54 protein-coding genes and 2 pseudogenes (1 of these 56 only partly in view) are annotated in these 57,671 nt (G+C 61.7%); 22 read left to right on the top strand and 34 right to left on the bottom strand.

From position 1 onward, the window contains the following. Positions 1-265: 265 nt before the first annotated feature. The 3 genes from J7E80_RS01170 to J7E80_RS01180 all read left to right on the top strand — a co-directional run bounded on the left by J7E80_RS01170 (position 266) and on the right by J7E80_RS01180 (position 3,235). A complete protein-coding gene (locus J7E80_RS01170) occupies positions 266-688 on the top strand; it encodes a MarR family winged helix-turn-helix transcriptional regulator (RefSeq protein ID WP_251036288.1) in 423 nt (140 codons plus the stop codon). Positions 689-1,038: 350 nt separating this feature from the next. After that, positions 1,039-2,550 (top strand): TrkH family potassium uptake protein, encoded by a 1,512-nt coding sequence (locus J7E80_RS01175; RefSeq protein ID WP_251036289.1) that lies wholly within the window; start codon positions 1,039-1,041, stop codon positions 2,548-2,550. Further along, the gene (locus J7E80_RS01180) at positions 2,543-3,235 is read left to right on the top strand and encodes a TrkA family potassium uptake protein (protein ID WP_215049651.1); all 693 of its coding nucleotides are present in this window, start codon (positions 2,543-2,545) and stop codon (positions 3,233-3,235) included. Before J7E80_RS01175 ends, J7E80_RS01180 begins: the two co-directional genes overlap by 8 nt. On the opposite strand, the gene J7E80_RS01185 is transcribed toward J7E80_RS01180, so the two are convergent. After that, complete coding sequence (locus J7E80_RS01185; protein ID WP_215049652.1) at positions 3,228-3,635, bottom strand: hypothetical protein; 408 nt, start codon at positions 3,633-3,635, stop codon at positions 3,228-3,230. The genes J7E80_RS01180 and J7E80_RS01185 overlap by 8 nt on opposite strands. 188 nt (positions 3,636-3,823) lie before the next feature. Between J7E80_RS01185 and J7E80_RS01190 the strand changes: the two genes are divergently transcribed. After that, positions 3,824-5,068 carry a diguanylate cyclase gene (locus J7E80_RS01190; protein ID WP_251036290.1) on the top strand — a complete coding sequence of 415 codons (1,245 nt, stop codon included), beginning with the start codon at positions 3,824-3,826 and terminating at the stop codon, positions 5,066-5,068. An 81-nt stretch (positions 5,069-5,149) separates the two neighbouring features. On the opposite strand, the gene J7E80_RS01195 is transcribed toward J7E80_RS01190, so the two are convergent. Next, complete coding sequence (locus J7E80_RS01195; protein WP_215049653.1) at positions 5,150-7,363, bottom strand: S8 family serine peptidase; 2,214 nt, start codon at positions 7,361-7,363, stop codon at positions 5,150-5,152. 242 nt (positions 7,364-7,605) lie between these two features. Here J7E80_RS01195 and J7E80_RS01200 point away from each other — a divergent pair, with 242 nt between their 5' ends. After that, positions 7,606-7,782, top strand: a complete 177-nt coding sequence (locus J7E80_RS01200) for a CsbD family protein (RefSeq protein ID WP_215049654.1) — start codon at positions 7,606-7,608, stop codon at positions 7,780-7,782. 139 nt (positions 7,783-7,921) lie between these two features. Here the strand turns inward: J7E80_RS01200 and J7E80_RS01205 are convergent. Then, positions 7,922-8,712 (bottom strand): annotated as a pseudogene (locus J7E80_RS01205) (methyltransferase domain-containing protein). 282 nt (positions 8,713-8,994) lie between these two features. On the opposite strand from J7E80_RS01205, the gene J7E80_RS01210 reads away from it, so the two are divergent. The 5 genes from J7E80_RS01210 to J7E80_RS23555 all read left to right on the top strand — a co-directional run bounded on the left by J7E80_RS01210 (position 8,995) and on the right by J7E80_RS23555 (position 11,858). Then, positions 8,995-9,606, top strand: a complete 612-nt coding sequence (locus J7E80_RS01210; RefSeq protein WP_215049655.1) for a signal peptidase I — start codon at positions 8,995-8,997, stop codon at positions 9,604-9,606. 9 nt (positions 9,607-9,615) lie between these two features. Continuing rightward, positions 9,616-10,272: a M73 family metallopeptidase gene (locus J7E80_RS01215; protein ID WP_215049656.1), complete on the top strand. Its 657-nt coding sequence runs from the start codon at positions 9,616-9,618 to the stop codon at positions 10,270-10,272. Between the two features lie 629 nt (positions 10,273-10,901). Further along, positions 10,902-11,273 carry a hypothetical protein gene (locus J7E80_RS01220; protein ID WP_215049657.1) on the top strand — a complete coding sequence of 124 codons (372 nt, stop codon included), beginning with the start codon at positions 10,902-10,904 and terminating at the stop codon, positions 11,271-11,273. A 68-nt stretch (positions 11,274-11,341) separates the two neighbouring features. Then, positions 11,342-11,611, top strand: a complete 270-nt coding sequence (locus J7E80_RS23550; RefSeq protein ID WP_251036291.1) for a hypothetical protein — start codon at positions 11,342-11,344, stop codon at positions 11,609-11,611. A gap of 7 nt (positions 11,612-11,618) precedes the next feature. Beyond that, positions 11,619-11,858, top strand: a complete 240-nt coding sequence (locus tag J7E80_RS23555) for a hypothetical protein (RefSeq protein ID WP_251036292.1) — start codon at positions 11,619-11,621, stop codon at positions 11,856-11,858. Between the two features lie 157 nt (positions 11,859-12,015). Here J7E80_RS23555 and J7E80_RS01230 read toward each other — a convergent pair whose 3' ends face one another. From J7E80_RS01230 to J7E80_RS01245, 4 genes are read right to left on the bottom strand one after another with little or no spacing between them, the layout of a single operon-like run. After that, positions 12,016-13,752, bottom strand: a complete 1,737-nt coding sequence (locus J7E80_RS01230; RefSeq protein ID WP_215049658.1) for a choice-of-anchor G family protein — start codon at positions 13,750-13,752, stop codon at positions 12,016-12,018. Beyond that, the gene (locus J7E80_RS01235; protein WP_215049659.1) at positions 13,749-14,417 is read right to left on the bottom strand and encodes an LPXTG cell wall anchor domain-containing protein; all 669 of its coding nucleotides are present in this window, start codon (positions 14,415-14,417) and stop codon (positions 13,749-13,751) included. Before J7E80_RS01235 ends, J7E80_RS01230 begins: the two co-directional genes overlap by 4 nt. After that, positions 14,395-15,018, bottom strand: coding sequence for a signal peptidase I (locus tag J7E80_RS01240; protein WP_311380732.1), 624 nt, complete (start codon positions 15,016-15,018; stop codon positions 14,395-14,397). Before J7E80_RS01240 ends, J7E80_RS01235 begins: the two co-directional genes overlap by 23 nt. Positions 15,019-15,037: 19 nt before the next feature. Further along, on the bottom strand, positions 15,038-15,715 hold the full coding sequence (locus J7E80_RS01245; RefSeq protein ID WP_311380733.1) for a hypothetical protein: 678 nt from the start codon (positions 15,713-15,715) through the stop codon (positions 15,038-15,040). A 423-nt stretch (positions 15,716-16,138) separates the two neighbouring features. On the opposite strand from J7E80_RS01245, the gene J7E80_RS01250 reads away from it, so the two are divergent. Then, positions 16,139-16,537: a hypothetical protein gene (locus tag J7E80_RS01250; RefSeq protein ID WP_215049661.1), complete on the top strand. Its 399-nt coding sequence runs from the start codon at positions 16,139-16,141 to the stop codon at positions 16,535-16,537. Between the two features lie 246 nt (positions 16,538-16,783). Then, positions 16,784-18,700: a S8 family serine peptidase gene (locus J7E80_RS01255; RefSeq protein ID WP_311380734.1), complete on the top strand. Its 1,917-nt coding sequence runs from the start codon at positions 16,784-16,786 to the stop codon at positions 18,698-18,700. A gap of 52 nt (positions 18,701-18,752) precedes the next feature. On the opposite strand, the gene J7E80_RS01260 is transcribed toward J7E80_RS01255, so the two are convergent. Together J7E80_RS01260 and J7E80_RS23560 are read right to left on the bottom strand one after the other, a co-directional pair. Further along, a complete protein-coding gene (locus tag J7E80_RS01260) occupies positions 18,753-18,986 on the bottom strand; it encodes a hypothetical protein (RefSeq protein ID WP_215049662.1) in 234 nt (77 codons plus the stop codon). Positions 18,987-19,012: 26 nt separating this feature from the next. Beyond that, positions 19,013-19,189, bottom strand: a complete 177-nt coding sequence (locus J7E80_RS23560; RefSeq protein WP_251036293.1) for a hypothetical protein — start codon at positions 19,187-19,189, stop codon at positions 19,013-19,015. 396 nt (positions 19,190-19,585) lie between these two features. Here J7E80_RS23560 and J7E80_RS01270 point away from each other — a divergent pair, with 396 nt between their 5' ends. The 3 genes from J7E80_RS01270 (at position 19,586) to J7E80_RS01280 (ending at position 23,244) form a co-directional block, all read left to right on the top strand. Further along, positions 19,586-20,095 carry a GNAT family N-acetyltransferase gene (locus J7E80_RS01270; protein ID WP_215049664.1) on the top strand — a complete coding sequence of 170 codons (510 nt, stop codon included), beginning with the start codon at positions 19,586-19,588 and terminating at the stop codon, positions 20,093-20,095. Between the two features lie 771 nt (positions 20,096-20,866). Then, positions 20,867-21,187, top strand: coding sequence for a hypothetical protein (locus tag J7E80_RS01275; RefSeq protein ID WP_215049665.1), 321 nt, complete (start codon positions 20,867-20,869; stop codon positions 21,185-21,187). A 284-nt stretch (positions 21,188-21,471) separates the two neighbouring features. After that, positions 21,472-23,244, top strand: a complete 1,773-nt coding sequence (locus J7E80_RS01280) for a glycoside hydrolase family 55 protein (RefSeq protein ID WP_215049666.1) — start codon at positions 21,472-21,474, stop codon at positions 23,242-23,244. Positions 23,245-23,756: 512 nt separating this feature from the next. Here J7E80_RS01280 and J7E80_RS01285 read toward each other — a convergent pair. From J7E80_RS01285 to pdhA, 9 genes and pseudogenes are all read right to left on the bottom strand, one after another. Then, positions 23,757-24,995: a MinD/ParA family protein gene (locus tag J7E80_RS01285; RefSeq protein ID WP_215049667.1), complete on the bottom strand. Its 1,239-nt coding sequence runs from the start codon at positions 24,993-24,995 to the stop codon at positions 23,757-23,759. A 219-nt stretch (positions 24,996-25,214) separates the two neighbouring features. Next, positions 25,215-25,361, bottom strand: a complete 147-nt coding sequence (locus J7E80_RS01290; RefSeq protein ID WP_215049668.1) for a hypothetical protein — start codon at positions 25,359-25,361, stop codon at positions 25,215-25,217. Positions 25,362-25,547: 186 nt separating this feature from the next. After that, the gene (locus J7E80_RS01295; RefSeq protein ID WP_215049669.1) at positions 25,548-25,829 is read right to left on the bottom strand and encodes a hypothetical protein; all 282 of its coding nucleotides are present in this window, start codon (positions 25,827-25,829) and stop codon (positions 25,548-25,550) included. A gap of 103 nt (positions 25,830-25,932) precedes the next feature. Then, positions 25,933-26,748, bottom strand: coding sequence for an MBL fold metallo-hydrolase (locus tag J7E80_RS01300; RefSeq protein ID WP_215049670.1), 816 nt, complete (start codon positions 26,746-26,748; stop codon positions 25,933-25,935). A gap of 104 nt (positions 26,749-26,852) precedes the next feature. Beyond that, positions 26,853-27,194: pseudogene (locus J7E80_RS01305) on the bottom strand (EAL domain-containing protein); the annotation flags it as partial. A 152-nt stretch (positions 27,195-27,346) separates the two neighbouring features. Beyond that, on the bottom strand, positions 27,347-27,610 hold the full coding sequence (locus J7E80_RS24535; RefSeq protein WP_396020715.1) for an EAL domain-containing protein: 264 nt from the start codon (positions 27,608-27,610) through the stop codon (positions 27,347-27,349). Positions 27,611-28,124: 514 nt separating this feature from the next. Continuing rightward, on the bottom strand, positions 28,125-29,711 hold the full coding sequence (locus tag J7E80_RS01315; RefSeq protein WP_215049672.1) for a dihydrolipoamide acetyltransferase family protein: 1,587 nt from the start codon (positions 29,709-29,711) through the stop codon (positions 28,125-28,127). A gap of 4 nt (positions 29,712-29,715) precedes the next feature. After that, a complete protein-coding gene (locus J7E80_RS01320) occupies positions 29,716-30,828 on the bottom strand; it encodes an alpha-ketoacid dehydrogenase subunit beta (RefSeq protein ID WP_215049673.1) in 1,113 nt (370 codons plus the stop codon). Further along, positions 30,825-32,087 (bottom strand): pyruvate dehydrogenase (acetyl-transferring) E1 component subunit alpha, encoded by a 1,263-nt coding sequence (gene pdhA / locus J7E80_RS01325; protein WP_215049674.1) that lies wholly within the window; start codon positions 32,085-32,087, stop codon positions 30,825-30,827. Before pdhA ends, J7E80_RS01320 begins: the two co-directional genes overlap by 4 nt. A 159-nt stretch (positions 32,088-32,246) precedes the next feature. Here pdhA and J7E80_RS01330 point away from each other — a divergent pair, with 159 nt between their 5' ends. The 3 genes from J7E80_RS01330 (at position 32,247) to J7E80_RS01340 (ending at position 34,951) form a co-directional block, all read left to right on the top strand. Further along, on the top strand, positions 32,247-32,711 hold the full coding sequence (locus J7E80_RS01330) for an Lrp/AsnC family transcriptional regulator (RefSeq protein ID WP_215049675.1): 465 nt from the start codon (positions 32,247-32,249) through the stop codon (positions 32,709-32,711). 109 nt (positions 32,712-32,820) lie between these two features. Next, the gene (locus J7E80_RS01335) at positions 32,821-33,801 is read left to right on the top strand and encodes a GDP-mannose 4,6-dehydratase (RefSeq protein WP_215049676.1); all 981 of its coding nucleotides are present in this window, start codon (positions 32,821-32,823) and stop codon (positions 33,799-33,801) included. A gap of 76 nt (positions 33,802-33,877) precedes the next feature. Beyond that, the gene (locus tag J7E80_RS01340; RefSeq protein ID WP_215049677.1) at positions 33,878-34,951 is read left to right on the top strand and encodes a glycosyltransferase; all 1,074 of its coding nucleotides are present in this window, start codon (positions 33,878-33,880) and stop codon (positions 34,949-34,951) included. A 130-nt stretch (positions 34,952-35,081) separates the two neighbouring features. Here J7E80_RS01340 and J7E80_RS01345 read toward each other — a convergent pair whose 3' ends face one another. From J7E80_RS01345 to J7E80_RS01410, 14 genes are all read right to left on the bottom strand, one after another. Beyond that, entirely contained in the window at positions 35,082-36,560 is a 1,479-nt protein-coding gene (locus J7E80_RS01345) for a lipopolysaccharide biosynthesis protein (RefSeq protein WP_285291773.1), read from the bottom strand. A 66-nt stretch (positions 36,561-36,626) separates the two neighbouring features. After that, positions 36,627-37,760, bottom strand: a complete 1,134-nt coding sequence (locus J7E80_RS01350; RefSeq protein ID WP_215049679.1) for a glycosyltransferase — start codon at positions 37,758-37,760, stop codon at positions 36,627-36,629. Between the two features lie 15 nt (positions 37,761-37,775). Beyond that, complete coding sequence (locus J7E80_RS01355; RefSeq protein WP_215049760.1) at positions 37,776-38,723, bottom strand: glycosyltransferase family 2 protein; 948 nt, start codon at positions 38,721-38,723, stop codon at positions 37,776-37,778. Positions 38,724-38,791: 68 nt separating this feature from the next. After that, entirely contained in the window at positions 38,792-39,280 is a 489-nt protein-coding gene (locus J7E80_RS01360; protein ID WP_215049680.1) for an acyltransferase, read from the bottom strand. Further along, positions 39,264-40,430 carry an O-antigen ligase gene (locus J7E80_RS01365; protein ID WP_215049681.1) on the bottom strand — a complete coding sequence of 389 codons (1,167 nt, stop codon included), beginning with the start codon at positions 40,428-40,430 and terminating at the stop codon, positions 39,264-39,266. Before J7E80_RS01365 ends, J7E80_RS01360 begins: the two co-directional genes overlap by 17 nt. Next, complete coding sequence (locus J7E80_RS01370; RefSeq protein ID WP_215049682.1) at positions 40,427-41,200, bottom strand: glycosyltransferase family 4 protein; 774 nt, start codon at positions 41,198-41,200, stop codon at positions 40,427-40,429. The genes J7E80_RS01365 and J7E80_RS01370 overlap by 4 nt, the downstream gene beginning before the upstream one ends. Before the next feature lie 302 nt (positions 41,201-41,502). Next, on the bottom strand, positions 41,503-42,558 hold the full coding sequence (locus tag J7E80_RS01375; protein WP_215049683.1) for a glycosyltransferase family 4 protein: 1,056 nt from the start codon (positions 42,556-42,558) through the stop codon (positions 41,503-41,505). Positions 42,559-42,596: 38 nt separating this feature from the next. Next, complete coding sequence (locus J7E80_RS01380) at positions 42,597-44,840, bottom strand: N-acetylneuraminate synthase family protein (RefSeq protein ID WP_215049684.1); 2,244 nt, start codon at positions 44,838-44,840, stop codon at positions 42,597-42,599. Next, a complete protein-coding gene (locus J7E80_RS01385) occupies positions 44,837-45,550 on the bottom strand; it encodes a cytidylyltransferase domain-containing protein (protein ID WP_215049685.1) in 714 nt (237 codons plus the stop codon). Before J7E80_RS01385 ends, J7E80_RS01380 begins: the two co-directional genes overlap by 4 nt. Beyond that, positions 45,547-46,581: an RNA-binding protein gene (locus J7E80_RS01390; RefSeq protein ID WP_215049686.1), complete on the bottom strand. Its 1,035-nt coding sequence runs from the start codon at positions 46,579-46,581 to the stop codon at positions 45,547-45,549. The genes J7E80_RS01385 and J7E80_RS01390 overlap by 4 nt, the downstream gene beginning before the upstream one ends. Continuing rightward, complete coding sequence (locus tag J7E80_RS01395) at positions 46,572-47,357, bottom strand: glycosyltransferase (protein WP_311380735.1); 786 nt, start codon at positions 47,355-47,357, stop codon at positions 46,572-46,574. Before J7E80_RS01395 ends, J7E80_RS01390 begins: the two co-directional genes overlap by 10 nt. A gap of 209 nt (positions 47,358-47,566) precedes the next feature. Then, positions 47,567-48,628 carry an NAD(P)-dependent oxidoreductase gene (locus tag J7E80_RS01400; protein ID WP_215049688.1) on the bottom strand — a complete coding sequence of 354 codons (1,062 nt, stop codon included), beginning with the start codon at positions 48,626-48,628 and terminating at the stop codon, positions 47,567-47,569. Next, positions 48,625-48,906 (bottom strand): DapH/DapD/GlmU-related protein, encoded by a 282-nt coding sequence (locus J7E80_RS23565; protein WP_311380736.1) that lies wholly within the window; start codon positions 48,904-48,906, stop codon positions 48,625-48,627. The genes J7E80_RS01400 and J7E80_RS23565 overlap by 4 nt, the downstream gene beginning before the upstream one ends. A 299-nt stretch (positions 48,907-49,205) precedes the next feature. Further along, on the bottom strand, positions 49,206-50,114 hold the full coding sequence (locus tag J7E80_RS01410) for a glycosyltransferase family 2 protein (protein WP_215049690.1): 909 nt from the start codon (positions 50,112-50,114) through the stop codon (positions 49,206-49,208). A gap of 244 nt (positions 50,115-50,358) precedes the next feature. On the opposite strand from J7E80_RS01410, the gene J7E80_RS01415 reads away from it, so the two are divergent. The 4 genes from J7E80_RS01415 to J7E80_RS01430 all read left to right on the top strand — a co-directional run bounded on the left by J7E80_RS01415 (position 50,359) and on the right by J7E80_RS01430 (position 55,505). Beyond that, positions 50,359-51,816 (top strand): polysaccharide biosynthesis tyrosine autokinase, encoded by a 1,458-nt coding sequence (locus tag J7E80_RS01415; RefSeq protein WP_215049691.1) that lies wholly within the window; start codon positions 50,359-50,361, stop codon positions 51,814-51,816. Positions 51,817-51,864: 48 nt separating this feature from the next. Further along, a complete protein-coding gene (locus J7E80_RS01420; protein WP_215049692.1) occupies positions 51,865-53,310 on the top strand; it encodes a sugar transferase in 1,446 nt (481 codons plus the stop codon). Between the two features lie 295 nt (positions 53,311-53,605). After that, on the top strand, positions 53,606-53,866 hold the full coding sequence (locus J7E80_RS01425) for a hypothetical protein (RefSeq protein ID WP_215049693.1): 261 nt from the start codon (positions 53,606-53,608) through the stop codon (positions 53,864-53,866). A 121-nt stretch (positions 53,867-53,987) separates the two neighbouring features. Continuing rightward, on the top strand, positions 53,988-55,505 hold the full coding sequence (locus J7E80_RS01430; protein ID WP_215049694.1) for a polysaccharide biosynthesis tyrosine autokinase: 1,518 nt from the start codon (positions 53,988-53,990) through the stop codon (positions 55,503-55,505). 41 nt (positions 55,506-55,546) lie between these two features. Here J7E80_RS01430 and pseI read toward each other — a convergent pair whose 3' ends face one another. Continuing rightward, a complete protein-coding gene (gene pseI, locus J7E80_RS01435; RefSeq protein WP_215049695.1) occupies positions 55,547-56,614 on the bottom strand; it encodes a pseudaminic acid synthase in 1,068 nt (355 codons plus the stop codon). 31 nt (positions 56,615-56,645) lie between these two features. Next, a protein-coding gene (locus J7E80_RS01440) for a hypothetical protein (protein ID WP_215049696.1) crosses the window boundary here: on the bottom strand, positions 56,646-57,671 show its 3' portion. 36 nt of this gene lie beyond the right edge of the window; 1,026 of the gene's 1,062 nt are visible here — the last part of the coding sequence; the start codon falls outside the window, past its right edge; it ends in the stop codon at positions 56,646-56,648.

A 57,671-nucleotide genomic window follows, 5' to 3' on the forward strand; every position in this document is an offset into this window, starting at 1 on the left:
CCCCCCAAACCCACACCCTCCGTCACATCCCGCCCCCCAATGCTCGGGATAGGGAATGGACGACGGCGTGCCGCACCACATTGCCCAGCGCGAGGAAACGTCGGCCCACCGGTGCGGTGGCGCTCCGGTGAACAGACCCATTTGCAGGAGCGTTGAGGGAACGACGGCGAAATGTGCGGGAGCGTTGAGGGAACGACCGCGGAAATGCGGGAGTGTTGAGGTTGCCGGGCATCTTGCCCAGGCTGTCGGCCCCTGCGACCATGGCATGGTGAACAGGCCTATCGGATACTGGGTCAAACGGCTGGATGCGGCACTGGAGACACACCTTGATTCCACCCTCGCGCGCCTCCGCCTGAGCAGAAGACAGTGGCGGGTCCTCAATATGTTGAGCTCCGGCCCCGTGACACCCGTCGAACTGGCGGACGTCCTGCGCCCGTTCACCCCAGCCAATGGCGGTGCCGCGCAGCAGAAGGACATGGCCGCCCTAGTTCGGCGGGAACTTGTGTTCCTGCTGGACGGCCGACTCACCCTCACCGACGCCGGCTGGGCCCTGCACACCGAGGCGTCCAGGATGGTTGAAGCCAGCCGCCGTGAGCTAACGGCAGGCATCGGCGTGGATGAGTATGCCATGGCCGTGAGTGTCCTTGAACGCATGACCAACAATGCGGAACGGCTGGCCCTGCACTAAATAACGCTTCAAAACCCCGTTTCTCGCCTACACCGGCAAGCCTTCGAAATTGGTCAGTTAAGCGCAGCTTTGATTAGCGTTGCGCCACTTTGGGGAGCTGCGTGCAGTTGGCGTAGGGACTTTTGTCCTTGATTTACACTCTGACACCGGCTCGTTGGTTCCAGAATCAGGACATTCCGTGAAGACCACTTCTGAAACCGAGAACGACGGCGGGAACCGCAGGAGCGTCAAGCCAACGACGGCAGGATGTGAGGGAGCATCAAGCCAACGACGGCAGGATGTGAGGGAGCATCAAGCCAACGACGGCAGGATGTGAGGGAGCGTTGGGGCTCGGTGGTAGCGTGACGCGTATGGACGACGTTCCCGGTTCCAAAGCGCGGTTCACGGGTTCCGGCAGGGCCGCTTCCGGCAGGGCGGGCTCCGGCAGGACGGGTTCCGGCAGGGCCGCTTCCGGCACGGGCTCCGGCGGGACGGGTTCCGGCAGGACAGGCCGGGGCTTTCGGCCGTCGAAGGCCTTCCCGCGGATCCTGAACGTCCTGGCGCCGCAGCATCCGGCCCAGGTGATCGTCCTCGGATTCGCGGCCGCCATTGCAGTGGGAACCCTGCTCCTGATGCTGCCGATATCCCGGAACGGTCCGGAGGGCGCACCGTTCCTGGAGGCGCTGTTCACGTCGACGTCCTCGGTGTGCGTGACGGGGCTGGCCACCGTTGACACCCCCGTGTACTGGAGCGGGTTCGGCAAGGTGGTGATCCTGGCCCTGATCCAGATCGGCGGGTTCGGGATGATGTCATTCGGCACACTGCTGGGCGTACTCCTGGCCCGCAGGCTGGGCCTCCGTTCCCGCATCTCGGGGGCCGCGGAATCCAAAGCGACCGGCCTCGGTGAAGTCCGCCGGGTGCTGCTGGGCGTCCTTGCCGTCACCCTGATCGTCGAGACGCTGACAGCCGGGTTCCTGGCAGCACGCTACGTGACGGCCTACGGGTACTCCCCCGACCGCGGCCTCTGGCACGGCATCTTCCACTCGGTGTCGTCCTTCAACAACGCCGGCTTCGCCCTGCACTCGGATAACCTGATCGGGTTCGCGGGCGACCCCTGGATCTGCCTGCCCATCGCCGCCGCCGTGATCACCGGCGGCCTCGGGTTCCCGGTGCTGTTCGAACTTCGCCGGCAGTACCACCGGCCGATCCACTGGAGCATGAACACCAAGCTGGTCCTGACGGGCACCACCGTCCTGCTGGTCATCGGCTCTGCCTTCCTGACCGCCGTCGAGTGGTCCAACCCGGCGACGCTGGGAGGGCTCAAACCCGGCGAGCGCGTCCTTGCGGGCTTCTTCCAGTCGGTAACCACCCGCACGGCCGGCTTCAACAGCATCGACATCGGCCAGATGCATCCCGTGTCCTGGCTGGGCATGGACATCTTGATGTTCATCGGCGGCGGCCCGGCAAGCACCACCGGCGGCCTGAAAATCACCACGGTCGCTGTGCTGTTCTTCATCCTCGCCACCGAGCTGAGAGGCGGAACGGCCGTCAACATCTTTGGCAAGCAGCTGTCACGCGCCGTGCACCGCCAGGCCATCACGGTGGTGCTGCTGGGCATCGCGCTCGTGGTGGGCTCCACCATGTTCCTGATGCTCATCACCGATTTCGGCCAGGAACGGATCCTGTTCGAGGTCGTGTCGGCGTTCGCCACGGTGGGGCTTTCCACCGGGATCACGGCGTCGCTGCCGCCCGCAGGGCAGCTCGTCCTGATCCTGCTGATGTTCGTCGGGCGCCTTGGCCCGGCGACGCTGGGTGTTGCCCTGGCCTTGCGGGAACGCCCGATCCTCTACGAATACCCGAAGGAAAGGCCCCTCATTGGCTAAGAACATCTTCACCCGGTCCACCGACCATCCAGAGCAGGCGGACTCCGTCGTCGTCATCGGCCTGGGCCGTTTCGGCGGCGCGCTCGCGCTGGAACTTGAGGCTCAGGGCACCGAAGTGCTCGGCATCGACTCGAGCGAGGAGACCGTGCAGTCCTACAACGGCCGCCTGACCCACGTGGTGCGCGCGGACTCCACCAAGGAGGAGGTGCTGCGCCAGCTCTCGGTCCACGAGTTCGACCGCGCCGTGGTGGGCATCGGCACGGACATCGAGGCCAGCATCCTGACGACGTCGCGCCTCCTCAAGTTCCACAAGCCGCAGATCTGGGCCAAGGCCATCAGCGATCCCCATGCCGAGATCCTGAACCAGCTCGGCGTTGACCACGTGATCCGGCCCGAGCACGACATGGGCAAACGCGTGGCGCACCTGGTCCGCGGCTCCCTGCTCGACTACGTGGAGTTCGAGGACGATTTCGTCATGATCCGCACCAGCCCGCCGGCGGAAGCACAGGACCGGCCGCTCGGCGTGCTAGGGCTGCGGGACAAGTACGGGATCACGATCGTCGCCGTCAAGCGCCCGGGCGGCACCTGGGGACACACCACGGCCCAGACCGTCCTTTATGAGGAGGACCAGGTGATCGTCCAGGGAAGCAAGACCCAGGCCGAGCGCTTCAGCAACCTCACCTGACGGGCGTCGGCGCCTCCACGAAGACGATGTGCCTCAAACTTGGGGCAGGCTTCGGCATCCCGACGGCGGCACGTTCGGTTTTCCCGACGACGTCAGCCGGCATCCCGACGGCGGGTTCCGTTTTCCCGACGGCGGCAGGTTTCAGCTGCCCGGCGGCAGACGACTGCCCGACGGCGCCACCCGGCTTCCCTGCCGGCACGCGCCTGACGCTGAGCTGCTCAAGATCCAGCAGTCTCCGCGCGCCGGTCCGGGCATCGATGATCCAGAACAGGTCAATCTGCTCGAACGTGCTGCTCACTGTCCCCCTGTGGACGAGTCGCCCCCGGTGCCAGGCCTCGATGTCGTCCCCCACGTTGAGCTCCACGCATGAACGCACTTCGAGCTCCTCATCTGCAGCCATCACAGGCTCCTTTCATCGATCCGGTTCCACAGACCCAGCCTGCCCGATGAAGTTTTCTGCAGCGTTTCGAAATAGTCCCTGCTGTGTGTCCGCGGCATTTCCGGTCGGTTGGAAAACCGCACCATGCAGATCTGCACGTTCGTTTACGCTTCAACACCCTCGCCGACAGGACGCTTCATAGGAGCCAAATGGCCCGGGAGGACGGCCAAATGATCCGGTCCTGGAACCCTGCCGGTGCCATACTTAGGGGAAACAGCCTGGGGGACACAGACTGGGGAGCCGATCGAGTGGTGCTTGACGTAGGGACTTTGCGTGTCGCGTTCGCGGTAGTCGCGCTGACCCTGTTTGTCCTTTTCTACGCCGTGACGTACCGATCCACCCGCTCGGCCTACAGCGGGTGGTGGTGCGCTGCCCTTGTCCTGTTCCTCACGGGAGCAGCCGGCTACCTTCTGGACGGGACACCGCATCAGGTCTGGGCGAACCCGCTCGCCAATTCCCTGTTGGTCGCAGGTTCCGTCGGTGTGTGGGCTGCGGCACGCTCCCTGCGGCAACAACCCATCAATACCTGGCAGCTCCTCGCCGCACCGGCACTCACCGCCGTCGCGTCCGCCTTGGACAACCCGGCCGTCAACGACTGGTCAGGCGGGCCGGTTTTTCTTGCCATGATGTGCGTGATGTTTTCCTTCTCCTACGCGGAGATGAGGGCCCTGCCGCCGGATTACTCCCATGTGCAGGGACCGCTTACCGCGGCATCGGGTCTCCTTGCACTGTTCTACTTCGGCAGGTGGCTTGTCTTCCTGGTCGACGGCCCCAGAGGGCCCACGTTCCTGACATTCTTCGGGTCCGAGGTCACCACCCTCGTCACGATGGCGCTCCTGATGTTCGTGTCCTTCGGCATGGCTGCCATGAGCACCGAGCAGCTGACCAAGGACCTCAGCCTGCGCGCCAGCCGGGACGGGCTCACCGGACTGCTGAACCGGTCAGGATTCCTGGAACTGGCCGGTGATGAACTGCGCCGGATAGAGCGTTCCGGGCGTTCCGCTTCCCTGATACTGGCCGACCTTGACCATTTCAAGGCGGTCAACGACGAGCATGGCCACTCGGCCGGTGATTCGGCGCTCCAGGCATTTGCGGCAGCATGCACCGGTTGCGTCCGTTCCACCGACATTGTCGCCCGCTACGGCGGCGAAGAGTTCGTCATTCTCCTGCCGGGAGCCAGCCCGGACCTGGCCGAGGCAATCGCCAAGGAAATCGGGCTCCGCCTGAAAATCATGGATTCACCGGACATCCCGCGGCTTCCCACGGCAAGCTTTGGCATCGCGGTGACAGGCACCGGCACAGCTGATCTGGGGAAGACGATAGCGGCCGCCGACGCTGCGCTCTACCAGGCGAAGGCCCAAGGCCGGAACCGCGTGGTCCGCGCCGCGGACTGAGTCTCACGGCGCGAAGGATTGAGCTCTAGGCCTGGCCCCGGGCCGGCCGAGGCCACTGGCCCCGACCGAGTCCGACTCCGGTCAGTTCCAGCCTGTTCCTGCCTGCTGCTTGCCCAGCCAGCCGCCGGTCCCGTTGCCCCTGAAGAGCCAGAGGATACCGGCGGTGTCCACCGCCAAGAGGTCGTTCCTCAAATCCCCGTTGAAGTCACCGCGTCCGACGATGGCTGTCATGCCGTTCCAGCCCACACCTGCCTGCTTCGCTCGCAGCAAACCGCCGCCGCCATTCCCGGGGTAGAGCCACAGGTTCCCGCGGCTGTCTCGCGCCAGAACGTCAGTTTTCCTGTCGCCGTTCATGTCGCCGGGACCCACCATCGCCGTCATCACGTTCCAGCCGGCGCCTGCCTGCACCCGCCGCAGCAACCCGTTGCTGCCGCTGCCCGGGTACAGCCACAGCGTGCCGTCGAAGTCGCGGGCCAGCACATCGGCCTTTCCGTCACCGTTCATGTCGCCGGGACCCACGACGGCGGTCATCACGTTCCAGCCCCCGCCCACCATGACCCGGGTCAGCAGGCGGCCGCCACCGTTGCCGGGATACATCCACAGCGTCCCGCCGGTGTCCCGCGCCAGCACATCGGCCTTTCCGTCACGGTTCATGTCACCGGGACCCACGACGGCGGTCATCCCGTTCCAGCCCCCGCCCACCATGATCCGGGTCAGCAGGCCTCCGCGGCCATTGCCCGGATAAAGCCACAGCACCCCGGCGGTATCACGCGCGAGCACATCGGGTTTCCGGTCGGAGTTCAAGTCGCCAGCTGCCACGATCATGGTGATGTGGGAGCGGTCCGGGAGCACGGCGGCGGCTGCATCGACGAGGCCGGCGCCGCAGCCCAGCTGGCAGCCGCCGGGCATGGGACGCGCCGTGGCTTTGAGCCGGGCCTCGACGGCGGCGGGCGTTGCCGCCGAACCCATTTTGGCCATGAGCAGTGCGGCTGCTCCTGCAACGTGCGGAGCGGCCATGGACGTGCCCTGCGCGAAGTAGTACGCCTCCGTCTCAGCGAAGGTCGCTCCATCATTCAACGTTGACAGGATGCCGTCCTGGGCGCTTGCTTCCATGTCCCCTCCGGGGGCCGTAACATCCACGGCCGGCCCGAAGTTCGAATACGGCGCCAGGGCGCCGGTGCGTCCGCTGGCCGCAACGCTGATCACGCCCTCGCAGTTCGCCGGGTTGGAGTTGGACGCCGGCTGGCTCTCGTTTCCGGCCGCCACCACAACCACCGCTCCCAGGCTGTTGACGGTGTCGATGGTCTGCTGGAATTCTCGCAAGCAGGGCTCTGCTCCGCCCAGGCTCAGGTTGATGACCCTGGCCGGGTTGGGGTTAGCTGGCACTCCGCGCACCGCGGCACCGGCAGCCCAGAGAACGGCGTCCATGATGTCGGAGGTGTAGCCCCCGCAGGGCCCCAACGCCCGTACCGGCAGGACTTTCGCCTGCGGGGCCACTCCTGCGATGCCTTCAGCGTTGCCGGTGACGGCCGCAATGACGCCCGCAACATGGGTGCCGTGCCAGGATGAATCCCAGGGCGGCGATCCTATTCCGCATTGGCCCGAGGATGCCCAGTCCCCTTCATCCGTGGGGTCCGGATCGCGGACCTTGTCGCCGTCGCGGGCCTCGGCGGGATCGGAAATCATGTCGTAGCCCGGCAGCACGTTCGCGTTCAGGTCGATATGGCTGGTGATCCCGGTGTCCACCACCGCCACGACCTCGCCAGCGCCGCGGGTGACGCCCCAAGCCCCCGCCACGCGCAGGCCCGCCGGTTCCTGGAAGAGGTTCCACTGGAATGGGACATGGGGATCGTTGGGAGGGGCGGCCTTCGCCTGCATGATGGCGTCCGCCTCGGCAGAGGCGACGGCGGGGTCAGCCCGCAGGGATGCGAGGAGCTTTCCGGCGTCTGCGGCGCCGAGCTTCTTGGAGGCTCGCAGCACGCGTGCCCCGCCGGACGTGGCGCGGACGTCCTTGACCTGCATGCCAACCTTGGCCGCGGCCCGCCCAAACGCCTTCGCGCGTTCAGCGGGCACGGCTGCAGCCGGGTTCTTGAACTTGACGATGAACTGGTCCGTCGGCGCTGGGGCCCCGGGCGTGGTCCGGGCAATCGAGGCCGCCGGCGGCACTGCAGGCAGTGGCGCCGGCGGATCGTCGGCCGCGGACACAGGCGAAGGGATCAGCACCGCAGCAACCAGCGCGGCAACGCCCGCCAGAGTCAGTGATGAGTGGAAACTGGCTCGGCGCGTGTGAGGCATGAAGACCATCCTGTGCAGCTGGCGTCGGCGTCAAAATGGCTACGCCGCGAAAGTTAAGGCGCGACCCCCCGTCGCGCCCAGAATGAGTGTAACCGCTGGGTGTGACTTCCGTCTCTCCCACTGGCCCCACGTGCAACTGAGGTGCCAAGGACCCGCGCCTTTCCGGGAGTCGGCCCGTAAAATTAAGCCGTGGCCGCAGTGGCAGTCCCGCCTCATTGGCCATTTGGAAAAGGAGGTCCACGATGGGTTTGGGTGACAAGATCCACAATGCCGCCGAGAAACTCCATGGCAAGAGTAAAGAAGCGGCCGGACGTGCCAGCGGCGACGAGCGCCTCAGGTCCGAAGGCCGTGCACGCCATATGAAGGCCGACCTGAAGCAGGCCGGCGAAAAGATCAAGGATGCCTTCCGGCGGCACTAGCGCTGCTGACATCGCAAACGTAGTGGACGGTCCCCCGGCCCTTTGGGCCGGGGGACCGCTGTTTGTGGCTGGCGGTTTCTAGGCGGTTTCTAACCATCTTGTGTGAATCGCAGACTTATCTGGCTGGGTTTTCGCAACGCTATTTGGCCTGCTCGTCTTCTGCGGCTCGATCGGGATCCCTCAGCGTGAGCCGGTACACCGACACATGACTGCGAGATTCCGCGGAGAATTCCCTTCGGTCCCAGTCCGCCCACCTGGACTCCAGCTCAAACCCGGCCAGCCGCGCCATGAGATCGAGCTCGCTGGGCCAGATATATCGGTGTGGTGTCCGTCCGATCCGGGCCCCCCGGCCATCCGATAGTTCTGGGCCGAATCGCACGTGGTGCGAGATGACGTGCTGGTGCAGCACGTCGTAGGTATCGACCAGGAGATACCCGGGGTCACTCACCTCGACTGTGCCGCCGTGTCCGGGTGGCAGCGAACGCAGTTGTGGCACCCAGAGTTCAATGACGAAGCGCCCGCCAGATGCAAGATGGCGGGCGGCGTTCTGGAAACACCGGACCTGTTCGTCCTGTGTCAAGAGGTTGGCGATGGTGTTGAACACCAGGAATGCAAGCGAGAAGTTGTCGCCCGCCGTTGCCTCAGTCATGTTGCCCTGAACGACGGGAATGTGGTCTTCTCCGACCTTCTCACGGAGACGGGAGATCATCGCGTGAGACAGTTCGATGCCGCTGACCTGGACCCCTGCCTCTGAGAGGGGGATGGCGACACGACCCGTGCCAATGGCGAACTCAATGGCCGGCCCGTCGCCCGCAAGCTTTGACAGGACCTCTACCGTGGGGGCCAATACCTCGGGGGAGAACATTCCCTCTCCGGGCGTGTGTACTGTTTCGCGGCCTCGTCGTCCCAGAACTGTTGCTGGTTGATCATCCGCCACTACTGCACCCGGCTGAGGAGATTGCGAGAACGCCCATTGCTTATTCGACACGCGAGTGGGAGGCCTTCGAAACGGCCTGAGCACGAGTCCTGCCGACTGGCCCATTCTCCTCAGTGCCCTGGTTGGCGGAGCCAGCGGGGGCCCAATCATTCTCCTTGATCAAGTCTTGAGCAAGTGCTGACCGTGAATTGATTCGAAGCAGACTGTTTCCTGAGGCGGCTCCGGCATCGTAGCGGGTGTCAGGATAATCGGTCTCAAGAAACGGAATCGTCCGCATGGGCACGTCAGTCAGTTCAGGTACAGCCTCCGGCTCCACAGCAGCCGGGGTTCGGTTTGCCGGAGTCCGGCGGGTACTCGGCATGATCGTCGGCACGGGCGTCACGATCCTTTTCCTGGCAGCGGTTGTCGCAGCGCCGTTGCTTCACGTCGGGTTCTCCCCCGTGCTAACGGGCAGCATGCGTCCAGCCTTTGTCCCCGGCGACCTTCTAATCACCGTCCCCGTAGCCGTGGGCGGGCTGGAACCGGGGCAGGTCGCCGTGTTCACGCCGCCAGGCGAAAGTGCCCAGTACGCCCACCGCATCACCGCCGTGGCGGGCGACCCGGCGCACCCGGTACTCACCACGAAAGGTGACGCCAATCCTGCTCCGGACCGCTGGCGGGCAAAGCTGAACGAGGACCAGGTGCCGGTGGTCGTCGCCGTCGTCCCGTATGTGGGCAACGCGGTCCTTTGGGCACAAAACCCGGTCCAACGGGCAATCTTCATCGCTTTGTTCGGCCTGGCCGTAACAGGGGTCAGCGTCCGCTGGATCCTCGACACTCCATCAGCAGTCTCCGGGCAAACCAGTCCGTCTCCCAAGGTCTCTCACCTCTCCAACACCTCAAAGTAAGGATCTCCAATGTCTACTCAGGAAACCCGTTCCGCCACCCGCCCCAACCGCCGCCTGCTCGCAGCCTTCGCCATCGGCGCTGCCGGCCTGGCCATCACCGGCGGCGGCGTCTACGCCGCGCTGAACGCCACCGCCTCCAACACCACGGCGCAGAACGCCAGCAGCGGCATCCTGAGCCTGACCATGGTCAACGTCGGGACCGGCTTCAGCCAGGCGGTTTCCAATCTCGCCCCCGGGGACGTCGTGAACCGGTACGTCAACCTCACCCAGGGTGCCGGCCTCGACGGCAAAGACCTAACCCTGGCTGTGGCCGACGCCACGCCCACGCTCCTCACGACAGACGCCACAAAGGGACTCCGCGTCAAGGTCACCCAGTGCGACGGAACGTGGACCCCCGGAACTGGAGCCGGCTCGTGCGACGGGACCACCACCGTCCTGCTCAACAACGCCGCATTGAGCACACTCACCGCCACCCCGGCATCGGTCAAGGCCGGAACCAACGCGGCCGGCACCACACTGAAACTGCAGATCGCCCTGACCCTGCCGGACCAGGCGGAAACCACTGTCAACGGAGACGCCCCTGCCGGCACTATCCAGGGCCTGTCCTCCTCCCTGACCTGGACCTTCGGCGAAACCCAGCGCACCGCCACCACCACCGGAAGCTAGTTCCAGTGAGTGTGCACTCCCCAAGCATCAGAGCGGGGGCCGCTGTGGCGGTCACCGCTCTGCTGCTGTGCACCTCACTGGCAACAGCGGACGCGGCCGGTACCGCCCAGGCCGCGTCGGCGACGAGAGCCGTCAGCAGCGGTAGCTGGGGAGCCGTCGCGACCACCAGAGGGGCAGCGCCTTACGGTACGGCCCCTCTGGCACTGACTTTCACGGCATTAGGAACGGACCGCCAGTACTTCAGCGTCGTCAACACGGGAACCCTCCCTCTCATCCGCGAGACGTTCACAGCCACAACAACCACGGGCTCCGCCGCCATCGAAGCGTGCAGCACAACATGGAACGAATCCACCGGCAGCTGCCCCTCAGGGACCATTACGACGGTTACCACTACAGGGGTTGGGCCCACATCGTTCGCCGCCCCTCTTCCGACCGCCGGGTCCGCAGTCCGTCTACGCGCCCGTAGAACCTCTCTCCTGCAACTGAATTTGACCGTGACGGTGGGAGTTTCAGTGGACCGTACGCAAGTTCGGATGGCGAGCACGACCGGAAGCTGAACCGCAGACCGGACCGAGTCCCAGACATTCGAAGGGGCTCATTACAAAACCCCTATCGAACGGAATGAGACCATGGAATCTCACGGCAACGAAGCCGTCTTCTCCGTCTCCCGGCTGCTTCGCCTCGCCGAGGACCTAGAAAGCAATGACATCGCCATCAGCTATGCCGCCATGTACCTAAAGATGCTTCCCGGCAGGGTGGACCAACTCCTGTCCACGCTTCGCGCTGGTGACATGCGTGCCGCCATGGACGTCGTGCTCAGCCTAAAGGTCCGGTCGCACATGGTCGGCGGGCTGGCGTTGGAACGGTCCTGCCGCCTCCTGGAACAAAACCTGCGCGACGGCGATATCGCCGCAGCGGCACGGGCCGCCGACGCGATCGTCAGGGACAGCGTGAAGCTGCAGCTGGCACTGGAGGAGTTCCTCCAGCACGCCGAAGACTGACCCCTCGTTACCTCTTTCGTAGCCCGGGTCCTGTTGCAGGATGAGGGCCTGTCAGGCATTGTTCGACGATGACCGCATCGATTGGAAAGCCTTACGACATCGTGGCGGCGTTCGGCGGCGAGGGCATCAGTGAGAACTTGCGCGCGCACATCACAAAGTACGCCCACAGCGCTTTCGGCTCCTACGGGGCCTCCGACCTTGGGATCAATCTGGCTATCGAGACGGATTACACAGTGGAGCTCCGGCAGGCCATCGCGGCCAACCCTGCGCTGTCGGCGCGGCTAACCAAGCAGGCAGAGTCCGGTGCTGCCGATGATCTTCCAGTTCAACCCCTATGACTACCTCATGGAAACAAACGGGGGCGGAGAACTCGTCGTCACGATCGTACGAAAAGAGAACGTCAATCCGCGGATCCGATACGACATTCATGACCGCGGGCACGTGCTGCGCATGCGCCACCTCAACGCCGTGCTCAAGGAATTCGGCTCGAACGCATCTTTCAACAACGCAATCCTCACATCACCTGACACCAGGCCTGCCCACGGTTGCCTTCTATCCGCTGCGCACAGGCCCCTTCAGGTCTGATGGCGCGAAGCTCAAGAACGAGTACGTTTGGCAGCTGGGTCCCTCAGCTCTCCAAGACTGGAGTTTGGACCTCACCTTCCAGGCACGGAAGAATCCGGCAGCCGCCGATTGAATCCAGTGGGGGCATCCACACCAGTCCCCGCGCAGCCGGTTGAGGTCAGCCGGCGCCGCGCTGGAAGACTACCGGTCCGGCGGCGGCGGTCGCGAGGTAGAGTTCGGCGGTGCTGCCCACGGCGGCGATCCGCAGCGCGGAAACTTTGTATTGCCCGTCGGCCGCGTTGCCAGCGACAGCAGCACTCACCGGCGCCCCCGGCTGGTCCGGCTGGACGTTGACGGTCAAGGTCAGGGTGTCCGCCAGCGGCGACAGTGCCGAGTCCGCTGCATCGACTACAGGGAGAACAGCGGACTGGATTGCCGCTGCAGTCATAGGAACCAGGGCGCCCGGACCAAACAGCGTGTCGTCGAAGGCGCCGGCCACGATTTCCCCCGTTCCCGAAGCCAAGGCCGCGGTGATGGGCTCAAGAAGAGCCTCCAGTCCCGGAAGCCCGAGGCCCAGGACTTTAGTGGACACGGTCGGCGCGGGCAGGGGTGCGGGTGGCGTCTGGGGCAGGAAGGCTCCCACTGTCGTGGCGTAGCCAAGTGACACTTCTGTCACATCGATTTTCCCGAGAAGGGGATCGTCCGCCTGCAGCACCACCGTTGTATCCATCGTGAAAGATGTTGCCGCGAGCGCCTTCTCGATCTCGGCGGAGATCGCCTCGCCCCAGGCTTCCAGCAGCGCGGAGGTCCGCTGGGTAAGATTCTGAACCGCCCCAGCACCAAAGGCCACCCGGGTGTTGGCAGGCAGCCCGTTCAGTCCAGCCGACCCATAGGCGAGCTTGGCCAGGTCAAAGGAGATCGTGGCATTCACCAGGTCAATGCTCACCACGCCATCCGTCAGCGGTGTTGTGAGCAGCTGACGCGCAGCGGACAAGTTGGGAGCGCCGAAGGTGATCTCCGTGGTCACGGATCCGGCGGCCAGCTCGTCGCTTGACTGCGAAACCAGATCTGTCACGCCGGCTTTCACGGCGGCCCTGAGGGAGCCGGTGGTGGCGGCTGCAGCAAGCTCCTGGCTGACCCGATCAATCGTCCCGGAAACGCTGCCCGTCATGGTGTGGATCAATCCCGCGGACAGGTTCAGTCCGAGCCCGGCGATGCCGTAGCGTCGGTCCACTGCAGGGCTTGGGTCGAGCGTGGGCCAGCCGTTGGTCAGGGTGCACGCATCCACTGCAGCTGAGCTGGCAACAGCGCCCACATCAAGGGTCACGGCCACCTCTGATGACGGGACGAATGATTCCAGGTTCACGCTGGCTGCGGTGGGCGCGGTGGTGGATCCTGCCGCGGTTCCGGTCCCGTCAATGGCGCCCGACTGGTCGCTGACCAGGCCTGCGGCTCCGGCGGCCTGGCCGCTCGCCTTTGCCTGCGCCCATTGGGTGTAGGCGCCGGCGTTTCCTGCCGGTTGGTTCAGCCCCACCGCCGTGGAGAGCAATGGCATGCCGAGGGCGCCGGCCTCCAAGGCCGAGGTGTGCGTCACGGGGTCCACTTGGGTGGCTGTTCCCGGCGCCACGGTCACGGTGCCGTTGGCGTTTCCTACCTGGACACCCTGGACGGCTGCCAAAGTGTCCAACTCCGCTCCGCCCAGGGATCCGGACAGCTGCCGCCCTGCTGATTCTGTCTGGAAGAGCGTCGTTGTGGTGCAGTCGCCTGCCACCATGACGCCGGCTGCGGCACTGACGTACTCGTCATCAGTCCAGGCGGCAAGGGTTCCTGAGGTCGCGGTCAGCAACGCCATGGACGCCACGGTGAGCGCGGCCAATGGCGCCAGGGTACGGAGCCGTGCGTCGGAGGTTCTCACAAGGACCTCCGACGGCGGGCCAGCAGTAGGGCTGCGCCCGCGGCAACGAGCGCAATACCTGCCGCGACGTAGCCAAGGAGCTCGGCTCCGGTTCGGGCGAGAGGATTATGGGACGACTCGTCACCACCGGCCACAACACCGATGCCGAACTTCAAGCTTCCGGCGTCAGGGCTGGCGGAGCGGGAGCCTTCCAGGCTGAACAGCACCCAGGGTTCGTCTGCGGCGGTAAAGCTGCCGAGGGGATAGCTGAGGGTGCCGGCGGCAGAGAAGCTTTCGGCGGCGAGGATCCGGCGTTCTTCGGCGGGGCAGCTCATGGCGGCGTCCTTTCCGCTTGTGCCCTGCCATTGAACGGGGCAGGAACGGGCGGTGATCCGGTAGGCATCCGGCCCGGCAGCAAGGGAGCCCGTCGCTTGGACCTCGACGGTCGCCGAAGCGTTCTCCGGGCCGTCCAGCACCACGCCGACCTGCCAGCTGAAGGACTGCCCGGCGGCGAGGTGCGGTATGTCCAGCGGATAGACCGAAGACGTCAGCCGCAGCATGGCCTCCCCTCCGGTTTCGGGCAGGGGCAGCACCGGATCAGCTGCTGCGGCGGTGCCAGCGCCTGATAAGAGCAGGAGCAGAACAGCGGCCGCGAGCGCGGGGCTACGGAAGTGTACTCGTCCCACAAGGCACCTCCCCTGCCGGTGCCGCTTGATCCTCGGCCGGCCAGCCGGCGTCGGGCGCTACCTGCTGCCGGCGGGGCCAAAAGACCCAGCCCACCAATCCCGCCAGCAGTACGCTGCTGGTCCCCAGCACCGTGGGTGAGCGCAGCCCCATGACCACAGATCCGGCGGCCGGGACGGCAACAAGCATCTTCCGTGCTGACTGGACCCGGTACTCAACCGGATCCTCGGCGCTGTTCGCGTCGCCCTTCAGGATCAGGACGGCGCCGCCCGCCGAGGCGGGGTCGGGCTTAACGGAGACCACGCGGTGCGTGACCGGGACGGACGCGGCGGTCCGTTGTACTGTCGCAACGTCGCCCGGTTTCAGGGACGACGCCGGGACGTCCCGGACCGCAGCCAGGGCACCTACCGGATAAGCGGGTTCCATGGAGCCGGTACGAAACACCACGAAGCTGATGCTGAACAGGGCCGAGGCGATGACGCTGGCAATGCAGGCGACACCGAGGACAGCCAGGAGCGTCAGGCCCCAGGAACCGGCCCGTCCGACGAGGCGTTTCAGGGGCGGGCCGGCGAACCGGGGGCGTTGCTGTATTGGGGTTTGCACGGGGTCTGTGACGGACGGACTATTGCCCGGTCACGCTGGTGAAGCGCCACAGCGGCACCACGTTCTTGCCCTGGAGGTCGGTGTCGGTTGTTCCTGCCGGCAGGGTCATGGCGAAGCAGAGGTTCACGGGTGCCCCGGCTGCCCCGGACGCGCCGGCGGCGAGCGCGAAGGGATCCGCTCCGAGGGTATCCAGCGGGGAATTGGCCGAAACCAGGACGGTCCCGGCCGTCTTGTCACCGGCGGCGCTGCAGTCTGCGGCGTCCAGGCCGACCCAGGCCCGGTAGCGCAGGGCGTCGTAGAGGGCGGTGCTGTTGTCGTCTCCGCGGGCGGGGTTGGTCGCCTGCACGGCCTCGGCGAGCGACACTGTCAGGGCTTCCGAGCCCGCCTTGGCGCGTACCTGGAACGGGGCGTAGACAGTGTCTCCAGGCAACAGACTGGCAGCCTTGATGGTGAAATCGAGGCGGCCGCCGTTTGCCTCCGGTTCATCGGTCCACGATGCCTCAGCGAAGGGTGCAACCGTGTTCTGTTCCATGGCGTAGATCTTTGTCCCTGGCGTGTCGCTGCCGGGCCCGGCACCGCCGAACACCCATTCGTTGTCCGTCCACGCCGCGAGCGTGAAGGCGGCCCCCACACCCAGGACCAGCCCGGAGGCCAGGAGTGCACGGGTTTTCCCACGCCGCCCAGCGGATTTTGACACTTCTGTGGCGCTAGCGTCTGAAAGCATTACGAGACCCCTTTTATAACATTGGTGAGACCGAATAGACCGCGATCAGCACAAACCCAACCAAGACCTGCCGTCTGCTCTGAACGCAACAGAAAATGTTCCGCTGTGCCGTGACCCTAGAAATAGGACCTAGGGTAAAACTCGGAATGTCGCGGCCTGTTTGCGTGAAACAGTTCCAAATTTTGCAATAGCAAGCCTGCTGTTTTCTGTCCTCGTACTCTCCGGTCCGAGGATCAAGGAAAGTGCCCGGTTTTACTCAAGACTGAGTCAAGATCGAGCGCCCCGGGACTGCGGGTTTCGTCTTGATCACGTCTTGATCAAGTGCTGATGCGTTGTTGACCCGAAGCAGATCGTTTCCTGAGCCGTGCACGGCATGGTTATTGCTACTCACCGCATATGACCGGCACCGTTCGGAAGAAGACAATGGCACTTCAAGGAAACGAAGCCGTATTTTCCGTCTCCCGGCTGCTTCGCCTCGCCGAGGACCTCGAAAGCAATGACATCGCCATCAGCTATGCCGCCATGTACCTAAAGATGCTTCCCGGCAAGGTGGACCAACTCCTATCCACGCTTCGCGCTGGTGACATGCGTGCGGCCATGGACGTCGTGCTCAGCCTGAAGGTCCGGTCGCACATGGTCGGCGGGCTGGCGTTGGAACGGTCCTGCCGCCTCCTGGAACAAAGCCTGCGCGACGGCGATATCGCCGCAGCGGCACGGGCCGCCGACGCGGTCGTCAGGGACAGCGTGAGGCTGCAGCTGGCACTGGAGGAGTTCCTCCAGCACGCTGAAGACTGAGGGGCTGCGCAGCAAACCCGAAGGATTCGCGCAGCAAACTCTTCAGGTCACCAAGGATTGCCACAGGATCGAAGCAGTTCGAAGACCGCTCGCCGGAACCGCCGCTACCCTTGAAGCAAATAGATAGCAGCTGCGGCCCGGTGGCCGCCCCATCGTCTGAGGGGCCCTCAAATTCGTTCTCCGTCCTGTCTCCGTCCTGCCCTGGCAGCACTGCTGCTGACAGCGCTGTCCGCACCTTTCGTAGGAGTGCCCGCCGGAACGGCGGCGCCGACCGCTGCGGAAACCCCGACGCCGGCCCCTGAGTCCGGAACAGCCCGTTACCTCGTGCGCTACGCCCCCGGGACGGACGTCGCAGCGAAGGCGAGGACCATGCGGTCCCGGAACATCGCCGTCGGACGCAGCTTTTCCCAGGCAGTCCGCGGCGCCGTTGTCACAGCTACCCCCGCCCAGGCTGCCGAGCTGAAGCGCTCCGGCGAGGTGGCCGCGATCGAAATCGATGCGCCCGTGACGGCCGCCGAAACCCAGCAGCCGGCACCCTGGGGACTGGACCGCAGCGACCAGCGCACCCTGCCCCTGTCCGCTTCGTACACGTCAGCCGTCTCCGGCAGCGGGGTGAGCGCGTACGTGATCGACAGCGGGGTTCTCGCCTCGCACATCGACTTTGGCGGCCGGGTCGCGGCCGGCTGGAGCGCGGTTAAGGACGGCCTCGGGACGGGCGACTGCAGCGGCCACGGAACACACGTGGCCGGGACCATCGCAGGCAAGACGTACGGGGTGGCCAAGGCCGCCACGGTGATTCCGGTGCGTGTCCTGGACTGCAAGGGCGCCGGGTACAACTCGGACGTGGTTGCGGGACTTGACTGGGTGGCGTCACACCACCAGGCCGGGACGCCCGCCGTCGCCAACCTGAGCATCGGCAGCCCCGCCAGCGCCATCGTGGACGCCGCGGTGCAGGGAGTCATCAGCGACGGCGTCACGGTCGCCGTCGCTGCCGGAAACTCCGCCAGCGACGCCTGCAACAGCTCGCCAGCACGGCTGCCCGCCGCCCTGACGGTCGCCGCGAGCGATTCTTCGGACCGGCAGGCGTCCTTCTCCAACTTCGGCAGCTGCGTTGACCTATACGCGCCGGGCGTGGGAATCGCATCGGCCGGCATCTCCTCGGCGACGGCGACGGCCACCATGAGCGGGACCTCGATGGCTTCCCCGCATGTGGCCGGTGCCGCAGCCCTGCTCCTTTCCCAGAACCCTGCACTGAGTCCGGCCGACGTCGCCGCGAAGCTCCTGGCGGACACCAGCCAGGGCGTGATCGCGGCCCCGGGCGTCGGCACGCCCAACCGCCTGCTCAACACCGAGGCTGCCGTTCCTTCCCAGCAACCCGCTGCCCAGGAACCGGCTCCCGTGGCCCCCGCACCCCCAGCGCCCGCGTCTTCCGGCCCATCCATCGGAAGCGGGGCGGATGTCGTCGCCGCAGGATCGGACGGCCTGCTCTGGAACTACGGTGCAACCGGCCAAGGCAGTTTCCAGCCGCGGAAGAAGATCGGCGCCGGCTGGGCCGGGCTGTCCAAGGGGTTTGTGGCCGACTGGAACACCGACGGCGTCTTCGACCTGGTCGCCCAGTGGAAGGACGGACGGCTGAGCGTCTACCCCGGGAAGCCCGGCGGAGGATTCGGCCCTGTCCAGGCGATCGGCTCAGGCTGGGGCAGTTACCACGTGACAGTCGGCCGCTGGCGCACCGCGGACAGGTATCCCAGCATTGTTGGCTACGACGCCGCCGGAACGCTCTGGCACTACGGCAACAGCACCGGATCCACGCTGGCACCGCGCACCAGGATCGGAAGCGGCTGGGGCGGCCTGTACCTCACCATGGCGGACTTCGACCAGGACGGGGCGCAAGACCTCCTCGGTAAACGCAGCGACGGCGGCCTCCTCCTGTACCGCTCCAACGGGGCCGGCGGCTTCAAATCCGAATCCCGGCCCCGGGTTGGCAGCGGCTGGAACACCATCAACAGCATCACCAGCGTGGCGGGATTCCAGATCGGAAGCCACGGACTCGTCAGCCGGCTCGCCGACGGCAGGCTCGCCCACTACCCGTTCAGCAGGGGGACCTGGGGTACGCCCACCATCGTCGGCTTAGGCTGGGGCGGCTACAACATCTTCCGATAAGCCCGAAAAAGGCCCTGGAGACAATCCTCCAGGGCCTGGGTGAGAATCCGGTCTAGCTTCGGTCAACGGCTCCGGTATCACCGGCCTCGCGTGCACAGTTGGCGCAGCAGTACATTGCGCCCCCGCTCTCGATCCCGTGTCCGATGATGCGGCAGCCGCAGTGGGAACAGGCCGGCGCCATGGCATGGATGGCGCACTCGAAGCTGTCATAGGTGCCGGTTCGTTCACCTCGGGTGATGGTGAAGGTCTTGTCGTAGTCGTTGCCGCAGGTGTCACAGATGGCCATGGTGTCTTCCTTGGTTCTGTAGGGATTCAGTCGGGGAGTCTGCTGGCGGTCACTTTGAACTCTTCCACCTCAAGGATCTCGATTTTCTGCTCTTCGCTGGTCGCGGAGCGGAGCTTATTGGCTGCCTGCTGGCTGGCGGTAAGAGTTTCCTCGCTGTCCCACAACGTGATGGACAGGGCCTTGTCGGATCCGGTTCCGTTCAAGAAATAGGCCCCCTTGCATCCAGGGATTTCAAACAATTGCTTGAGGATGTCCTCCGACGGGCCCTCGGTGCTTGACTCCGGGCTTGTTCTGTAGGTGCTGACTCGCGCGAACATCGATTTTCCTCCAATATTCCCTAGCGGGAGCCCGCCTGCCGCTTCAGCCTTCACCGTTGGGGTCGGGCTGCTGCCGGGCGGAACACGGCTTGGCCAGCAAGCGTTACCGGGGCGGTGTGGCTCCTTCCATTAGTAGGCGCCGAAGCTTGTTCGAGCACAAGAGGAAAATGCTGCCGGAATGGGCACGCCCGCTGGCCGCCGAGGGTCTTCCCCCGCAGGCCGGAATGCCCCACACTAGGCGCAGGAGTCATTCCCCCCACACCGGCGGAAGGCAGATCAACCATGGTCCATCTCATCTCCTTGGCGGCTCTCGTCCGCCCGCAGGAACTCACGCCCGGCACAAGCATCCACCGGCCCGTGCAACCCGCGGATCTGGCCGAATTGACTGACCTGTATCTTCGGTCCTACGCCCCCGAAGCGGACCGACTGGACGCGGAAAAGGCAGCCGGCAGGATCAGCCGGATCTTCGGGGGAACGCACGGAACTCCCATCCCCCAAGCCTCCCTTGCGATGCTCAATGCGATGGGACAGATCACGGCAGCCATCCTCGTCACGGACCGCAATGTCGGCAGCACCGGCCCGGGAACGGCCTTCATTGCTGAGCTTTTCACCCATCCTGACCACCGCAGGCAGGGCCTCGCCGAAGACCTCCTGCGCCGCGCGATGAATGTCCTGCACACACTGGGACACAAGACCGTTGCCGTCACCGTGCACAGCGGTAACGCCCCCGCCCTTGCCCTGTACCTCTCCAGGGATTTCCGCCGACTCACGCAGCGGGCTGGGGACGACTAGCGGCTCCCGCGTAAGGTGGATCTGTTGCCGGAAGAACGGCTGGCGTCATTTGTTCCGGCCGGACCAAGCCAGAAGTACCGATTGGCGCCGAAGGTATTAGGGCATGGTCTGCAACCGTGTCAGCTGACCAGGACCAGCACTCCTTGGCAAAGCACCGGATCCGGTGTTGATAAAGTGGGCTCTAAGGCTTTTGCTGGAGCAGCCTAAGGGGGAGTGCAATGCCGGGTATGCGCACGGCTGTAGTGATTGAAGATGACGCGGGTATCAGAGGGCTCGTTCAAATCAGTTCTGTCCACAGCCGGAATCAAGGTCCGGTTGGCCGAAACAGGGACCGGCGGCGGCGTCGCCGCGGTCCTGAAGCACTCCCCCCGAACTCGTAGTCCTGGACTGTGGTCTTCCCGATATCACAGCCTGGAAGTAACCCGACAGATCAGGACCTTCAGCATGATGCACATTCTCATGCTCACCGGTCACGGGGAGCTGGCCGAGAGCCTGACAACCGCGGGCGCCAGCGCCATCATGACCAACCCTTCCGCGTGCGGGCGCTACGGGAGCAGCCCGAAAAAATGCTCGGATTACAGCTCGAGGAGCAATAACAACGGCTGTCCTGGCCCGTCTGCTTCAATCCATTAAAAGGCCGTAACGCTCAGGGCTCAAGAAAGAGGTCGTGCTTGTCATGAGCGCCCACATCCTCATAGCCGTTGCCTCTGCTCACTGATGGGTCCATTCCTGTTCAGCGGTCGCCTCGCTTTCCAGACCCGCGTTGCCGGAATGGAAGACATCCTTGGCTTCGGGAGTATGTATTTAATCTCCAATGCAGGGGCAATCATCATCCCAGCGATGGCCATCGTCCTCCGCAAGGCCGGCCTGGACATCCCCAAGCTCGTCATCTTCCTCTCGGTGATCGTCTCCTTTCTGGCCACGAATCCGTTCATCGGATCTACCGAGCTCGGGTACTTGCTTCTCGCCGCCGCGTTAGGGCTAGTCTTCGCAAAAGTCAAACGCCGAGCGAGGCTAGGACTCAACAAACCCAAGTCCGTTTTGAACGGTCACTACCCTCCAAGCCTGTGCGTCCGCCGCTTAGACAAGTAATACCTTGTTGGGCCGAGTACCAATGCTTGAACGCAAGTGCCCCAAGCTAATAAGTCGAGTAGTCACCACGCTGGTTTAGGCAATTGCAAGGAAATAGCTTCTAAAGACGATAGTTTATGAGTTGCTGGAGGCCCTCAAAATGTTGTCTCTTAGAACAACAATTCTTTGTGTCTGGTCACGGTGCCGTCATGGCTAGTGAGACTGGAAAAGGCGTCAGACGCCGCCGGGTCCTCCGGTTTGGAACATTAGCAGCCGCATTCGGTGGCGCGTCGGCAATTTCAGCCATGGGAGCGCAGAGCACGCTAGCCGCCCCAGGGGATAAGACCCCATCTGGCGGCACGTACGTACCCGTTGCGGAAAAGGGTGCGGCGTCGGGTGTAGCGACACTGGGCGCCGACTCGAAGGTCCCGCACGCCCAACTGCCCGATCTTTCAGCCATTTATGGCCTCGCCGGTCGTGGGATCTACAACGCCAAAGACACCGCTTATGGGGCGGTGGGCGATGGTGTTGCGGATGACACCGCTGCGCTCCAAGCTGTATTCGATGCCGCCCCGCCTGGTTCTACGGTTTGGCTGCCGCCGACGAGCTCGAGAGCGTCGTACAAGATCACAGGGACGATCAACGTCACCAAACCCAACATCACGCTTATGTCCGTTGGGCGGGCCTACGCCACGCAGATCAAATGCACCACCCCAGGCGTGACCATGTTCAGCGTCAAGGAAGCCGGCTTCATCGTGGACGGTGTAACTGTCGTGGGCAACGGCAGCCTCAACGGCGCAGGGGCGACCGTGAACGGCTTCGAACTGTTCGGGGACGTTGACGGCAACGTTGACGCGACCTTCCGTGGCGAAACGGCGCTGCTGTTCTTGAACACGGCCCTTCGCGTGCGCGGCCGGAATGTCGTGGTGGACGATTCAGTCATCATCACCTCCTCCCTTCGCGGCGTCCTGATCGATGGGAGGGATGCCGCCTACCACACGGGCCCCAATGCTGACCAGTGCCGGGGCCACTATATCGGCGCACGCTTCCACAACCTTGGCGCGGATAACACCACGGCGGGAATCGAGGTGCTCCCCGCCGCGAAGATGCTCCACGCCGTACTGGCGCCCAGGCACATGGACTCCAATGGGTTCGGCAAGCACATCGTCCTCACTGGCACGTCCGCCAACCCCTGCAAGGGGGTAACTGTTCGGCCAGTCAAGAACACTGAGTGTTCGGCAGATGTCATCACGGGCACTTACCTGTGGAATTCCGTGATTGATGCCCGCCATATCGCGGGCGACACCACGTCCACTTCCTACGGCTCCGGGATCCTACTGGACAACGCCAACAACGTGGATATCATTAGCCCGAACATCCTGCAGATCGGGAACCACGGGATCAAGATCACTAACTCTACGGGTGTCCGGATCCGGCAGCCGCGCATCAAGGTCACGGGCCTCAACCCGTCCGGCGGGCCATACGACGGAATCAACATTGATTCCGCCAGCACCAACATCATGATCGATTCCCCATACGTGGAATCGGCCACCGGATACGGCCTCAACGGCTCACCCACCATGTCAAGCCTTTCCGGCGGCAAGTGGGCCACCAACGCACTGGGCAATATCAACTCGAACACGCTCCAGAACGTCACCACGGAAGGTCTGAACTCCACGCTTGAGGGGCGCTTCGGGAAGATCGAAGATACAGGGCGGCAGTGGTATGCGCTGCCCGCCGCGACCCCCTACCGCGTGGCCATCGTCACTGTCGATGTCGCCAACGTCGCATACTTGCTGGAGGTAAAAGTAACAGGACTCGACGACGCGACCCCGGACTCATACCTGTTCGCCACTCGCTATGTGAAGAACAACCGCGGCGCTCCCATTTTCGTCCCGATCGGAACGGACATTGCATCGGCAGGGATGGGCCTCACGCTCTCAATGTTCTCCAGCAATGCCATCAGCATCATCCTCACGTCCAAATACCCGTCTAGGGTTGGCGTCACGGTGACGGCGGCAAATGGCGGCGGTTCATCCGGCCTCGCCAAGCGCGGAGTGTCAGTCGCCATGCAGTAGGAAACAAAAAGACCGGATAGGCGCGCCCCCGTTCTCGTGCCGGTCATAGTGGCCCGGCACATGACCGGCTGCCACGTCCCTCGCCTAGGGCTATTTGTGGTCGTTGACCGACGGCTTGATCAGGTCGTCAAGGATCAGGCGTTCCCGGTACTTCAGGCACAGGAGTTGCATGATGTCGCCAAGGTTGCCTCGTGCCCGTCCAGAAGCAATAGATGACGTTATCCACGGGCGCCGCGCTCGTGGCCTTCGCTGGCTCCCCATCGAGAAACATCCCAGGAAAAGGCCCGCGCTGAACGCGTACGGCTTCATCAGTGAGAGCGGCCGGTAAGTAAGGTTCGCCCCGGGCACAGTGGCCCGCTTAGCAGCAACGCGGGGCGTGTTTCCGGAGAATGAGCAATCGGTGCTCGCCTGCCGGGCAGTAAGTAGAGTCCATGCGATATCTGGCAATCAGCTCGATCTGACAGCAACATGTTCAGCCCCAATCTGCAAGGCGAAATCGCCGTCCCCAGAAACTACCTGTACCCATCCACGATCGCGGCAGCAATCTCCTTGTAAGCCCGCCGCGTCTCCGGCTTCAGCACGTCCAGAGTCACCAGGTCCCCGTCGGCCACTCCCCTGTCGTGCGGCACGGCGATAAGCTCGCGGCACATCCCGGCGAGGTGCTCTTCGATGGCGTCCTTGTCCACACGGGAGGAGACCTCGTCCTTGTCGGTGATCACCACGATCGCGTTGCGGGCAAGCTCCTCGTACCCGTGGCTGGCGAGCCACTGCAGGGTGCTGCGGGCGCGCTTGGCCCCGCTGACCGCATAGCCAGCGGCGATGATCAGGTTGTCCGCTGACTGCAGGATCCCGCTCATCGCGTTGTGGGTCACTCCGGTGCCGCAGTCGGTCAGCGCCACGGAGTAGTAGCTGCCGATCAGCTTCCGGATCCGCAGATATTCCTCGGCGGTGAGCGAGTCCGAAACCTCCGGGTCCTGCTCGCCGGCGATGAGGTGCAGCCGGCCGGAGTGGTGCATGTAGCGGGACAACTCGGTCAGCGAGTTGATGGAGTCGAGATTCTTGAGCAGGTCGGTGATGGTACGCGGTGTGGCCTGCTGGTAGATACCCTCGCCCAGGGCGCGCTCCACGAGGTCGCCGGAGTCCGGGTTCGCGTCGATGGCGCATGGCGGGTCACCGCGGAACTCGGCGAGGGTCAGGCCCACGCCCACCGTGCTGGAGGTCTTGCCGATGCCGCCCTTGAGGCTCAGCACAGCGGTGTTGAAGCTGCCATGCAGCTGGCGGGAGATGCGGCGGGCCAATTCCTCCTCCTCGCGCTCCAGCGCGCTGGGGCCCATGTTCCAGGAGCCGCCGGTTACCCGGTACAGGAAGCCGCGGAAACCGCGCTTCGGGCGCGGCTTCTGCTCACGGACGAACGACGTCGGCAGCGCGGTGGCGTCGGACACCGGCACTTCAGCCTCCGTCCCAGGAGCATACGGCGGCGGTGCTGCCGCCGGCCTCCGGGACGGCGCTGGCGGCGCTTCAGGCGAGGACGTGTCGGCAATGGCGTCCGCCACAGCCGCGGCCTCCGCCCAAGATGAGCTGCGGACCGGAAGTGCAGGAGCGGAACTGGTGTTGGGTGTCACGGCGTCGAAAGATCCTGTCCAGTCGTCGGAGTCGCTGCCATCGCGGCGGCGGGCACGGCGGCGTCGCAGCTCGGGCTGTTCTGTATTGATGTCTACTTCGGCCATCTGGTTATCCGCTGCTTTGGGCATGTTCAGTCCCCCCGGACTCACAGCGGCGTCCCGCTGCGCTTGTCGATCGGCGTGGTTCAAATAGCCATTCTAGGCGTTGGCGCATGTGCCGCTGTCATCAGGCGCGGACGAGGGCAGCTCCAACGACGGCAGCGGTCAGAACCAGGAGGATTCCCAAGGCAATGTAGCTCCACCACTTGGGGCGCCTTCGGTGGGGATTGATGTCGATGTACGGCAGGACTACTCCACCCGGGCAGGGAAGGAACGGGACACAGCAGTGGCTACCGCCCGGCGCTTCAGCCACAGCAACGCATAAAGGCCGGCGAATGGAAGCAGGAGGCTGCCCAGCAGGGCGCAGAGCGCGAAGACGTAGTCGGGAAGTGCCACGGTAACCTCCGGGACGTTGAGACCTTGGATACAGCCGCACAGTTTTTGGCGGCGGCGACAGTAACTGACAGATAGATCCCCCATAGATCTGTGGTCAGACTACTTAGCAGTTAACGTCGCTGTCCAATAGACACGCTCAAGAAAGGCCACGTCCCCGCATTGCAGAGAACAGGTACGGGACGCCTGTCAGATCTTTTCGTTGACACTCGGCGAGCCAGGGGCACCGTGGACACGGGCAGCGCGCCGTCCCTTCAAACGGCCAAGGGACTGCAGATGCGGCAGACCGCTGTGCCTGCCCGTAAGCGGGGGCAACGGAGCCACGGGCAACCCGGAAACGGGAGAATGGGCGCCAATTTCCTGGCCGGGCATGTCCTGCTGGTCGAGCCAGGACGGCTGGGGCAGAGGGTCATCAGCAATGATGTTCCGCTCGACAAACTTACGGATAGCACCTCGGATTCCGGTATTCATGCACTCAACCTAGAGTGCCGGAAGACCACGCCCCAGAGTAGCCTGTACCTGTTTTTCAGGCGCAGTGGCTACTGTGTGCCACGCAGCATCTGAGTACTCAGCTTCAATGCTGGGGCCGCGTCTCCTGCAGGCGCTTGATGAACCAGCGCGACTGCTCCGGCCCGTACGGCAGCACGGGAATGGCCTTGGTAGCGTCGGAGGGAGTGTCCCGGATTGATTGCCGGGCCTGCCGCACGGCCGTGGTCATGGTGTCGGCCATGGTCTTGACAAACCGGTCGCTGCACGGCTCGCCGTGGCCAGGGATGAGGAATTCGTAGCGGTGCCGCAGCGCCGAGAGGTGGCGCAGAGAGTCGGCCCATTTCTCTGGATACGCGTCCTCGAAGGAGGGGTGCGCCCCCTGCTCCACCAGATCTCCGGCGAATAGGGTGGTGGCTGTGCCGACCAGCAGGTCACCGTCCGTGTGTCCGCGGCCGAGGTAGAACAACGTGGTGGTCTGTCCGCCGAGATCAACTAGGACGGGCTGGTCCCGGACGAGGGCGTTGGGAACTACCAGTTCCACATTGTCGCCCTCGCCGGCAGCCATCTCGGGCTCCAGATCGGCCACGGCGCTCCGCTGCGCGTCTCCGTTTTCACCGATCTCCTCGGCGCAGTTCTCGTGGGCCCAGAACTCGATGGCGCCGTCTTCCGCAAACACTGTGTTGCCAAAGAAGTGGTCGTAGTGCGCATGCGTGTTCACGACGACCAGTGGCAGTCGAGTCTTTTCGCGCACCGCGTCGAGAATTTCGCGACCCTGTCGCGGCCCGCATCCTGTGTCGATGACCATGGCTCGTTCTGTTCCTACGATCAGGCCGGTGTTGAGCTTTGCACCAACCGTGGTCAGCACGTAGTTGTCCGTGCCGACTTCGACCCATTCTGACATTCGTTCTCCTTACCACTGGGTAGCATCTACGATCTTCAGGCTTCGATTCTATGCATGACAGACCGCCCCCATTTGAGCTAATGGCGGCAGACACAATAGGGGAGCTACAGTGGGCTCACAGTCTGCGTGGCGCGTGCGGTCCACTTCGACCAATCACGCGGATGAATGGTGGGCCTGCCCAGGTGATATCCTTGGCCAGCCTTCACGCCCAAGCGGGTGGCTGTGGCAAGTTCGGCTTCAGTTTCGATTCCCACAGCAATCAGCCCAGCGCCGGTGAGCCTGCCAAATTCCACCATGTCCGCGACGAGATCCTGGAGGCGGCACTCCCGCTCAATTCCCGCGATCAGGCTCCTGTCCAGCTTGATGAAGTCAGGCCGCAGGCTGCGGACATGTCTCATCGATGCCGCGTCGGAGCCGGCATCGTTGACGGTCAGCCGTATGCCGGACTGGCGGAGAGGTTTTTATGCTGCAAGCAAGGGTTCCAGCTCGGACGAGGCGAAATTTCTCGTCAGTTCCAGCACCACGCGGTTTGCAGCGCGGATGGACTGCTTCAACAGGTTGGGCAACCGCGAGTCGAGACATGTTGGCGGGGAAAGGTTCAGCACAATGTAGAGATGCCGGGAAGCTTCTGCATGGATCGGACCGCAGATTCCAAGGCGGCAATTTCGAGTGAAACACCGAGCCCGGCAGCAGCCGCCCCGTCGAACCACACATGCGCACTGTCCCCGTCTTCACTGACGAAGCGTGTCAGAGCTTCCGCACCTACTACCTTCCGGCTGGCTAACTCGAAAACGGGTTGCAAGGCGGTGACCAGCATTCCGTTGCTAATAACTCTCTCAATGCTGGACGGGCTGCGACTCACAGACGCTTTCCCTGACGTCGCTTCCAAGGTCCCATGCTGCCCTGACGCGTCAGCGGGACCCGGGTGGGAACCCGCATCTACCCGGGCCAATGACCTAGTGTAGATCAAGTGCTCCTGCAACGCTCAGGACGTCCCGGATAGGCGGCCACGTGCTCGCGGAGACGTTTTCTGATGTCAACGCCCTCCGGGTCGGTTTCTGAAAGAACGGCGTCTATGATCTCGTAGGCCTGTTCCCGCAGCAGTGACGTGTCAGCATCCGTGGGCGGCGGCAGGCCCTGCGGGCGCCCTCCAGCTAGGAAATAAGCATCATCCCCAGACATCCGCTATCCCTCTTCCCGTTCCAACTGAGCGCGAGAAATTCCCGTTCCAACTGAGCGCGAGAAATTCCCGTTCCAACTGAGCGCGAGAAACGGCCCTTATCCGCTGCCCAACAGGCGGGAAAGCACCGCTTGCTTCTCAGCCTACGACCAGGAAAACAGATCTGTCTCTAGCTCGACCCCACCCGGTCGACGATTCACATGTCGGCCAGTACGGAGCCAGGGTTCTCTATGGCGTCGGCAACATAGCGGAGGAATCCGGCAGCCGTACCCCCATCACAGACACGGTGGTCAAAGGTCAGGGTCAATTCGGTGACCTTGCGGACTGCGAGCTCCCCGTTCACTACCCAGGGCTTGTCGATGATCCTGCCAACGCCCAGGATCGCAACCTCCGGATAGTTGATGATCGCAGCGGAGCCATCCACACCGAACACGCCGTAGTTGTTCAGCGTGAAAGTGCCGCCGCCCAGCTCAGCGGGTGTCGCTTTGCCCTCACGTGCGACGGAAGTCAGCCGTTTGATCTCTGAGTCTAGTTCCCGCGCGCTGAGCTTGTCCGCCCTGCGGACCGACGGAACCACCAGTCCCCGGTCAGTCTGGGCGGCGAACCCGACGTTTACGCCGTCGAATGCGACGATCTCCTGCTGCTCGCCGCCTGAGGTATCCTCCGCGGTAACGATCCTTGTATTCAGTTCCGGATACTTTTTTAACCCAGCTGTGACAAAACGAGCAATGAAGGCCAAAAGGCCTGGAGTGTCGTGAGGTTGCGCCTTTTTGAGGGCGGACCGCATTTCTACGAGCGCGGTCGCGTCCACATCCACCCAGACTGTTGCTTCCGGGATCTCTGTCCGGCTGCGGGTCATGTTCGCAGCGACGGCTTTGCGAACGCCTCGGACCGGTGTGCGGCTAGCAATGCTGAGGCCTGTGCGGGGATCGATCGGGCGGCCGCTGGTTTCGACAGGCTCAACTTGCGGGCCCGATGCGGTTTCGACGGGCTCAACCAGCGGTTTGATGGCCGCTTCGACAGGCTCATCCGCCCAGCTAGGCTTGGTTTCGACGGGTTCAACCAGCGGGTTGATGGCCGCCTCCACGTCACGGCGCATAATCAAACCACTCTCGCCAGAGCCCTGAAGATGACCGAGGTCGACGCCATGCTCCTTGGCCATTCGACGGACGAGCGGCGAGATGACTGCTCCCAGTTTTCCAGGCACGCGGGTGCGAGAGAGAAGGCGATCGTCGGCGGCAGTGGTGAACTTCGCTTCGGGGCCTTTGGTTTCGGCAGGCTCAACCAGCGGGGCGGGTCCACCCAGCGAGGGGAATGTTGAGCGGCGGGGCCTGGTTCGGCGGGCTTGGCCGTGGCCGCCTGGGGTGCCGTACCCGATGAGGACGTTGCCGGAGCCGGCTTTTTCTTCCTCGCGGTAGGTTTCCGCTGCTGCTTTGGCTTCGACGCGCTTGGTCTCGACAGGGGCTTCGACAGGCTCAACCAGCCGGGTCTCGTTTACGGCAGGCTCAACCGGTGGGATCCTCGTTTCGCCAAGCGTATCCAGTGGTGTTACCGAGATCAGGGGCTTGCCGACGTCCAGGGTCTGGCCTGGTTCGCCGTGCAGCTCGGCGACTCTGCCGGCGTACGGAGAGGGGACCTCGACCATCGACTTGGCCGTCTCCACTTCGGCGATGGGCTGGTCCACGTGGATTTCGTCGCCTACAGAGACGAGCCAGTTCACGAGTTCGGCTTCGGTGAGGCCTTCGCCCAGGTCCGGGAGCAGGAATACTTTCGTTTCGCTCATCTGATCAGTCTTCCCATTGGAGGTCGTCTACGGCGTCGAGGATACGGTCCACGCCGGGCAGGTAATAGTGTTCGAGTTTCGGTGCCGGATACGGGACGTCGAAGCCCGTCACGCGGCGGATAGGCGCGGCCAGGTAATGGAAGCAGCGCTCCTGGACTCTGGCCACGATCTCTGAGGACACCGAGGCGAAGCCATGTGCCTCGGCGATCACGACAGCGCGGCCGGTCTTGCGGACGGAGGCGCAAACGGTTTCGTCGTCGAAGGGGACAATCGAACGGACGTCAATGACTTCCAGCGATCGGCCTTCCTCTTCGGCCGCGGCAGCGGCGGCAAGGGCGGTCGGAACGGACGGCCCATAGGCAATGAGCGTTGCGTCGGTTCCCGTGCGGGCGACGGCTGCGCGGCCTTCGGTGGACGTGCCGCGCTCGATGTTGGCTTCGTGCTCGTTACGGAGAGCCTCGAGGTCCACCAGGTCTTTGGACCAGTAGAGCTTCTTGGGCTCCATGAACATCACGGGGTCGTCCGAGTCGATCGCCTCCCGGAGCATCCGGTAGCCGTCGGCCACGGTAGCCGGGGTAAAGACCTTCAGTCCCGCCGTGTGGGCGTAGTAAGACTCAGAGGAGTCGCAGTGGTGCTCCACTCCCCCGATCCCGCCGGCATACGGAACACGGATGACCATGGGCAGCTTGAGGGCGCCCTTCGTGCGGTTGTGCATCTTGGCCACATGGCTGACGATCTGCTCGAAGGCCGGGTAGGCGAAGGCGTCGAACTGCATCTCGACGACGGGACGCATGCCGTTAATTGCCATCCCGACCGCCATGCCGACGATGCCGGACTCTGCCAGCGGCGTGTCGAAGCAGCGCTGCTCACCGAAGGTCTTGGTGAGGCCGTCGGTGATGCGGAAGACGCCGCCCAACGTGCCGACGTCCTCGCCGAACACCAGGACGGACTTGTCCGCGTGCATGGCGTCAACCATGGCTGTGTTGAGTGCCTTGGCCATGGTGACGGCTTGTGGCCCCGTGGCCGCCGCGGTGGCGGCCGCCGAAGCAGCCGCACGGGCGGTTGCGGAGCTGACGTTGCCGTTGGCCTCGGAGGAAGTGGTAACTGTGGGGCTCATTTTGCGGCCCCTGTGTTGGTTGAGCCACCAGCGCTGGCTTCACGTTCGAGTTCGTCGGCGAGCAGGGCGGACTGTTCTTTGAGCTGCGGAGTGGGCGTGGAATAGACGTATTTGAAGAGGTCCTGCGGATCCACCGGGACGTCCTCGCTGAGGCCGTTGCGGAGCTGAGCGGCAACTGCTTCCGCTTTCTCAGAGATTCGGGATTCGGCGTCGTCGTCCAGCAGCCCCTTGCCGGCGAGGTATGTCCTCATCCGTGTCAGCGGATCGCGGGCCACCCACTGGGCGACTTCGCTGTCCTGGCGGTAGCGGGTCGCATCATCCGCATTGGTATGGGCCTGCATGCGGTAGGTGTGCGCCTCTACCAGCAGCGGACCGGAACCCTCGCGGGCCAGCTTGACCGCCCGGTCCAGCACAGCGAGAAGGGCGACGACGTCGTTTCCGTCCACCCGCTCACCGGCCATGCCATAGCCGACTGCCTTGTGGGCGAGCGACGGAGCGACGGACTGGTGGGCGAGCGGCACCGAGATGGCGTACTGGTTGTTCTGCACGAAGAACACCACGGGCAGGTGGAAGACGGCGGCGAAGTTCAGGGCCTCGTGAAAGTCTCCTTCGCTCGTGGCGCCGTCGCCGCACATGGCCAGGACCACGGTGTCCTCGCCGCGCAGCTTCGCCGCATGGGCAACACCGACGGCGTGGAGCAGCTGGGTGGTGAGCGGCGTGCACTGGATGCCGACCTTGTGCTCGGCGGGGTTGTAGCCGCTGTGCCAGTCGCCGCGGAAAAGGGTCATCGTCTGCACCGGATCAACGCCGCGGGCCATGACTGCTACGGAGTCGCGGTAGGTGGGGAACATCCAGTCGCCTTCGGACAGGCAGAGGGCAGCTGCGACCTGGCAGGCCTCCTGGCCGTGGCTGGACGGGTAGACGGCCATGCGGCCCTGGCGGACCAGGGCAGAGTTCTGGTCGTTGACGCGGCGGCCGACGACGAGCTGCTCGTAGGCAGCCAGCAGTTCCTCGTCGCCGGGCAGCGGGTACTCGTGCCCCGGCTCGGTGCCCTGTTCGGAGTGCGGTTTGAGGTTGCCGTCCTGGTCCACCATCTGGATCTGATGGCGGGCCGGGAGCAAGTAGTCCTCTACAGTGATGCCGAACTTGCGCACGGCCTCGGCAACAGGGCCTTCAACGTGAAGGTCCTCATCTTGGTCCGGCAGCCGCCGGTCCTGTGCTGCCCTGTCCCGGGCAGTGTGGTCCGCGGAGATCGTCATTGGTCCGTCCTTCTGTAGCCACTATTCATTCTCAGTATCAGCCCGCACGATGTTTCGTATCCAGTCCCAGCGCAAATCGTGGAGAAGTTCGAAGGACTGCCCTAATCTGAAAGACGAATCGTAAGTGTGATCTGGATTACCGACAGGAATAGTAGACAAATGGCTGGAGCAGAGCCGGACCAGGTTGCGGTGCCACTGGACGACGTGGACCGGGACATCATCGCGGAGCTAACGCGGGATGGACGGATGTCCGTGACGCAGGTGGCCGAGAACGTCCACATCTCCCGGGCGCATGCCTACACACGGATTGCCCGGCTGACCGGCGAGGGCGTTCTGACGAAGTTCACGGCGCTGGTGGATCCGATTAAGGCGGGGCTGAAGTCATCCGCGTATGTGACGTTGAAAGTGCGGCAGCATTCCTGGCGCGAGCTCAGAGAACAGCTGCGTGCGATTCCTGAGGTGCACCACATCGCCCTGGTGGGTGGGGACTTCGATGTCATCCTGCTGGTGCGGGCCGTGGACAACGTTGATCTGCGACGGGTGATTTTCGACCAGCTGCAGTCCATGCCCGGGGTCCTGGACACGCAGACGTTTCTGGTGTTTGAGGATGTTGATACGCGATAGCTGCTCATTCCGGCGATCAATTGTTCTCGCATTGAATCCACCTTGGCAGGCCGAGGACCAGTAGGCTGGGACACACAGAGGGTCTGCTAGAAAACGTTGGGGGAGCATTTTGCCACGGGCATTAATTACCGGTATAACCGGCCAGGATGGCCTGTACCTAGCAGAGTTGTTGGTCGGCAAAGGGTATGAAGTTTTTGGACTGGTGCGGGGCCAGAACAATCCGAAGCGGGAGTTGCTCCACCGAATTATTCCCCAGGTGCATATTCTAACGGGCGATTTGACCGACGTCTCCAGCCTCATCCGCGTCATGGGAATAGCCCAACCCGACGAAGTCTATAACTTGGGCGCGGTTTCCTTAGTAGCTTATTCATGGGAGAACGCCGCACTCACGAGCGACGTAACCGCTTTGGGTGTCCTGAACATGTTGGAAGCGACCAGGCTTTACGCTGGCAGGGACGTGAGCAAAGTCCGGTTCTACCAGGCGTCCTCCTCCGAAATGTTCGGCAAGGCGCAGGAAGTTCCCCAAAAGGAGACAACCTTGCCATGGCCACGCTCGCCCTACGGTGTGGCGAAAGTTTACGGCCACTATATGACGATCAATTACAGGGAATCATATGCGATGCATGCCTCCAGCGGCATCCTGTTCAACCATGAATCCCCTCGAAGAGGTCCGGAATTCGTGACTCGCAAGATCTCTCTCGCAGTGGCCAGGATTAAGCTTGGACTCCAGCGCGATTTGGCTTTGGGTAATTTAGAAGCGTCCAGGGACTGGGGATTCGCCGGAGATTATGTGGACGCTATGTGGCGCATGCTTCAGCAGCCGCAGCCCGACGATTACGTTATCGCCACAGGAAAAAGCCACTCGGTGCGGGATCTCCTCGATTTCGCTTTCTCCGCGGTTGGCATCGACGACTGGTCAGGATACGTAAAAATGGATCCCAAGTTCCTTCGCCCTGCCGATGTGGAAATGCTCGTGGGTGATTCCAGCAAGGCCCGATCTGTCCTGGGCTGGAAGCCTCAGATGGACTTTCGAAGTCTTGTTCAGATGATGGTTGCGCACGATTTAAAAGAACAGGGAGCCAGACTGTGAGAAAAGAACCGTTGCGCTGTACCTTACTGGAGTCGGCGGCGGGAATCAGATGCCGGGCCTCATAGTCCACGAATGGTTGGAACAGTACGGCGGGGCGGAGAAGGTGGCCCAGGAGTTGGCCGCCGTTTTCCCGGATGCAGCAACGGCATGCCTTTGGAACGATTATCCGCAAAATTTTGGGAACCGGGTGGTGCAGGAAACCTGGCTGTCCAAAACCCCGCTGAGAAGGCACAAAGGGCTGGCAGCCCTCTTCATGCTTCCCGCGTGGAGGCACCTGGAGGTTTCCGATGTCCCTGACTGGATGCTCTGCACTTCCCATCTCTTTGCCCACCACGCCCAAATAAAACGCGTCGCCAAGGTTCCAAAGTACGTCTATGCGTATACCCCTGCACGTTACATCTGGGCTCCGGGGCTCGACCGCCGAGGGGACTCCCGGCTGACCCGGCTGATGGCAAAGCCTCTACAGAAAATAGATCGGTCGCGGGCCCAGGAAGCCAAGGCCATCGCGGCAGTGAGCAGCTATGTCCGCCACAGGATTGAAAATACCTGGATGCGCGACTGTTCTGTCATCCATCCGCCGGTCGACGTTGAATACTTTTCTGTCAGCAAACTTCACGAACTGACGCCCGCAGAACATGATCTGCTGGGCTCACTGTCGGAACCGTTCCTTGTGGGCGCATCCCGCTTCATCCCATACAAACGGCTGGACCTGGTAATCGCATTCGGGGCCGCAAACCGGCTCCCCGTTGTACTGGCAGGATCAGGGCCTGAAGAAAGTGCCCTGAGGGAGCTGGCGCGAACCACGCTGGTGCCGGTCACCTTCGTGCTGAAGCCCTCACACGCCCTGCTCCGGGAACTGTATGCGAAAGCGTTCGCTTATGTCTTCCCTGCAATAGAAGACTTCGGCATCATGCCTGTCGAAGCCAACGCGAGCGGCACGCCTGTGGTGGCAAGCGCCGCAGGAGGCGCCGCCGAAACAGTAGCTCAAGGTGTGTCTGGCGTCCTATTGGAGGCTTTCTCACCGTCGGAGATGAGGACTGCTGCCGATTCATTGACGTCGTTAAGCGCCAGCAATTGTCAGAGACAAGCAAAAAAGTTTGATAAAGCGCAGTTTCGAATTGCGGTCAGGAATTGGATCGAGCGACAATGACCGTCGAGTTGGAGCTACAACATTTATAATCCGCCTTCCTGAGCGCATGGAACGACGTGCTCGGCTCTGTCTACCACTGCTTCATTCATCCGGCGGAAACCTACGCTTCCTTCAAAAACTGTGAGCCTGTCTACGGACTCTTCGCACCACGCGACATCCTTATGGTTTCGAAGATCTCCCCGTAGTCTCGGCGGACAGCCGGCACGAGTGCCAAAATCGCCAAGCCTATGACTTGGGCCGCTGCCGCGAAAAGCACGACCAGCGTAGATGGTAGTCCGTTCACAAGTAGTACCACTATCCACGTCGCGAAGGTGCCCGCTGCGCACACAGTGATAGCGCGGAGGGCAGCCAAAATCATCGCCCCCGTCGCCAATTGCGAAACTCGCCCCACCCACCAGAGTGAGACGGGCCACACGAACAGGTGAGCGGCAGCGAAACCTACTGCTACACCAACTGGCCCAAAACTACTCCCTACGAGAAGAGCAACCAGCCGAACTACACCTGAGAATATCGTGAAACGTAGTAGCTGCGAGGCCAGACCGCGGCTCATATAAATCCACCCTCCGGCGGATGCCAGGGAGTTCATCGCCTCACCGAGGGCAATTAGTTGAACATACACAACAGCTTCACCCCATCCGGGCCCTAGGGCCACGTCCACTACAGCCGGGGCGGCCACGATCAGGGCCCCCGCTGCTGCCAGCAAGGGATAAATCATCACCAACTGTCCCCGCCGGACGAACTGGAGGAAGCGGTCGTTTTCGTCATGGAGTTTGGCAAGGACCGACAATGAAAGGGTGTCGAGCGGACCCCGCATCTGGTTCATAGGGACCCGCACGAGCTGAAGTCCACGGTTGTAGAGACCGACCGGAACCGGTCCGAAGAGTCGGCCGATGAGAATCGCATCAGCGTTGTTCACCACGTAGGTAAATATCTGCGTTGCAAATAGCGGTAGGCCCATTCCAAAAAGGTGACTCATGTTTTCCTGCCGGCGGTACAACGCAGGCAGCCACCCTGAAAGCATGCAGAAAAAAATAACCGCAGCCAAACCTCCGACGAGTTGCTGGGCAACAAGGGCCACAGGACCCCATCCCCCTAGCGCAGTCAAGACTCCCGCGGTGAAACCGATGGCCGTAGACGCTAGCTCGGCAATGGCCACCCGCCCCAGCTTGAGTCTACGAGTCAGATCGGCTCGATATTGCGTGGTCATTCCCGCTAACAACAAGGATGGTGCCAGCCAAAGAACGATCTCGGTGAGCTCGGCACGGTTGTAGAAAGAGGCAATGAATGGTGCAGAAGTTGCCGCTATTACAGCTACAGATAGCCCAGCAGCAGAGTTGATCCAAAATAAGTTGTCACGTTGTCCGCGCGTCAGCGAATGCGTCTGAACAGAAGCGGATGCAAGGCCTATATCCTTGATGATATGCCCGACGCCGACAATTGCGAGAGCCATCCCCACCAGTCCATAATCCGATTCGGAAAGAAGGCGCGCAAGAACAACCACCGAGGCCAGTTGTAACACGAACCTTCCGGCCTGCCCCAAGAGGGTTTGCGCCCCGCTCCTCGCAGCTGTTCGCCCGAGCCCGACAGTTGTGCCAGCCCTCTCCTGCATCGAAACTCCCCCTTGTTGTCATGCCAAAACTGGCCGCAAGCATCTCACTAGCTATTGCCAGGCCGCCTACTGCTCCATCATCTCGGATACCTCCTGACGAAGGCGTACCCGGAACTTCTCTTCCGAGAAGCTCCCAGCATGCGAACGTATTACTTCCGGATCCCAGTCCGCGGCCCTAAAACCACAGACTGCTCCGCGAATTTGCGCAACCGTCGGCGCCTCTATAAACTGTCCCGTCACTCCTTCCACGACGGTGTCCAAGTATCCTCCGGAGCGCAACGCTATGGTCGGCTTTCCCCAAGCCGCACCTTCAAGCGGCGTAATGCCGAAATCCTCGTGCGCCGGTGCTATAACTGCCTGACATAGTGAGTAGGCCCAACGCAATTGGGCTTCGGACAGGTCGGACACGAGCCTTATATTGTGGGGTTGGTTGTGCCGGAATCGGGCGGCCAAAGGACCGGCTCCGACTACCAGCAGCGTATGGCTAAGCCCTCGGAACGCTTCAATCACCTTATCGACATTCTTGTACGGCAGCAGGCGGGATACGACCAAGAAATGTCTACCTAGACCAATAAAGTCTTCGAGACCTGGAATAGGATCCAAGTCCCCGGTGGTATCAACGCTGTGAGGGGGATAGAAGAGCTTCGCCTGAATATCATATACGTCTTTAATTCGCTGCTGGACAACACTCGAATTCGCCAAATACTTTCCGGCACGACGAGCCGCTTTGGTATCCCAGCGGGTCAAGTACGGTTTAAGCATCGATAGAGCAAAACCAGCAGGGGAGCGCCAGGTTTCACTTCCCAAATATTGCTCGCTTAGATACAACCATCGTGCGGGTGAATGGCAATACACAACTACAAGCCCCTCCATACTGAAGCCGTGTGCCCAGCCAGTACTGGACGCCACAACGACATCACCCGGAACCTTGAGTGCCGATGCAGCGAAAGGTAGAAACGGCAAAGCGAGCCGGTGGTTGCGCCGGAAAACAGAAACACGGTTCAGGGGAGAAACAACGATGTTGGCATTGCGAAATTCCGGGTAAGTTCCATCTGGATTATAGAGCGTTGTATAAATCGTTGCATTAGGAAAGGCCCTGTGCATGGCAAGAACAACCCGCTCAGCACCCCCTCGCTGGGTGAGATAGTCGTGTGCGATCGATACCACGGGCTGTCCGCTTCGCTCTCGCAAAGAATTCATGTATTTACAACCTCATTAAAAGCGAGCACGGGCACGATGGGGGTAGCGGATGCCCGCCCGTCCAGCAGATTCCACCACCAAGGCCACAAGTTTTTCTGACATCCACACAGGCAAGACTGCGGCGGCGGCATCGACCGTCGCTCCAGCTCGTCTCAGAGTCGTTTCTGTGGCCAAAGTGCTTGCAACCGTTACCAGTGCTGACCAAACACCTCTATCTGGCGTTGGCACGCCTAAGGCATCGGGTCCATGCTTGCCAATAAACGTCTCTCGTGCCGCACCTGAGTGCAACGCCCGGTGGGCGCGGACAGACGTAGTGGTTGCGGCAACGTAATGAGGTGTAGTCAGTGATGGTTCGATTCGTACGGGCACGCCTGAAACCAGGAGACGGTATCCATAGTCAACGTCCTCCCAGCCGTATCTTCGGAACCTCTCATCGTAGCCACCGATCTCTTGGTGCACGGAACGAAGTACCGAAACATTGCCGGCCCAGTAGCGCCATTGCTCCTCCGAACTGCACGCAACAGCTTCCTTCCGAAACCTCTCATCAGCAGCACGTCCGTAAACGCGAGCGTAAGTAGTTTCAGGAAAGACGTTCCGGCAAAGACCCACCACACCCACCACGGACTTACTATGCGCCGCGATGTGCTTGGAGACGTAGTCGGGCTGGGGCTCGAGATCATCGTCGCACCGGATGAGTACCCTCCCCCGAGCAATTTCCGCTCCAGCATTCAGAGCGGCAGCCCGCCCTCTGTTCTCAGGTAAGGTCACCTTCCTCAAAGCAACTTCAATGTTGGCAGCAAATCGATCGAGTATTGTTTCGCTGTTATCAGTATCGCCATCGAGAACTACGATGACTTCGAAGTCGTCAGTGTCTTGACGTGAGAGTGCCGACAAAAGGACAGGCAACCGGCCTGCCCCCCCGCGGGAAGGAACAATTATGGATGCACCAAGCTCATGACTCACCGATTCTCCTTTCGTCAACCCGCCGTATTTTACTGTGCCTAACAAGAAAACGCTTCATGGCATTACTCTCACAGTAACTGGTGCGCGCAGTTATTCGGCACCGCCTGATCCATAGAAGTAGCAGAACCAAGACGTAAAATAGCATTTCGACAGCAAGAGTCCAGTAAACGTCGACAACATTTGGGACCAAGAGCCAGCGCTGCACCAATGAAAAAGTTGAGCATCGTTTCCCATGCGGTGATTTCACCATTCGGGAGCCCAGAAAAATGGATGATCACAATCGCTAAAATCAGCGAAAACCAATGTGCCGGATAGAGTCGAGAGACACGAGAAATGACAAAATCGCTCGACTTCGTAACGCGCGCGGCAGACATCAAGATGACAAACTCACTGATCAAGAAGAAGAGTTGAATACCAAAAGCCACCTGCGGAAACAGAAATGCCGGCTGAGGGTCCTCAGTATAACCTGAGTTGTAGGCTTCTGTGAAATGATAAACGACCACCGCCAGCGCAGCTATACCTCGAAGCCCATCCAGCTTACTAAATGGCTTTATCATTGCTTCTTTGCCCAGTACTCAGGCCCACAACTTTTCGTGCGGCCCGACTGGTAACTGGTGCCACAGTGTTGATAATAGCGCACGCAATCAAGATAAATCCGGGCAATGAAAGGAACACCTCACCGAGCTTGGAAGCGCAGACCAAAAGTACAAGCGTTGCCGCCTGGATAATTATTGTCGATTGGGACCGGGAGTTCGCTAGAAATCCACGCAACCCCGTCCTCAAGTAGAGCCCAAGGACGCTAAAAAGCATGATCCAGCCACCCTCAACATACAGAGCCAGGTAAGAATCATGAAAAAACCACCTGTCACTCTCCATTACTACATAGGACTCTCCCAGCCCTAGTCCATACCAAGGTGCGAGGGCAGACTTCTCCACCGCAGCATTCTCGATCCGCTCCCGTAAAATGTCCGAGCCTTCCCGGTTGCTGAAAATACCGACCTGGGCGAAGTTGCTCTCGACGAACTGCAGGGTTAAAAAGACGATGATAACTAGGACGAGCCGAGGCAGACTCTTGAAATGGCGACTCAATACCAGCCACAAGATTCCACAAGCGAACGCTGCCATGGCCGTTCTCGAGCCGGTCAGAAAAACCGCGAAGGCTGCAAGAGAAAGGCAGAGAACCTGATACTTCCTGCGTCGCAGCCAAACTAGAGTCAACATTGGGATCAAACTGTAATACAGCCCGGCCACATTCTTGTCGCCCAAGTAACCCGTAAGCACACCTCCATAATTGTTCGGTGCTGCGCCTATGTAGAAGAGCCCAGCATTTATGACCAGCCCCGCGCCCAATCCCTTGAGCCCCGCTGCAATGTCAATTCGACCGGTGACGATCCACACAACGAGGACGGCCATAACAGCAAGTCGAAAAGCTCGGCGTGTCCAATCGACCTCGTTATACATGGAACCGAAGGCCAAGTACACGAGCAGAATAATAAACAGGGGCGCAAACCATGCAGCCGATCCCAGGCTGCGCTGTGGTCGTCGGAATGCGGCGAATCCGATCATGATGATGGCTGCTACATCACTCGCAGGAATCGCCAGCGGAAGTCCGGGGACGTTGACTCCGTCACAAACGAAAAAACCAAAGAGAACAGCGTCTACGGCCCGTGCTGGCGGCCTCGGTGCTGCCGTGGCGATGCCGGTCATAGGCCGTCAGCCTCGGTGGCTTGCGACTGAAGCAATCCAAGGTCAGCAAACAAGGAATGAAGTCGTTTACGCCCCGCTGTAGGCGAGAATCGCGAGTGCCACCGGTTGTATGCCTCTTCAAGAAGCTCCGGAGACGAATCCCTAGCCGCCTTTTGCACCGCGTCGGCAAGACGTAGAACGTCGCCGGGAGGCGCTAACCAAGGGTGGTTTGGTCCGGCCACTTCTCGCAATGCACCTGTATCGCTAATTACAAAGGGCGTACGAGCGGACATGGCCTCGGCAATCACGAGGCCGAAAGGCTCGGCCCACACCGACGGGCAGACCATGACGTCGACAAGACCGAAAAAAGATTCCCGGGTCATCCAGCCTCGGCGGTCAACGAGGTGTTCCACGGGCGCCAAGGCGTCGTGAACTGCCCGCTGGGACGTCTCGTCTACAAAACGCGGTTCTCCCGCCAAAACCAAGCGGTAGCGCCCTGGCGCTTGCGCATCAAGTTCATGAAGAGCGTCAGCCAACACGTGGACGCCTTTGTCCAAAGAAAGGCGTCCTAAGAACCCAAGCCGTACCACGTCACCGCTGGCCTTCCCGTTACTGGTTGGAACTGGGTGGACCTCCTCAACCCAGTTCTCGAGAACATGGGTACCGGCAAGCTGGGCAGCCATGAACTGGGAGGGGACGACTGTGGCGCAAGCGCGCACCTTCGCTACGCGAGCCAGAATAGCTTGTACGCCGAGTGGCACCTGATGCAGATGTACAATGCGGTCAGACATCAAGGCAGTAGCCGTGGCCGGAACCAGTCCGTTGCACCACAGGATTCCCTGCCGGTTTCGCCGACGCCAGCGGCGGAGTGCAAGCATGTACGCGCGGCGGCCGGAAGCAGGCAGCACCACAGTTTCATGCCCGGCCTTCCGGGCCGCATCCACTAGGGCCGACGGCTCCGAGGGCCCGATCAACACTACACGGAGCCCCAGGCGCTGGATCTCGCGGGCCAGCGCGAGGAGCATGATCTCCCCACCTCCCATGTCCCCGTTGTTCGTGGCCAGGACAATCAGCCCTGTCTGCGCTAGCGCCGTCACCTCGTCACCTCCGCATACAGTTCCAGAGTGCGTTCAACCATGGCCGTGACTGTCGGCCACGCCTCCGGAAGCCGGGGACGCTCGAAAGGGTCCGAAGCCTGGCGTTCAATCCTCGCCGCTACGGCTGCCGGATCGTCCACAAACACGAGGCATCGCTCCGGCAGGATTTCCGGGTTTCCGCCTACCGGTGTGGCTACGACCCCAAGACCCACATTAATGGCGTCGAGCAGGGTGTAAGAGCAGTTCTCCCATACCGACAACTGAACGAGGACATCAGCCGAGGCCATGGCCTGGTCCGGGTCCAAAAATCCGGGAAAACTCACCGGCCCGTCCAAGCCCAGCTGTTCGGTGAGCTCCTGCAGCTCGGCCAGGTCCGGCCCCTCCCCTGCCACCGTGAGGGTGGCGGACGGATGGTTGGCCCGCAAGAGTGCGAAAGCACGGAGCAGGTCGGGGATGCGTTTTTCCGGTGCCAGCCGAGAGAAGGACAAAATTCTTGGCCAGGCGTCCGAGGAAATAACTTCTGTCCTGCGGCTGCCGGCTGCAGACTTTTGGTCCACTCCGTTCGGGACGACCGTGACGGTTTTGCTGGGCTGCCACTTTTCTGTCATGGCGGACTTGGTAGCCTGAGACACGGCAATAACGGCGTCCGCGCGTTTAAGCCTGGCCCTATGCAACGCCGCTTTGATCCGGGACTTAAAGCGTGAGCCGTGGTATACGAGGTCATCAGCAGCAACGCCGTGTTCCGTAGTAATCAGTCGCACCCGCGAGTTTGCCGCCAGCACGGTGGCACAGATCACATCGGCGTAGGAGAGGTGGCTATGGACAACCACTGGGTTCAGCGCTTGGATGGTCCGCTGAAGCGTTCCGAAAGAGGCGCGGAAGCCTGCGTCCGGGCCAAAGGGACCTGTGGTCACTGCCGTCTCCAGCTCCCTGAGGCGTACGGCGAGCGGACCTTCCGGGCATAGGACAACCAGCCGCCAGCCGTTCAAGCCGGCTGCGGCCACATCAAGGACGTGGCGGGCTACGCCGCCCAGATTAGCGACAGGAACCACCCACAAAGCAGTCGGCGGCGCTGTCGTTCCCCCGTTGCTCAGTACCATGCCTCGAGCCGTTCAAGCGCTGTCCAGAAACCAGCCCCGTCGTTGACGTGCCCCTGCCATATCTCCGGGATAAAGCCCGCATCCGGGCAGAGCCGGTCAAGTTGCTGCGCCAGCGCTGCAAAGTCGACCTCACCTTCACCCACCTGCACACCTTCGCCGTCCACTCCGGTGGCGTCAACCATGTGCAGGTGTATGGTGTGCGGCGCCAGGGCGTCCACGGCCTCCGAGAAGGGAATGCCGAGGAAGTTCGCCGCGAGCTTGGTGTGGGACACGTCAAGACAGAGCCTTATGCCGGTTTCCTCAGCAAATTCAGCGGTGTCCGTGGGATCCAGGAACAGGTTATGGAACTGCTGCCCTCCCATCAGCCAGGGGTACGGGGGCAGGGTCTGGGCTGCAATGCGCACACCTCCGGTATCGAGCCTCTTGAGGGCTTGCGCAATCCGCTCGTATTTGGGCGGACGCTCCACCGCGATCAGGTGCCGGTCCTTGGTAAACCCCCCCATGGTCACCACCACCACCGGTTCCTCCTCGCGGGTGAACCACTTGGTAAGGGATCGTGAAATGTCAATAGTCCTTTGCACCTCGGCGATGGACCGTTCCCAGTGATCTTTGTCCTCTGCGGCAAGGTCAACGAGGAAATCGCCGGAGAAAAGATCCGGCAAGTGGGTGGTGAACCCCATGTCCAGCGGCTTCATGAATACCGCTTCCGGATCGATCTCCAGATCCTTGTAGGAGAAGTGGAACTCGAGGAAATCCGGAGTGCCATCCTGAATCAGGGCCTGGTAGTCGTGATAGCGGACAGGCAGCCCCCAAGGACGCCGGAAGCTAAAGTCCCGGCCCCTCGGTGCCTTGTCGCGCAGGTCTCCTTCGTAAAAAAAGTCTCCCTTCACTATGTCCCGGGGAGACGTCCGTCCTAAGAGAAGAGGCAGGGCATTCGGCTGCAGCCCCCGCCCCGGACTTTTCACGGCGACATCCTCGGCGACTATGACCTGTCCCTTGGCTACCGGTCGCGCGGCAACAAGGGACTTCGCGAGGTTGATGCGGTTCATCATTTCGCCGGTGGACACAGTCCGCGGCACCTTGTCCCCGATGGACTCTTCGACTTCCCGGACGCGCCTGACCATCTGCGCGAACTCCTCCGGCAGCAGTGAGACAGTATGGTCGTTGCCTTCCATGGTGGTGTCCACCGTGAAGTGCTTTTCGATGATCTTGGCCCCGCGCGCAACGGCGGCAACCGGGATGTGGTAGCCGCGCTCGTGCCCGGAGTAGCCCACCACGCACTGTCCAATTTCGGCCAAGCGGTCCATATACGCCAGGTTGACGTCCTTGAAGGGGGCGGGGTAAGTGGACTGTGTGTGCAGCAGTGCAAAGGCCGCACCAGCTGAGCGAAGCAGCTGGGCGCTCTCCCGGATCTCGTCCTCACGGGACATTCCGGTGCTGGCGATCAGTGGGACACCACGGCTGGCCGCGTCCTGAAGCAGTTCATGGTTGGTCAGGTCGGCTGAGGCGATCTTCAGTGCCGGCAGCCCATAGTCCACAAGTGACTGGATGCTGGAAGAGTCCCAGGGTGTGCAGAGGACATCGATGCCACGCTCGAGGCAATGGTCGAAGACGGTGAACAACTCCTCAGCCGGAAGGGAAAACCTCGAAAGGAGGTCCAGTGTGTATTGGGTACCGAGATCCTCACCAAGCGAACTGCTGCCCGCCTGCCGGTACAAGGCCTCCATATTCCGCAGCTGGAACTTCACGGCATCCGCACCCGCATCACTGGCCAGGTCAACGAGCCGCTTGGCCAAGTCAACAGACCCGTTATGGTTGTTGCCGATTTCCGCAATCAGAAAGGCGGGGTGTTCGGGACCGATTTCATGGCGCCCGATCCGCAACACGTCACTGCGATCCACAGCGATTGCCCGCAGGTGCCCTCGGGCATCAAGGAGTGGCAGATGGGTAATATTATGAGGCATCAGCGCGGACAGGTCGGCAGGGCTGGAGCCATACGCCGCGGACTTGACCAGTTTGTTGGCAACGGTCAGGCACGACACGTTGAGGTCAGCGCCAGGGTTTTCGACGATCCAACGCCGGAAATCGCCGTCGGAAAATGATCCCTGTAGTACGCCGTGCTCATCGACACAGAAAACGATGCGTTCCTGATTGGCTGTGATCTTCTGCAGTCCCGTGAGGACAGGATCCTCCGAGAAGACGATGTAGGGCAGAGTATTCCGTTCGATGATCATCGGCGGGCATCCTGTTCTACGACGCGAGACGCCGCCGCGCGGAGTAACTGATGTTCGGCTACCGAAAGGTCCAGCTCGGTGTCAACGTCCACGCCTTCGTCCTCGTCCATGATGAAGAGACCGATCCGGCCTCCAAGCCGGTTGGAATGCCGCTCATAAATCTCGGTTTTGGTCAGATAAAGGGACCCTGTTTCGCGGTAACGGTAATCGTCATCTCTCAGGTCCTGGCGCCGCGGCCTGTTCGCAACGTCATACTGGGCCTGGGGGTGTTCGCCCATCGTCCACAAGAACGGCGTCTGGGGCACCACACCCACAAGGGAATCAACTCCGGTTTCACTGAACTGGGCAACAGCACGGTCCAGGGTGTCCGGGAGCCTCACCGGCGATGTCGCCTGCAGGAGCAGTACAGCATCCGGCCGGCGCCCTTCCGCAGTGCGGTATTCAATGGCGTGCTGCACCACTGGCTCTGTCGCCGTTTCGTCCTGCGCCAGCTCGGCTGGCCTCAGAAAGGGCACATCCGCGCCAGCTGTGCGCGCGATCTCAGCAATTTCCGGATCGTCAGTGGAAACCAGGACGTCCAGCCCGCTCCTAGCTGCCAGCGCCTGTTCGATGGTCCAATTGACCAGCGGCTTGCCTGCCACTGAGCGGATGTTTTTGCGCGGCACGCCTTTTGATCCGCCGCGCACAGGGATCACACAGAGGATGGTCACGAGGGAACTCCTAGGAAGTTGTCGATGATGCGGGCGATGGCCTGAGCGGGTTCTTTTTTGGGCTGCGGAGGGGGCGGCGTAGGGGCGCTACCCCATCGGGACAGGCCGTACCGCTCCCAGAATTCCTCCAGCCAGGCAGGTGGCGAGGGATAGCTGACCCAAGCGGGAATTCCCCGAGCCGCTGCCTCCAGCACACCGGTGGAAAACGCAGAAGCAACCGGAGCGGTCAAGTGTGTAAGCGGCACACCAGAATGATCGATCCGCACGCCTCGGCGTTCCCACAGTGCGTGTTGAAAACGCGACAACTTATCAGTTTCCGAGGGGTGGGGGCGGTAAACGGCCCCCGTTGATTTACAGAACTGAATCGCTGCGCGTGCAAGTCCCCGCCGGGGCAATTCTGCACCGTGAAGCTGTCCCAAGTACACGGGTTCCGAGTCCGGGTCGACACCGCCAACTGGCTGGTTCTGCGCCTGCCAGAGTAGTTGGGAACCCACCACCTCGGCGGAGACGTCCGTGCGGCCGGACCGCCAGAAGTCGGCGTCGGCTTTCGAAAAGGCCAGCAGGCGCCCATTTTCAGGCAACGGTGGCGCGTGCGGCGTCATCAGACCGTGCTGCGCCACAAAGAAGGTCGCCCTTAGCTGCCGCGACCATCTATGAGCCAAGGACCCGATCGGCAGGAAATGCCCCGTGGCTAGGACAGCGCCCACCTCGGCAAGTTGTTCGTAGAGCACATCATCGTTGACTGGGACATCGGCCCATGGACCACCGGGAAGCTGACTCCGGACATCGGACGGTGCCAGAACCGCGACGGAGGATGTGTCCATGAATTCGAGGGGCCGCACCAGTGATGCAATAGACGTCGGTTTAGCAGCATCCAGCGCCACCAAGAGCAGCGGCTTCGATCCGCGCACGGCCAGCACTGGCACGAATTCCGAGCCCCCGGCTCTGCGGAACCGAAGTTGCTGAATGAGGCTCCTCCGTCGCTGCCAATCCTTCCAAGCTTCCAAGTCGCGTGGATGGTTCAACCCCATTGGGCCTCCAAGGCTGCGATTCGGTGAACGAAGGTATGTTCGGCCTGGGTCCGCCGCCATCCGCCGCTTCGAATTGCCTCGGACCACTTAGGGTCCCTCATCGCGCGCTTGCAAAGGTCCACCAATTCATCGTCTGAATCGAAGACCAGCACCTCGCTGCCGATCTCATAGAAAGCATCTACATCCCTGCGATCAAGAATCTGCAGTGCGCCGACGCCCGCCGCTTCAAAAGTTCGCATGGTAAAGCCGTCCTGGTCGCCGTGGATATTGAGCGTAGCCGGCGATGCTTTCATGACCCCGTAGGCGCGGCTGCGCGCAAGGTCCCGACCGGCGGGAATGCCAGGGTTGGAAAATTGGTGGGTGCGCAGAACGTCATACGGATGGCGCGACCAAGTACGGCCGTAGGCCCGGACGGGAACTCCGGATGCCGCCAGTCGCCGAAGCAGCCGCTCACGCGACCCATACCTGGCGCCGATAAACGACACATGCTCCTCAGCCATTCGCGGAACCGATACGGTGCTGTCGTAAGCCAAGGGCAGATGCTGGACATTGACGCCGAGCCGGGCCAGTTCCTTTGTATCCTGAGAGCTGTAGCTGGCGATGGGCCCGATTGACTGCACTTGCTCTGGCGTGTAGCGCATGCGTCGAAGCTCGTCATACAGCCAGGTCACGCGCGGGAGGCGCTCCTCATCCAACATTTGCCACCAGTCCGCACCGAGCTGGTCACCTTTCACAACGACAACGACGCTCGGCCGGACTTCTTTCAATGCAGCCACAGCGCGCCTGGTCATATGATCCTCGGCCCGCTGTGGTCTCAACCTTTCGGGCATTTCGTGGAGAATCTTGTTTCCAAGACGCTCAACGAAGGGTCCGGGCTGGTCGTAACAGTGGACAGTCACTTCATGACCCTTGGATTCGAGCGCCCGGCTAATAGCTGCCCAGTAGCCATGAAATCCAGGGCTCACCAAGAGGATTCGTTGTGCAGTCATTCCGTCAGGCCCCGGGCCTTGAGTTCCTGCAACGCGGCGTCCCACGCTTCCGAGCTGGCCCCGCCCTTGTCCCATGAGGACCTAATGAAGTCTGCGACTGCCTCCTTGGTCGACCAGCGGGGCATCGGCGCGCCGATTGACTTGAGGCGCCGCAGATCTGCGCATGCATGGTCAATGTCCCCGGCACGTCTGATCTCGGCGTGCTCGAGCGGAACATCAACCGGAGACGCCTGGATGGCAAACAGAGCGAGCTCCTTCAGGGTCGTTCGGCGCCCGGATCCGCAGTTGAGGATACGGGGTCCCTCCTGCACGGAAGCCGGGTACTCGAGGCTCCAAGCGATGAGCGACACGAGGTCCTCAACGTGCACAAAATCACGGGTCTGTGTGCCGTCGCCGTACACGATCAGCGGCAATTTGTCCTTGAGGCGGGCAAGGAAAGCCGCCAGTACGCCCGTGTACGGATTATGCAACGCTTGGCCGCGTCCGATGACGTTCTGAGGCCTGATGATAGTCACCGGGATCTTATCTGCAGCTGTTGCAGCCAGGACATTTTCCGCTTGGGATTTCGTCTCTCCATAGACCGAGACCGGGCGGTGCTCGTCGTCTTCCGCCGATGGAACCAGGGTGCCGTCAACGCCGCCATCAATCCCGGCCGGCAGTTCCTCGCCGTCCGCCAGCCGGCGTCCTTCCCCATACACTGCCCGGGAGCTTAGAGAGATGATCGGAACACTCCAGCGGACAGCGGCTTCGGCAGCAAACTGGGTGCCATCGACATTGACCCGCCAGTAATGGTCCTGCTCATACATTGACTGGGCCGTTCCCGTTTCCGCGGCGAGGTGGATGACAGCGTCGTGGGGACACAGCCCAACCCAAGTTGCGCTATTCGCCACGTCGGCGCGAACGACCTCCCCGGGGAAACGCTGCTGAGCTTGCTTCGCGTTCTGGTGTACCTGGTCGTCCAACGTGTCCAGGGCGGTAACAGAGTGGCCCTGTGACACAAGCTTGGCGGCCAGGTGCTGGCCAATGAACCCGGCCCCACCCGTGATCAGTATCCTCATGATGTAGCTTCTCCTGACCTCGCGGACTGCCCTGTTGGAGTTTTCGGCAGGATTCTTGCAGGCACGCCGGCTGCCGTGGCGCCAGCAGGAATGTCCCGGGTTACCACCGACCCTGCGCCAACGACGGCCCCGTCACCAATAGTCACCCCACCCAGAACGACAGCCCGCTGGCCAATGAAGCAGTTGCGTCCGATGCTGATGGGTCCTGTGCCATAGACCGTGCCCAAATCGTGGCTTGGGTGCATGCCGGATCCTACATAGGACCCGTCAGCGATCATGCTCTTTGAACCGATGGTTATGTCATCGACTGCATGCAGGTGTACGTCATGTCCGAGATACACATCATCACCGACGCTGAGAGCGCCTCCACCCTCCGCCGCCAGCCAGGCGCCTTCATAAACAGCACAGCGGGAACCCAAAGAAATCCGCTCAACACCCCGTAGCACCAGGGGCCGCACGATGACAGTACCATCGCCTATGGCCCAGAAGGCCCTTCGGTAAATGACGTTCGTGATCAGTTTCGCAATTTTCCAGCGAAGGGACGGCGGGCCCTCCGTCAGGGTCCTGGCCGGGCCCATCAGCCTTCCACCCGTAGGTAGGACAGCTCTCGCCGGAAGTTCTTCAACGCATTCACATCACGCCCGGCCGCTTGCCTAACTAGATTGAAACCAAAATTAATGGCTGAGGCCATCCTCAGAGCCAAGCGAAGTACCTGCGGGTTTCCCCATTTTTCCGCATACCTCATTCGTGACTTGACCAGCCACTGCCGTCGCCGGTCAGGGTCAGACGAGCCCCCACCCTCGTGCCTGACGCACACAGTGCCGGCAAATACAGACGGAATTCCGTGCTCCCGGAGCCGGCGCTGCAGGTCCACTTCCTCCGAGTTCATGAAGAAACCCTCATCGAATCCACCCACAACCCGGAATTCATCCCTGGGAATCAGCATGGCTGCGCCCACGACCCAATCCACCGGAACCATGGCACCGTCCCTGCACCGGGTGTCGTGCCCCACGGCTTCGTGCAGCAGCGGAAGGTGGCGCCATCGGGCAAGGGGTGTGAGCCACTCTGTTACCTGATGCCGGATGGTTGGAAAGTGCCTCCCTACCCATTGCGGCTTACCGTTGTGGCCCACCACCTGCGGACTCACGACGGCGGGCTGCCATGGAGCAGCGGCGTGTACAAGGTCTGAAACAAAACCGGGTCCGATCTCGAGATCGCTGTTCAGAATGAGGATTAGAGAGTGATCTGCCAGCGCGGCCCCGGAATTAACAGCTGTCCCGAATCCGCCGTTAACCTGCCGTCGCACTAGGGTCACGCCTTCCGTTTCCGGAAAGGGCAGAGGGGAGCAGTCGTCAACAACAACAAGTTGCAACACTCCAGCGCCTTCTTGGTTAAGAAGAGCTTTTACCAAGGCCTGTGTCGGTTCGGCATCCCCATAATGGGGAATTACGACAGTGACCGCGGGGTCCGCAAATCTATCCGTCACGGACGCGGCCGCCTGGCAATAAGACGCCAATCACAACTTACGATCATTTCTGTCCCCCCAAGGGCGCTCAATTCCGTTATTAGCAGTCCACATCGAAGCGAAACGCCCGGTCGACACCGTATTTAACTGAGTCTAGCCCCGCACCATACGTCACACTAGCGACATCAAGCCCAAACGATAGAATCAACGGAGTAACCTGTCGATGTGTGGCGGGCATTTGAAATGCGGTAAGAAAGGTCCTCACGTGGAATTCAGCGACTATATCCGCATTGTACGCCGCAACTGGATCCTGATTGCAGCCTTCACCCTCCTCGGAGCCATCGTGGCGGCTGCCGTTTCCCTGAGCATCAAACCCACCTATACCTCGCAAACCAAACTTTTTGTCGCCACCCAGAATTCCGGCTCCGTGCAAGATCTGCAGCAGAGCAACAGCTTCATTCAAGCGCGGGTGGCATCCTACGTGGAGACGGCCACAACCCCTGCTGTGCTGGAGCCCGCAGCAGGGGGGCTGGGCGACGGCGTCACAGTGGCTGAGCTCAGCAGCAAGGTCACAGCGACCGCGGGCGCCAATACAGTCATACTTTCCATAACCGCCACGGATACCTCTCCGGCCCGGGCTTCCGCCATTGCTCGAGCGGTGGGAGAAAGCCTGATCAAGGTCATTGACGAGCTCGAAAGCCCCGTCCAAGGAGGTTCCTCCCAGGTCAAGCTGTCCGTAGTCATGCCCGCCACCGTGCCCATGTCCCCCTCCGCACCGAATAACCGGCTAAACATTGCGTTGGGCACCGTTATAGGGCTGGCGCTGGGGGCAGGCCTCGCCTTGCTGCGAAATTTCGCAGACACAAAGGTCAGGGGGGAATCGGACGTGCGCAAGATAACCGACGCCCCGGTTCTTGGCGGAATCACCTTCGACTCGGATGCAGTGAGGAAACCGCTGCTCACGCAGGGATCAGCGCAAGGGCCGCGGGCCGAGTCTTTCCGGCAGCTTCGCACGAACCTCAGGTTCGCCCATGTCAGTCACCATTCGAAAGCAGTTTTGGTGACTTCCTCCCGGCCGGGCGAAGGAAAAAGCACGACGGCGGCCAACTTGGCTCTCGCTATAGCCCAGTCGGGGCAGCGCGTTGCCCTGGTGGATGCGGATCTCCGGAGACCGCGGGTGGACGAGTATCTGGGGCTTGAACGGAACGCCGGATTGACCACGGCACTACTCGGCGAAACGGATGTTGATGATTTGCTTCAGCACTGGGGGGAGCATGAACTGTACGTTCTGACGTCCGGAAGGGTGCCTCACAATCCGAGTGAACTTTTGGGTTCCAACGCGATGAAAGAACTCATAACCAGGCTTGAGGAAGACTTCGACACGGTCATTATCGACGCTCCGCCCCTCCTTCCCGTTACTGACGCCGCAGTTCTTGCCCAACAGGTCGGTGGAGTGATCCTGATGGTTGGCTCCTCTAAAGTCAAACTTCCGGACCTGCAGAAATCACTGAGCTCCCTCGAAATGGTTGAGGCCGATTTGCTCGGAGTCGTGTTGAACTTCCTGCCGGCCAAGGGGCCAGACGCCTACGCCTACAACTACTACAGCTATGAACCTGCAACGGTGAAGGGAAACAGTCGCTCCTCCAGTGCTTCCCGCAACAGGCGCCGCCAAAAGGCAGGCGATATCGAGGTTGAAGAGCGCTTGCAGAGCCGGGCACTCTAAGGCGGGAACGGATACCCGCTGGCAGCCATTGGGGATATTGGGGGGTCCATGGTGGAAGAAGGAGCGAATGAATGGCGGAGCCGTTACGCCCGCCGCCTTGCGGTCGTTGACGGCTGTATCGTGGTATGGGCAACGGCGGGAGCCCTTTTGCTGCGCTTCGGATCTCCTGAAGGTGACGCACTGATCAGCGGTCCCGGCCAGCCCTATATGCTTCTGTCCCTCGCCCTTGCTGCTGCCTGGTGGAGCATGCTCTCCCTCTGGGGAAGCCGGGACACGAAAATCCTCGGCTATGGAGTCGAAGAGTATAAACGGGTGGTTACCGCTTCCCTGTGGTTATTCGGCATTGTTGCAATCCTCTCCTATTCATTCCAGTTTGATACTGCGCGCGGTTATGTAGGGCTGGCATTCCCTGTGGGCGTGCTGAGCCTGGTGATCTGCCGGTATCTAGTGCGCAAGCTGCTGCATGTTGAACGGCTGACCGGCAAGAGCGCATCGAGGGTCCTTATCCTGGGAGATGCCGAGAGCGTGAAGCATCTGACGCAGACGTTATTGAGCCAGCCGACAGCCGGCTATCTTCCGGTAGCCGCTTACCTGCCCGGTTTCCAGGTGGACGATAAAGTTCCTGAAGGCCTGGGCCTGCCCGTCCTTGGGAACGATCCAAGCCTGGATGCAATCCTCGAAGCCATTGCAGCGTGCGAACCCGACGCCGTCGCTCTTTCCAGCGGCATCCATCTGCCGCCCGGCACAATCCGGGCCCTCGGGTGGGCTGTCGCCGACCTTAATCTGCGAATGATCATGGCACCCGCCCTGACGGACGTGGCAGGTCCGCGCATCCACACACAGCCTGTAGCGGGATTGCCGCTCATCCATGTATCCACCCCGAATCTCGAAGCCGGGCAGCGTCTCCTCAAGCGAACGTTCGATCTCGTCGCGGGAACCACATTGATTCTGATTCTTTCCCCACTTCTTGTCGTACTTGCCGTACTGGTAAAGCTCGACAGTGAAGGGCCGGTACTTTTTCGGCAGGAGCGGATCGGCACGTGCGGAGAACCGTTTCGCATGCTCAAGTTTCGCTCCATGGTGGTCGACGCCGAGCACCAACTGGAGCTTCTCCGCAGCCGAAATGAGGGTAATACTGTGCTCTTTAAACTGAAAGAAGACCCCCGGGTGACGCGGTTAGGGCGCTTCATTCGGCGCTACAGCCTGGATGAGCTGCCGCAGCTCTTCAACGTTGTGGGAGGATCCATGAGCCTGGTCGGTCCTCGTCCGCCACTTGCCAGCGAAGTGGCCCTTTACGAAGCCCATGTGCACAGGAGGCTGCTGGTTCGCCCCGGACTGACGGGCTTGTGGCAGGTCAGCGGCAGATCGCTGCTGACCTGGGAAGAAGCGGTCCGACTGGACCTCTTCTACGTGGAAAACTGGTCCTTACTGGTGGATATTTCAATTTTATTCCAGACTTTCCGTGCCGTCATTTCCCGCCACGGCGCCTACTAAACGGCCAGAGTGCTTCCGGGGTAAACCTCTGCCAATACCCAGTTCACCGTCGCAGTAAATCCTGGGCCGCCAAACCTCATGGTGCTCTTGTCTCAAATTTGTGCTGATCCTGCGCAGAAGCTGCATCTCATGTGAATTCGCTGCGCGGCGGATCGATATGATTAATAACGAATTCAATAATGTAGCAAAGGTCTCAGCACCAAACGCTCTCTGACGCCGACAGCAGCCGCAATCGGGAGTCGACACCTGGGCTGGACCAAGGCATCCGCAGCACGCTTTTTTGGGGGAAACACAGTTGAAGGAAGTCGTCTCAGCGCTCATCCTTGCCGGCTCACTTAGCTTTGCCGGCATGACCACCGCCCAGGCAATCCAGGATCCTGGACATCGCTCGAAGGCGGCAGGCGCGTCCACTAATGCAGGGCCGGCCAACATCGATTCCGGGAACACGGGAGTCACCACCCTGATGCTCCTGTGGGGTGCAGCCGGCATCGGAGCTATGGCTCTGGGTGCAGGAAGCGTCGCAGCTGCTACACGCCGCGCCAAACTCGAAGCATAGTGGCTGGCCCTTTGGCACCCTCATCTTGACCTCTGTACTGCAGGTATAATCGAGAAATCCGCGAAAGGGCTGCCTGGATGGCTGGCAGAGCCGACGGTCATCTATTCAGGGGGAATTAGGCTTGGACTTGCGCGACTACTTGCGGATCTTGCGCCGCAACTGGATGGTCATTGTTGCGTTGGCACTTGCAGGTCTGCTCGTGGGGGGTGCAGCATCTCTTCTCTCGAAACCTACATACACAGCAGAAACGCAGTTGTTCGTTGCAATTCAAGGCTCGGGTACGATCCAGGAATTGCAGCAAGGAAACACTTTCACTCAGGCGCGCGTCCAGTCCTATGTCAAGACCGTCGATTCGCCTGTGGTTCTGCAGCCTGTTATTGACGCACTGGGGTTAGACGTCACAGCCGACGAGTTGGCAGGCAAGGTGACGGCCGGCACTGATGTCAATACTGTCCTGATAAGCATTGCCGTCGATGATAGCTCCCCTGTTCAAGCTTCCGCTATCGCCGAAGCAGTCGCGAACAGCCTTATAAAAGCAGTGGACATGCTTGAAAAGCCAAAAGCCGGGGGCACTTCGCCGGTAAGCCTTTCGGTCATAAAGCCAGCCATCGCTCCTCTCTACCCTTCTGCTCCAAATACCCGTCTCGACCTCATTCTCGGCACATTGATGGGGACTGTGCTCGGACTCGGTGTTGCCCTGCTGCGGACCACTCTGGACGCTCGGATACGGAATGAGGACGACCTCCGCCAGGTCACAGATAGCCCCCTCCTTGGCGCCATCTCCTTTGATCAGGACGCTGAGAAACAACCCTTGGTGACCCAAAGTGCGCCCCAAAGCCCGAGAGCCGAAGCATTCAGGCAGCTACGAACGAATCTGCAGTTTGCCAACGTCACTGGGACGGCCAACACCGTACTCATCACGTCGTCCCTTCCAGGAGAGGGCAAGAGCACAACTGCCGCAAACCTGGCCATCGCCCTCGCACAGGCGGGACGCACGGTCTGCCTCGTCGATGCCGACCTGCGCCGTCCAATGGTGAATGAATACTTGGGTCTTGAGCGCAATGCCGGGCTTACTACAGCCCTCGTCGGAGCGGCAGATGTCAATGACTTGCTGCAGCCATGGGGTGAGAACAACCTCTACGTCCTAACTTCCGGGCAAATCCCCCCAAACCCCAGCGAACTGCTTGGATCCACAGAGATGCAGCATCTGATCCTGCGACTGGGAGATGCCTTTGACACAGTGATCATCGATGCGCCACCACTGTTGCCCGTCACCGACGCCGCAGTTCTCTCCCAGCATGTTGGAGGGGTTGTGCTTGTGGCGGGTGTCCAGAAAATAAAGCGGCACGATCTCGAAAAGTCACTCTCCAGTCTTCGCTTGGTCGAAGCAAACCTCCTAGGAGTTGTGCTCAACCGGGTACCGGCCAAAGGTGCAGACGCCTATGACTACGGTTACTACACACAGGAGAGACGCTCCAACTCTGGTCCCGGGATGGTGTCTAAGAAGTTCCGCCGGTCTCGGACGGAGCAAGCACCAGCAAAGTCGCTGCCGGCAGACGGAGATGGCTCCCGGAGGATGATTCAGCCGTCAGAGCATGCGCGCGACGTTCCCGGACAGCGGGTGACGGAGCGGTCCTGACCGAGGGCATCGCCGATTAGCGCCCCTAGGGCCCTCCGCTGTTAGATAAGGTCCCAAGTAAGTGCCGTCCCACGGCTTACGTCAGTCCGAAACTTCCTGCCGATGACGACGTCAAGAAGCTTGGGTTCCAGGCCCCCGGCAGGACGGATACTGCGAACGTTCTGCCGCGTCAGTTCTTCGCCTTCCCTCACATCCTTCACGATGCACAGTGATCGCCTGAGCCTTAGGCTTTCAGCTTCACTGGCAGTCGGCGTGAATGTCGGACTGCCCAGTGAGGTCCAAGCCCGCTGGGTCTCAAGCACTAGCTGCCGGAGCTCATGGGGCTCAAGTGAGAACTCGGCGTCTACACCTCCGTCTGCCCGACTGAGCGTCACATGCTTTTCGATAAGGCGGGCACCCAGGGCCGATGCCGCGATAGCCGCACCGATTCCCTGCGTGTGGTCGGAAAGTCCAGCGCGAACACCAAACAAGTCAGCCAACACCGGCAGTCCTCGCAGATTCGATTCACTCGGGTCTGCGGGGTACGAAGAAGTGCAACAAAGAATGACGATATCGTTGTTTCCTTCATCCCTAATCGTTCGGACAGCCAGGTCCAAGTCTTCAAGGGTGGCAGCACCGTTCGAGAGAATAACGGGCTTTCCCGTCTGTGCCACCCTCCGCAACAGGTCCACGTCGCCAATTTCCAATGACGCAATCTTGTACATCGGAGCGCCGAGTCCCTCAAGCAAGTCCACGGCAGTGCGGTCAAAGGGGCTCGAAAAAGGAATAAGACCTCGATCCCTCGCCCTGGAAAATAATCGTTCATGCCAAGACCAAGGCGTGTGTGCCTCCTCATATAAGGCATGCAGGTTCTTCCCGCCCCACAGTGGATGACTGGCTGAAATTCTAAAACGCGGAAGGTCACAATCAAGGGTGATCGTGTCCGCAGTATACGTTTGGAACTTTATGGCCCCTGCCCCTGAGTCAGCCACCGCATCAATAATATCCAGCGCACGTTGCAGGTCACCGTTGTGGTTCCCGGACATTTCCGCCACTATCAGCGGCGGTACATCCTCGCGCAGCCACAAATTTTCCGTCATCTTATTCACCAATTTGAATCTTTCATCCATTGTTCCCGCCATTTCGTTTTAAGGGTCTGGATCAGTCGCGCAACATGTTGCCGACAGCCCGGCGTAAGAGCTCTTCAGATTCAGCACCTGTAGCCGCCACTAAGGCCGGCCCCAAGCCCAGCGACCGGGAGTACCGAAGCATGTCCGGTCCGGCAAGTCTCACAGCGGCGCCTTGCTCGGGCTGAGACAGGACGACCAGCAGTGGACCCGAGGCGTCCCGGAGCTTACTCAAATCGCACGGGAGCTCTCTCATGGCATCTGCCAGCGTCCAGGCCGGAACCCCGATGATCAGTGCATCGATGATTGCAGTCGAGTTGATTCCGACGACAACGTCCCCGGGAGCAAGTGACGCAAGAAAATTCTCCGACTTGTTCTCGAATGCTAACGCCGCAGCCGCTGTCTTCCAGTTTTCATCGAGGTCACTGCGCGTCACGCTTGGATGCAGCCGCAGAGAAACATCCAGGCCCCAGCTCCTCGCCATCGAGCAAAGACGGGCAAGAGCCTCCTTTTCCGTTTCCATCAAGCTTTCCATCGAGTGCACAACCCTTAGTCGTTTAGGCGGTCCTGGGGCGATGAACTTGCAGATGTCAGGTCTGCCGACAACATGAAGAGTGCAATCTTGGTTGACTGCCCGAAACCACTGCAGTTGAGCTTCACCCCATACCAGCACGTTTTCGGCTACAGGAGGCAGATAGTTTTGATTCGGAGTGCCGTGAACCATCGTGGCGGTCGTCCGTGCAAGCTTTTTTGCCTGCCAAATCAGCGGCCGACAATATGCGCTCCGGTCGAAATCGGAAAGCCACACATGCTCTTTCGGCAGGCTTTCCACCCACGCCTGCGCAAGGTCGTAACGGATGGCCTGCAGAAGAAACAGGACCTCAAGGTAGACCCGCGACAGGTGCGGGTGACCTATGCCCTTTAGGACCGTGTACCTGCGTAATTTGAGGGCCCGCCCGACCCTGGTCCAATGAGTGCTGCCGCGGAATGACAGTACCGCGAGGCTCGGGAAATGCTGCATCCCCTGCAAAACGTCACATTCGGCAAGCCTCCGGTCCCC

This window comes from Arthrobacter sp. ISL-28, from assembly GCF_018613875.1.
Taxonomy (GTDB): domain Bacteria; phylum Actinomycetota; class Actinomycetes; order Actinomycetales; family Micrococcaceae; genus Arthrobacter.

Bases quoted from the DNA above. Each gene is read 5' to 3' on its own strand.
- J7E80_RS01170 (WP_251036288.1), top strand. From the start codon at position 266: ATGGTGAACAGGCCTATCGGATACTGGGTCAAACGGCTGGATGCGGCA.
- J7E80_RS01175 (WP_251036289.1), top strand. From the start codon at position 1,039: ATGGACGACGTTCCCGGTTCCAAAGCGCGGTTCACGGGTTCCGGCAGG.
- J7E80_RS01185 (WP_215049652.1), bottom strand. From the start codon at position 3,635: ATGGCTGCAGATGAGGAGCTCGAAGTGCGTTCATGCGTGGAGCTCAAC.
- J7E80_RS01190 (WP_251036290.1), top strand. From the start codon at position 3,824: ATGGCCCGGGAGGACGGCCAAATGATCCGGTCCTGGAACCCTGCCGGT.
- J7E80_RS01195 (WP_215049653.1), bottom strand. From the start codon at position 7,363: ATGCCTCACACGCGCCGAGCCAGTTTCCACTCATCACTGACTCTGGCG.
- J7E80_RS01200 (WP_215049654.1), top strand. From the start codon at position 7,606: ATGGGTTTGGGTGACAAGATCCACAATGCCGCCGAGAAACTCCATGGC.
- J7E80_RS01210 (WP_215049655.1), top strand. From the start codon at position 8,995: ATGGGCACGTCAGTCAGTTCAGGTACAGCCTCCGGCTCCACAGCAGCC.
- J7E80_RS01215 (WP_215049656.1), top strand. From the start codon at position 9,616: ATGTCTACTCAGGAAACCCGTTCCGCCACCCGCCCCAACCGCCGCCTG.
- J7E80_RS01220 (WP_215049657.1), top strand. From the start codon at position 10,902: ATGGAATCTCACGGCAACGAAGCCGTCTTCTCCGTCTCCCGGCTGCTT.
- J7E80_RS23550 (WP_251036291.1), top strand. From the start codon at position 11,342: ATGACCGCATCGATTGGAAAGCCTTACGACATCGTGGCGGCGTTCGGC.
- J7E80_RS23555 (WP_251036292.1), top strand. From the start codon at position 11,619: ATGGAAACAAACGGGGGCGGAGAACTCGTCGTCACGATCGTACGAAAA.
- J7E80_RS01250 (WP_215049661.1), top strand. From the start codon at position 16,139: ATGACCGGCACCGTTCGGAAGAAGACAATGGCACTTCAAGGAAACGAA.
- J7E80_RS01260 (WP_215049662.1), bottom strand. From the start codon at position 18,986: ATGGCCATCTGTGACACCTGCGGCAACGACTACGACAAGACCTTCACC.
- J7E80_RS01270 (WP_215049664.1), top strand. From the start codon at position 19,586: ATGGTCCATCTCATCTCCTTGGCGGCTCTCGTCCGCCCGCAGGAACTC.
- J7E80_RS01275 (WP_215049665.1), top strand. From the start codon at position 20,867: ATGGAAGACATCCTTGGCTTCGGGAGTATGTATTTAATCTCCAATGCA.
- J7E80_RS01280 (WP_215049666.1), top strand. From the start codon at position 21,472: ATGGGAGCGCAGAGCACGCTAGCCGCCCCAGGGGATAAGACCCCATCT.
- J7E80_RS01285 (WP_215049667.1), bottom strand. From the start codon at position 24,995: ATGCCCAAAGCAGCGGATAACCAGATGGCCGAAGTAGACATCAATACA.
- J7E80_RS01295 (WP_215049669.1), bottom strand. From the start codon at position 25,829: ATGAATACCGGAATCCGAGGTGCTATCCGTAAGTTTGTCGAGCGGAAC.
- J7E80_RS01300 (WP_215049670.1), bottom strand. From the start codon at position 26,748: ATGTCAGAATGGGTCGAAGTCGGCACGGACAACTACGTGCTGACCACG.
- J7E80_RS01315 (WP_215049672.1), bottom strand. From the start codon at position 29,711: ATGAGCGAAACGAAAGTATTCCTGCTCCCGGACCTGGGCGAAGGCCTC.
- J7E80_RS01320 (WP_215049673.1), bottom strand. From the start codon at position 30,828: ATGAGCCCCACAGTTACCACTTCCTCCGAGGCCAACGGCAACGTCAGC.
- pdhA (WP_215049674.1), bottom strand. From the start codon at position 32,087: ATGACGATCTCCGCGGACCACACTGCCCGGGACAGGGCAGCACAGGAC.
- J7E80_RS01330 (WP_215049675.1), top strand. From the start codon at position 32,247: ATGGCTGGAGCAGAGCCGGACCAGGTTGCGGTGCCACTGGACGACGTG.
- J7E80_RS01345 (WP_285291773.1), bottom strand. From the start codon at position 36,560: ATGCAGGAGAGGGCTGGCACAACTGTCGGGCTCGGGCGAACAGCTGCG.
- J7E80_RS01350 (WP_215049679.1), bottom strand. From the start codon at position 37,760: ATGAATTCTTTGCGAGAGCGAAGCGGACAGCCCGTGGTATCGATCGCA.
- J7E80_RS01360 (WP_215049680.1), bottom strand. From the start codon at position 39,280: ATGATAAAGCCATTTAGTAAGCTGGATGGGCTTCGAGGTATAGCTGCG.
- J7E80_RS01365 (WP_215049681.1), bottom strand. From the start codon at position 40,430: ATGACCGGCATCGCCACGGCAGCACCGAGGCCGCCAGCACGGGCCGTA.
- J7E80_RS01370 (WP_215049682.1), bottom strand. From the start codon at position 41,200: ATGTCTGACCGCATTGTACATCTGCATCAGGTGCCACTCGGCGTACAA.
- J7E80_RS01380 (WP_215049684.1), bottom strand. From the start codon at position 44,840: ATGATCATCGAACGGAATACTCTGCCCTACATCGTCTTCTCGGAGGAT.
- J7E80_RS01390 (WP_215049686.1), bottom strand. From the start codon at position 46,581: ATGGGGTTGAACCATCCACGCGACTTGGAAGCTTGGAAGGATTGGCAG.
- J7E80_RS01400 (WP_215049688.1), bottom strand. From the start codon at position 48,628: ATGAGGATACTGATCACGGGTGGGGCCGGGTTCATTGGCCAGCACCTG.
- J7E80_RS23565 (WP_311380736.1), bottom strand. From the start codon at position 48,906: ATGATCGCTGACGGGTCCTATGTAGGATCCGGCATGCACCCAAGCCAC.
- J7E80_RS01420 (WP_215049692.1), top strand. From the start codon at position 51,865: ATGGTGGAAGAAGGAGCGAATGAATGGCGGAGCCGTTACGCCCGCCGC.
- pseI (WP_215049695.1), bottom strand. From the start codon at position 56,614: ATGGATGAAAGATTCAAATTGGTGAATAAGATGACGGAAAATTTGTGG.